Source organism: Granulicatella sp. HMSC31F03, assembly GCF_001807725.1.
Lineage (GTDB): Bacteria > Bacillota > Bacilli > Lactobacillales > Aerococcaceae > Granulicatella > Granulicatella adiacens.
Genome location: NZ_KV790846.1, coordinates 57,672 through 115,342, shown reverse-complemented (window position 1 = coordinate 115,342; position 57,671 = coordinate 57,672). Strand labels below are relative to the sequence as shown.

Genomic DNA, 57,671 nt, shown 5'->3' with positions numbered 1-57,671 from the left:
AGAACCAGAATTACCAAATACTGGTGCTACAGCTACTTTAGCTGGCGCAGGTGTTGCTGTATTGTTATCAGGATTTGCAGTATTAGGATTTAAGAAAAGAGAAAACTAATCGTTAATCTTTAAATGAGGATGCATATGCATCCTCATTTTTTTTTTATTTATTAAATGGTATAATAAAACGAATATACTTGAATAGAGGTGGAGAAATGAAGTCGGATATTGAAATCGCACAAGAAGCGTCAATGCAGCCCATTACAAAGATAGCAAGTAAGCTTGGATTAACAGAAGATGAAATTGATTTATATGGAAAAGTAAAAGCGAAGATTCTTAAATCAGATATACATGAAGCTAACAACTACGGTAAGTTAATCTTAGTAACTTCAATGAATCCCACTCCTGCTGGGGAAGGAAAATCAACCGTTACAATTGGTCTTGGGGATGCTTTAAGCTCTATCCAAAAGAAAACAGCCATTGCATTACGAGAACCATCTTTGGGGCCTACTCTTGGACTTAAAGGAGGGGCAACAGGTGGTGGCTATGCTCAAGTGGTTCCGATGGAAGAAATCAATCTTCATTTCACAGGGGACATGCATGCCTTAACGAGTGCAACCAACCTTCTATCTGCCATTATTGATAATCACATCCATCAAGGAAATGAACTAAATATTGATATCAAACGAATACTATGGAAAAGAGCGGTAGATTTAAATGATCGTGCTTTAAGAACGATTGAAATCGGGCTTGGAGGTTCTGTAAATGGAGTTCCTAGAGAAGATGGTTTCGAGATTACGGTAGCAACCGAAATGATGGCTGTTCTTTGTCTAGCACGGGACTTAAATGATCTGCAAAAAAGAGTTTCGCATATTCTTGTTGCTTATGATATTTCTGGCAATCCGATTCGAGTTTCTGACTTAAAAGTAGAAGGTGCGATTACTGCCTTATTGAAAGAGGCCATTAAACCGAATCTGGTTCAAACTTTAGAGGGGACACCTGCTATCGTTCACGGAGGACCATTTGCCAATATTGCACACGGATGTAATAGTGTGATGGCTACAAAGATGGCCTTAACATTGGCGGATTATACAGTGACAGAAGCTGGTTTTGGGGCCGACTTAGGAGCTCAAAAATTCCTGGATATTAAAGTGCCAGTATTAGGCAAGTCTCCAGATGCGATAGTTCTTGTCGCGACCATTCGATCGACTAAAATGCATGGAGGGTTGTCTCTCGAAGAGTTATCTAATGGGGAATCGCTCGATGCATTAAGAGAAGGATTTAAAAACGTTGCTAAACACATTGAGAATGTTCAACAGTACGGTATTCCAATGGTCGTAGCTTTAAATGAATTTACAACGGATACTCTGGCTGAAAGAGAATTGTTTATGGAGCTTTGTGAATCGATTGGAGTAGATTGTGTCTTGTCTTCCGTTTGGGAAAAAGGCTCAGAAGGCGGAATTCAGTTAGCCGAAAAAGTAGTAGAACTCTGTGAACAAAAGAGTCAGTTTAATGCATTGTATCCAGTAGATGCGACGATTCAAGAAAAGATTGATGCAGTTGCTACAAAAATTTATGGAGCATCGAAAGTGAATTATACCGAGAATTCGCTCGAAGATTTAAAAGAAATAGAGCGTATGGGTTGGAATGAAATGAATATTTGTATTGCAAAAACACCTTATTCATTCTCAGATAATGCAAAATTGAAAGGACGTCCAAACAATTTTGAAATCACCATTCGTTCACTTGTTCCTAAATTAGGTGCTGGATTTATTGTTGCGCTGACAGGGAAAGTTCTTACAATGCCTGGACTTCCGAAAGTACCCGCAGCCTTAGGAATTACCGTAAGTGAAGATGGAAAAATTCAAGGCCTCTATTAGAGGTGACGAAAGGAGTTTGCATGAAAGATTTTAGAGTAGATCATTTAAAAAAATCTTATGGTGCAAAAACACTATTAGAAGATGTTTCTTTTATTATCAATGAAGGAGAACATGTAGGTCTCATTGGTCAAAATGGGACTGGTAAAAGTACGCTTCTTTCGATTTTAGCTGGGGTCGATTTTGCAGAATCAGGAGATATTACAACTTCAAATGACTACAGAATTGGATATTTATCTCAACAACCGGAACTGGACGATGAAGATACAATTTTTGAAGCGTTATATAAAGGCAATCATCCAACATTAAAAGTCGTTCATGATTTTGAAGAAGTGGTGGAACAATTACGCAAAAATCCAACGTCCCAAAGCCTGACCAAACGCTATAGTGCCCTTGAGCAAAAGATGAATGAAATTGATGGATGGCAAGTTGAAGTTCAAATTAAAACCATTCTTCAGAAAATGGGATTGACGGATATCCAAAAGAAAGTTAGGACTTTATCCGGTGGTCAAAAGAAACGTGTTGGTCTTGCAAAAGTATTGATGGAAGAACCGGATTTACTCTTACTAGATGAGCCGACAAACCACTTAGACCTTGAAGCGATAGAATGGTTGGAAGGATACTTAGCTAATTATAAAGGTGCGATGATGCTTGTTACCCATGATCGTTACTTCCTAGAACGTGCGGTAACGCATATGTTTGAATTGGTCAATGGTCGTATTGAAGCTTATGAAGGAAACTATGAGTCTTACTTAGAGCAAAGAAGCCAAAGAGAGCAAATTGCGAGCCGTATGAGTCAAAAGCAAAAGCGATTATACCAGAGCGAATTAGAATGGATGCGTCAGGGCGCAAAAGCTCGTACGACAAAACAACAAGCGCGTATTCAGCGATTTGAAGCATTAGAAAAAGATGTGAAACAGACAACTAGTCAAGAAAAATTAGTAATGGAATTTGACCAAACGAGAATCGGTAAACGGGTCTTCCAAATGGAAGATGCCAGCCTTTCGATTAATGGCCAACAAATTGTGAAGAATCTGGACTGGATTATTCAGAGTAAAGCACGTATTGGGATTGCGGGTGTGAATGGAGTTGGAAAATCAACCTTTCTGAATGCGATAGCTGGGCAAATTCCATTTGACAGCGGTCAGTTTGTTGTAGGGGAGACTGTTCGAATTGCGTATTATAAGCAACAAGGCGAAGATATCCCAATGGATAAACAATTGATTCAGTACTTACGTGAAGAAGCAGAAGAAATTAAACGCGCAAATGGAGAAGTGGCATCCATTTCTGAATTACTGGAGATTTTTTTGTTTCCAAGACATTTGCATGGTGCATATATTCATACACTATCCGGGGGAGAAAGAAGAAGACTTTATTTACTCCGTTTATTAATGACAAAGCCGAATGTTTTATTGCTGGATGAGCCAACAAACGATTTAGATATCGATACATTAACTGTATTAGAAGACTTTCTTCAATCATTTAATGGAGCAGTTCTCATTGTGTCTCACGATCGTTATTTCTTAGATAAAACGGTGGAACAATTATTTGTCATCCGTGGAGAAGGTCAAACGGAATTGTTCTATGGGTCTATGAGTGATTACTTAGAACAAGAGAAGAGTTTATCGAGAGTAGTTGTCGAAACTCCCAAAGTGGAAAAGAGTAAAGAGGAGACTACTAAGCTAACTCCGGCCAAGAAAATGACGTATCAAGAGAAGAAAGAATGGGAAACTATTGAGGCGACGATACAAGAGTTAGAAGAAAAAATGGAATCCTTGCAAAGCGAAATGAATGCCACTGCGCAAGATTTTGCAAAATTACAAGCATTACAAGAAGAACTCGATAAAACAGAAGAAGCAGCTGCAAACGCCTATGAACGTTGGGAATATTTAGCAGAATTAGCTGGGAATTAATAGAAAGGAACAGACATGACGAAGCAGTATAAAGAGTTACTAACTAAAATTTTAGAAGAGGGTACGACAAAAACAGATCGTACTGGAACAGGAACGAAGAGTATTTTTGGGTATCAAATGCGTTTTGATCTTCAAAAAGGATTTCCTCTTTTGACGACTAAAAGAGTCCCTTTTGGATTAATTAAGAGCGAATTATTGTGGTTCTTACACGGAGACACTAATATCAAATATTTATTAGAGCATAATAATCATATTTGGGATGAATGGGCATTTGAACGCTATGTGTCTTCGCCAAAATACACAGGACCAGATATGACAGATTTTGGTCGCCGTTGCTTACAAGACGAAGCGTTTAATGAAGTTTATCAAGAAGTGAAAAAAGACTTCTGTGAGAAAATTTTATCGGATGATGCGTTTGCGGCGGAATTCGGAGAACTAGGAAATATTTATGGTTCACAATGGCGTCATTGGAAAACTTCAAAAGGAGAAACCATTGACCAAATCGAAGACTTACTCAACTTGTTGAAAAATTCCCCTGATTCACGTCGGATGATTGTTTCTGCTTGGAATCCAGAAGATGTTCCAAGTATGGCTCTTCCACCATGTCACACAATGTTTCAGTTTTATGTGGCGGATGGTAAATTAAGTTGCCAATTATATCAACGTAGTGCAGACGTGTTCCTCGGAGTACCGTTCAACATCGCAAGCTATGCATTATTAACACATTTAATTGCTAATGAAGTAGGATTAGAAGTGGGTGAATTTGTCCATACTTTAGGAGATGCACACATTTACTTAAATCATATGGAACAAGTAAAAACACAATTAGCGCGTGAAGAGATGGCGTTACCTACACTAGTTTTAAAACATCCTGAAAAATCGATGTTTGATATTGATGTTACGGATGTCGTGGTTGAAGGATATCAATCACATCCAACAATTAAAGCGCCTATAGCTGTTTAATGCAGGAGGAAAAATATGCTAATTTATATTTGGGCTCAAGATGAGAGGGGTCTAGTCGGAAAAGATGGGACACTTCCTTGGCGTTTGCCGAATGATTTGAAGTTCTTTAAAGAAGTCACGATGGGGCAAACAATATTAATGGGTCGAAAGACTTTTGAAGGAATGGGAAGTCGCTTACTTCCGGGGCGACAAACCATCATCCTAACTACTAGCTCGGATTATATTGTTCCTGGTGCAGAAGTCGTAACGAATATTGAGGAGATTGTTGAAGATAGTCGACATGAGGATATTTATGTTTGTGGTGGAGCACAAGTATATAATCTGTTGAAAAATCATGTGGAACTTCTCTATTGTACGAGAATTCATGCTAGTTTTGAGGGAGATTCTTATTTTCCAACAGAATTTCCTTGGCATGATTTTATTAAAGTAAAATCGTTAGAAGGGGAAATAGATGAAAAAAATCTCTATCCTCACACCTTTGAAATTTATGAACGAAAAGAGGGTTCTTATGACCACTTGGCATGATGTGATTGGGGAAGAAAAAGAAAAGGAATACTTTAAAAAGGTTCGTTTGTTTGAAAGAGAAGAACGAAGTCGACATCAGGTTTTTCCAAAAGCGGAGAATGTATTTAAGGCGCTTGAACTCACACCATTTGATCAAGTGAAAGTGGTTATCTTAGGTCAAGACCCTTATCACGGAGATCATCAAGCGCATGGACTTAGTTTTTCAGTGCAACAAGGTGTGGCACTTCCGCCTTCTTTGCAAAACATCTATAAGGAATTAGAAACGGATATAGGAATCCCCGTTGCAAAGACTGGAGAGTTAACCTCTTGGGCAAAACAAGGGGTGCTCCTTCTCAACACCGTTTTAACAGTCCGAGCACATGAAGCGAATAGTCATCGTGGAATGGGATGGGAAACTTTTACAGATGCGGTGATTTCATCGTTAAATAAAAGTGATCACCCAATCGTATTTCTATTATGGGGAAAACCTGCACAATCTAAAGAAAAATTGATTACAAATGCGAATCACTTAATTTTAAAGTCTCCGCATCCAAGCCCACTGTCAGCTTATCGCGGCTTCTTTGGAAGTAAACCATTTAGTAAAATTAATGATTTTCTAATAGCCACAAATCAAAAACCGATAGATTGGAGAGTTGAGTAAGTGAAAATAATTCACTTACTCAATTTTTATGTTCATTATATGATTTTTATGATACAATCGTTATAAAGTATGAATAGAAAGAAGGTATATTATGAATCTTAAGTCTAAAAGACTTCATTTTTTTGCAAGTTTATTGATGATTTTGTCAATATTATTTGTTGGTAATTCTTTTGCAAACGCTGCAGAAGGTAGAGAGTTAGAAAAAGTTATTTCGGGATTAGAATTATTAGATCAATCTGATACGAAGTTAACTCCAGATGAAAATGGCGTTTATCAAATACGAACGAACAATTCGTATAAGTTAAGAGCTACTTTCGATTTAGCAAGTTATGACAATAATATTAAAAATGGCGATTTCTTTAAATTAACAGTACCGCCTTCACTAACATTCTTTAATAATAATGATATTGAATTAGTTGATTTAGAGACTCAAGTTCCAATTGCAGATGCTCACTTTGAAAGCAATGGTGATAATCAAGGAGGAACTGTAACCGTTACTTTGAAAAACTTAGAAAAGTATCTAGAAAAGAAAAATGCGGATACAGTTAAAGGAGTAAAAGGAAACTTAGCTCTAAACTTTGTCTATAAGCAAGATGTAACCGACAAGACTGTTACTTTTGATTCTAAATCATTGAAAACAGTGATTACTCAAGTACACACTTCAAAAACTTATACACCTGACGCGGTAGTAGGGAAAGAAAACTTTGCCAAAAATGGTGGTCAAGCAGTTAGAAAAGCTTGGGATTCTCCTAAATTAAAAGCTGCTGGCAGTCCATCTTCTGGCCAATATGTCTCTAGATGGAGAGTTCGTGTTAACACAAGTGGAAAGAATTTAGGGAATAATTTAGTTTTAAATGATGTTCTACCTCAATTGGATGGTACAGCAAGTATCCAATATATTCCTGAATCATTATTAGTCTATAAAGCCCCTTCGATGACTGAAGGAACTTCAGCAGATGCTGCTGATTTCGTTCTTTTAACAGAGGGAGTTGACTATACAGTTAATTGGGCAGCCGATTATAAGAGCTTCACAATTACATTTAAAGACGGAAGTCAAAAATATTTTGTCACTTACGAAACAACTACACCAAATGATGGAAGCAAGGTAGCCAATATGGTTTCTCTTACAAAAGAAGACGGAGAAGAAATTACTCGTCGCACAAATGTAACAGACACAACTTTTACAGCTACTGCTACATCATTATTCTCAGGAACCATTGAGGCTGCTGGAGCATACACGATTAAACTAGTGAAAGTAGATGCTGTAACTGGTCAGCCAGTAAATGGTGCGGTGTATGTCGTTACAGATCCTAGCGGAGCAACTGTTGAATTGACGACGGACCAAGATGGAAATGCGGTTTCTCAAGCTTTTGACCAAAAGTACGTTGGAAAAGAATTTACTGTAAAAGAGAAAACAGCTCCAGAAGGATATGAATTAGACGCAACAGAATACAAAGTTGTTTTAGGAGTAGAACGTAGTCTTCTCAAATTGAAAGATCAACCAAAAGAAGTGACAACAACAACCACTACGACTACTACAACAACGACAACAACAACTGCTTCTACTACTGAAGCAACGACAACAACAACTGCTTCTACTACTGAAGCAACGACAACAACACAATCAACAACCACAGAAGCGACTACAACAACTCAACCAACGACTACTGAAGCAAGTACAACTACACAAACAACTACTACAGAAGTGACTACACAAGCACCAACTACTGAAGTAACAACTACAGAAAGTACTACTAGTGAAGTTACTACTTTAGATACTACGACAGCTCTTTCTTCTGAAGAACCTTCTACAACAGAAGATAAAAAAGAAGAACTTCCAAATACTGGTACAGGAAGTCAAGGCTTCTACATTATCGGAGGAATTGTTTTACTAGCAGCAGCTGCTGGATTATTATTCTTTGCAAAAAATAAAAAAGATGATCAATAATAGTATGAAAGACTGACAGTTATACTGTCGGTCTTTTTTATTTGGACTTGCAAATGATAAGGTTGAATATAGAAGTACTGAGGAGTAAAATAGAAGTAGGAAAAGAATATATGGATGGAGGGATTTTCAATGGAAAAACTGATGTCTTACTTCTATAAATTAGTTGCAATTGTGACCATCCTCTATTTAATGATTACAATCTACTTAATGAGTTTAGGAGATTCTTTAATCACTCGTGAAGGATGGTATGTCATTATCCTAAGTAGTTTTATTCTTGTGATTGTTTTTGGCCTAGAATATGCACGCAGGAGGTTCCCAGATAGCCTTTTTGAATTAATGTTGAATACGATCGGAATGCTTTGTATAGGCTGGTTGATGTTTGTTGTCCGTGCTTTTGGGGTTACTGTCAACAACCACGCAAGTAGTCTTCAGTTGAATAGTGTATTTCAACAAATCATTTCGGGATTCGAATGGAGTCGCTTAGTACTATTTATTTTAAGTATTGCTTTTGTGATTGGAAATGGGATTCGCTATTTAAAACAGTCTAAACTAGTAACTCATTCATAATCTTCTTAAAACGGGACGTGAGAACGTTCCGTTTTTACTTTTTTTGAAAAGGTTGATATAATAAGAACAAATGTTCGTTTTCAGGTGGAGGTATAGATGCGAAAAATATTACATGTGGATATGGATGCTTTTTTCGCTTCTGTTGAACAAAGAGAGCACCCAGAGTGGAGAGGAAAACCAGTTATTGTTGGAGGAAAACCCAATGAAAGAGGAGTCGTCTCAACTTGTTCATACGAAGCACGAGCTTTTGGTGTTCGATCTGCGATGCCTACAGCAAAAGCCATGAAACTATGTCCAAAAGCGATTCTTACTCCAGGAAACTATTCATTGTACAAAGAGATATCCTCTCAAGTTCGTGAAGTGTTTAAATCCTTTACGAATATGATAGAACCACTTTCGATTGATGAAGCTTATTTAGATGTAACCAATAATAGTAGGGGGATTACTTCTGCCACTTTAGTAGCACACTTGATTCAAAAGGAAGTGTATGAAAAGACTGGACTTACTTGTTCTGTGGGCGTGTCTTTTAATAAGTTTTTGGCTAAAATGGCCTCAGGTTATCAAAAGCCTTCTGGAATTACAGTGATTACACCTGAAAACGCACAAGAATTTATTCGGACTATTCCAATTGGGGATTTTTATGGGGTTGGAAAAGTGAGTGCTGAAAAGCTTAGAAGAGCAGGAATTGAAACGGGAGAAGACTTGCTTCATTTATCGAAAGCAGAATTAGAAAGTAGATTTGGAAATTTAGGACCTAGGTTATATGCACAGGTAAGAGGAATCTCGAATGATCAATTGACTTTGTATCGAGAAAGAAAATCCATGGGTTCAGAAAGAACTCTTATCAAGGATACGACAGATCATGGTATTTTGAGTGAGTATTTAGAAAAGTTTTCTCTTGAAATAGCCAGCATGCTACAGAAAAGAGCATTAGCATCTCGTACAATTTCATTAAAATTAAGAGATTCTAATTTTAATACAACAAGTAAAAGTGTTACATTACGGGACTATTTTAATAAAAAAGAAGAAATTCTTCAGCTTGCATTGCAACTATTTGAAGAAATGATGGATGAAACGCCAATTCGTTTGATTGGGCTAAGTGTTTCGCATTTAGAAAAGACAGATAAAATTTATAAACAATTAAAACTGTTTTAATAAATTAGTACAGTTCTAAAAGTGAAACTAGTACAGTTTGCAAGTGAAAACTATAGGTACATTTGCTGAAAATAGATGAAAACAGATAAAGAGATGAACAAATCGGAATAAAAAAAGACTTTATAAAGCGTAACAAAATAGAACTTTATTCACAAAGTTAACAGAAACGCTCTATAAAGTCTTCTTTGCTTGCATAATTCACAAAAGTTTGTTAAATTATTATACGATAGCAGAGGGAATAGTACAGTTTTAACTACCTGTTTTGTCTGTGAAGCACAATTTCTTATAGAAAAGGGGAAAAAAGAAGTATGGCAACGAAGAAAAAATTCAATCTCGATGCACTTTTCACACCAAATAACACGAACTTTGAAATGGTTCAAGTGTTAGACGCAGAAGGAAAAGTTGTAAATCCTGACTTAGTACCAGATTTATCTGACGACGAATTAGTTGAATTAATGACAGATATGGTATGGTCTCGTATTTTACACGAACGTTCAACTGCATTAAACCGTCAAGGACGTTTAGGTTTCTATGCTCCAACAGCAGGACAAGAAGCTTCACAATTAGCTTCAATTAAAGCAATTGAAAAAGAAGACGTTCTTTTACCTGGTTACCGTGATGTACCTCAATTAGTAAAACACGGTTTACCATTATCACAAGCATTCTTATGGTCTCGTGGACATGTTGCAGGTAACATGTACCCAGAATCATTAAAAGCTTTACCACCACAAATCATTATCGGTGCACAATATGTTCAAGCAGCAGGTGTTGCATTAGGTTTACAAAAACGTGGTAAGAAAAACGTTGCAGTAACTTATACTGGTGATGGAGGATCTTCACAAGGGGACTTCTACGAAGGAATTAACTATGCTGGTGCATACAAATCACCTGCAATCTTCTTTATCCAAAATAATGGTTGGGCTATTTCAACTCCTCGTGAGTTACAAACAGCTGCTCCAACATTAGCTCAAAAAGCTGTTGCTGCTGGTATTCCTGGTATCCAAGTGGATGGTATGGACCCATTAGCAGTTTACGCTGTAACTAAAAAAGCTCGTGAATACGCAGTTGCTGGAAACGGTCCTGTGTTAATCGAAACAATCTGCTTCCGTTATGGTCCTCATACATTATCAGGTGACGACCCAACTCGTTACCAACCAGAAGGAATTCAAGATGAATGGGCTAAGAAAGATCCATTAATTCGTTTCCGTAACTACCTAACAGCTAAAGGCTTATGGTCAGAAGAAAAAGAAAACGAAGTAATCGAAGCAACTAAAGAAGAAATCAAAGAAGCGATTAAAGAGGCTGACAAACAACCTAAACAAAAAGTTTCATTCTTCTTAGAAACAATGTTTGAAGAACCAACAAACGTTATTAAAGAACAAATCGAACACTTTAAAGCAAAGGAGAATAAATAATTATGGCACAAATGACAATGATTCAAGCCATCACTGATGCATTGGCTGTTGAATTAAAACGTGATGAAAATGTCCTAATTTTCGGGGAAGACGTTGGTAAAAACGGTGGGGTTTTCCGTGCAACTCAAGGACTTCAAGATGAATTCGGTGAAGACCGCGTTTTCAATACTCCTTTAGCAGAATCTGGTATCGGTGGTTTAGCAATCGGTTTAGCTTTAGAAGGTTACCGTCCAGTTCCTGAAATCCAATTCTTCGGATTCGTATTCGAAGTAATGGATAGCGTGGTAGCTCAAGCAGCTCGTACACGTTACCGTATGGGTGGAACTCGTCAAATGCCTATCGTATTCCGTTCACCAATGGGTGGAGGGGTACATACTCCAGAATTACACTCAGATAACTTAGAAGGTTTAGTAGCTCAATCACCAGGTTTGAAAGTAGTTATCCCTTCAAACCCATACGATGCAAAAGGGTTATTAATCTCAGCTATTCGTGACAACGACCCAGTTGTTTACTTAGAGCACATGAAATTATACCGTTCATTCCGTGAAGAAGTTCCAGAAGGAGAATACACAGTTCCTCTAGGAGTAGCTGCTGTAACTCGTGAAGGTAAAGACGTATCTGTAATCACTTACGGTGCAATGGTTCGTGAAGCTGTTAAAGCTGCTGAGAACTTAGAAAAAGAAGGAATCTCAGTAGAAGTTATCGACTTACGTACTGTTTCTCCATTAGACTTAGACACAATCTTAGCATCAGTTGAAAAAACTGGTCGCGTAGTGGTTGTTCAAGAAGCACAACGTCAAGCTGGTATCGGCGCAATGGTAATGTCTGAAATTTCTGAACGCGCAATCTTAAGTTTAGAAGCTCCAATCGGACGTGTTGCAGCTCCAGATACAATCTTCCCATTTGGTCAAGCAGAAAACGACTGGTTACCAAATGCTAGCGACATTGAAGCTAAAGTTCGCGAAACAGTGAACTTCTAATTTAACAATTTTCATTCTAAAGAGCCTCTCACTTGAGTGTGCTCTTTAGAGTTTTATAAAAATAAGAAGGGATGTACAAGCATGGCTTTCCAATTTAAAATGCCTGATATCGGTGAAGGTATCGCAGAAGGCGAAATCGTAAAAATCGACATTAAAGTCGGAGATACAATTCAAGAAGATGATATTTTATTCGAAGTACAAAACGACAAATCTGTAGAAGAAATTCCTTCTCCAGTAAGTGGTAAAGTATTAGAAGTTAAAGTTCAAGAAGGTACAGTAGCACGAGTTGGCGACATCATCGTAGTTATTGACGATGGTTCTGGCCCTGCAGAAGCATCTGCACCAGCAGCGGCTCCAGCGGCAGCACCTGCACCAGCTGCACCTGCAGCATCAAGCACTTTCCAATTCAAATTACCTGACATCGGTGAAGGAATTGCAGAAGGTGAAATCGTTAAAATCGACATCAAAGTAGGCGACACAATTGCTGAAGATGACATTTTATTCGAAGTACAAAACGACAAATCAGTAGAATCTATTCCTTCTCCAGTATCTGGAACTGTTACAGCAGTTTTAGTATCTGAAGGAACAGTAGCTCACGTTGGTGATGTAATCGTTGAAATCGCAACAGAAGGCGGTTCTCACGCACCTGCAGCAGCGGCTCCAGCAGCACCTGCAGCACCAGCAGCTCCAGCGGCACCTGCAGCTCCAACTGGAGTTCCAGCAGCAAGCAACCCTGGTAAATTAGTATTAGCAATGCCTTCAGTTCGTCAATATGCACGTGAAAAAGGTGTTGATATTACAGCAGTAGTTCCAACTGGTAAAGGTGGACGCGTAACTCGTGAAGACATCGATAACTTCGGTGGCGCACCAGTGGCAGCTCCTGCAGCAGCTCCAGCATCAGTAGAAGCTCCAGCAGCATCAGCAGCACCAGCTCAAGCATCTGCACCAGCAGCGGCTCCAGCTCCAGCTAAACCATTCGTTGGATCAGCAGAACGTGAAGAACGCGTTAAATTAACTCCAATGCGTAAAGCAATCTCTAAAGCAATGGTTAACAGCAAACATACTGCCCCACACGTTACATTACATGACCAAGTTGAAGTTTCTAAACTTTGGGATCACCGTAAGAAATTCAAAGATGTTGCAGCTGCACAAGGTACTAAATTAACATTCTTACCTTACGTTGTTAAAGCTTTAGCAGTAGCAATGAAGAAATTCCCAGTATTGAATGCTTCTATCGATGACGCATCTCAAGAAATTGTTTACAAAAACTACATCAACATCGGTATCGCTACAGATACAGATTTAGGTTTATTCGTTCCAAATATCAAAGATGCGAATACTAAGAGCATGTTCGGTATTGCAGATGAAATTAACGCATTAGCTGCAAAAGCTCATGAAGGTAAATTAACAGCTGCTGAAATGGGACAAGGAACAATTACAATCTCTAACATCGGTTCAGTAGGTGGCGGTTGGTTCACTCCAGTTATCAACTACCCTGAAGTTGCGATTTTAGGTGTTGGTACAATCGTTCGCGAACCAGTAATCAACGAAAACGATGAAATCGTAATCGGACGTAACATGAAATTATCATTAAGCTTTGACCACCGTATCGTGGACGGCGCAACTGCTCAAAAAGCTATGAACGAAATCAAACGTCTATTAAACGATCCAGAATTATTATTAATGGAAGCTTAATTCATTAAACAGTTAGGAACGACGTAGACGCGTGTTTACGTCGGTTCCTTATTTGAAAACTTTTAAGAGGTGAAAAAAATGGTAGTAGGCGATTTCGCTATTGAACTAGATACAGTCGTAATCGGTGCCGGCCCTGGTGGATATGTTGCAGCTATTCGTGCAGCACAAGAAGGTCAAAAAGTTGCGATTATCGAGAAAGAATATATTGGTGGTGTCTGCTTAAACGTTGGATGTATTCCTTCTAAAGCATTGATTGCTGCTGGACATCATTACCAAGAAGCACAACACTCAGAAGTATTTGGTGTGACTGCTAAAGAAGTTGTTTTAGACTTCGCAAAAACTCAAGAATGGAAAGATAACCAAGTTGTTAAGAAATTAACTGCTGGTGTTGAGTACTTATTAAAGAAAAACAAAGTTGAAATCATTCGTGGAGAAGCTTTCTTAGTAGACGAACACACTTTACGTGTTGTGACTGAAGACAGCGCTCAAACATACTCATTCAACCATGCTATCGTAGCTACAGGTAGCCGTCCAATCGAAATCAAAGGATTCAAATTTGGCGGACGCGTGATCGATTCAACTGGTGGTTTAGGTCTTAAAGAAGTTCCTAAAAAATTAGTTGTTATCGGTGGTGGAGTTATCGGTTCAGAACTAGGTTCAGCATACGCTAACTTAGGTTCAGAAGTGACAATCCTTGAAGGTGCTCCAAGCATCCTTTCAATGTTTGACAAAGACATGGTTAAACTTGTTGAAGATAACATGGCTAAAAAAGGTGTTACTATCGTAACAAACGCAATGGCTAAAGAAGCTGTTGACAATGGTGATAGCGTAACTGTTAAGTACACAGTTGACGGCAAAGAAGAAGCTGTTGAAGCGGACTACGTAATGGTTGCTGTAGGTCGCCGTCCTAACACTGACGAATTAGGATTAGACGTTGCTGGTGTTGAAATGACTGAACGTGGTTTAGTAAAAGTTGATAACCAAGGACGTACAAACGTTAAAAATATTTTTGCTATTGGTGATATCGTTCCTGGACCAGCTTTAGCTCATAAAGCAAGCTACGAAGGAAAAATCGCTGCAGAAGCAATCTCAGGTAAAGCAGTGGCTGTTGACTACCGTGCAATGCCTTCTGTTGCCTTCACTGATCCAGAATTAGCTTCAGTTGGATACACTCAACAACAAGCTAAAGATGCTGGTTTACAAGTGAAAGCTTCTAAATTCCCATTATCAGGAAATGGTCGTGCATTATCATTGAACGCTACTGAAGGTTTCGTTCGTTTAATCACTACTAAAGATGATAACGTAATCGTTGGTGCACAAGTTGCCGGAGTAAATGCTTCAGATATCATTGCTGAATTAGGTTTAGCAATTGAAGCTGGAATGAATGCAGAAGATATCGCATTAACAATTCACTCACATCCATCACTATCAGAAGTAGTTATGGATACAGCTGAATTAGCATTAGGTATGCCAATTCACGTTTAATTTTCATATTAATGAACTTAGAGGACTCGAATTATCGGGTCCTTTTTTGTTGCTGTTAAAGAAAAGATGACGTAGTTTTCGTTTTAAACCCGAACAATTATCTGAATGAAGTTTAAAATATTTGTGGTTTCCTCCTGGATAGCTTGATTGGAGTAGGGGTTATCGCTTATAATGAAGCGTATAAGACAGAATGAAGGAAAAGCTTCATCCTCCTCCATTCATCGAACCTTTATGTAAACGAAGGGGGATGTTTCATGTCTGAGGACAAGAAATTTAAGGATTCCTACGTACTTTGTATCGGTGGAATGAACGTGGACAAGAAAGTCCAATTGCTCGAAAATCTCGTGCTCGAAACGAGCAATCCAGTAGTCTCATCATTAAGTGCAGGTGGTGTTGCCAGAAACATTGCTGAAAATTTAGGACGACTAGGGCTATCTGTTAAGATGTTATCGGTAGCAGGAGATGACGAAAGTTTTACATGGCTTGAAAGAGAAACGAAAGACATTATTGATTTTTCATTAGTTGACCGACTGTCAGGAAAAATAACTTCGAATTATACAGCGATTTTGGACCTTCAAGGTGATATGTGTCTTGCTTTAGCAGATATGACCATTTGTGAGGAGATGACACCTCAGTGGATCACTTCGCATGAAGAAGCGGTGAAAAAAGCAGCGCTCATCATTGCGGATCTCAATCTTCCTCAAGAAACATTAGCAGCGCTTATACAGCTAACAAATGAAGGAAAAATTCCACTTGCCATTATTCCAGTGAGTGGGCCGAAGATGAAACGAATTCCAGACAATTTACAAGGAGTGAATTGGATTGTCGTGAATGAAGATGAGTCAAAAACACGGTACGGCGAACACGAACTTCCTGAACTGGCTATATTGTGGCAGAAGGATGGCGTTGAAAATATCGTCATTACAAAAGGGACGAAATGTGGTGTTTTTTCAGATAGTACAGGAGTCGTAAAGACTTTTACACCGATAAAAGTAGAGCAAGTCTGTGATGTGACAGGAGCAGGAGATTCATTTTCTTCTGGAGTGCTTTACGGAGCTCTTAAGGGGGCTAGCTTGGAAGAATCGATAGGATACGGATTAACGAATTCGTACTATACGGTCCAAGCCATTGAAACAGTTCGAAAAGACTTAAACGCTAAGTCATTTGAAAAAGAATATCAACAATTAAAGGAAAGAGGTTTATCATGAATCCATTATTATCAATCAGTAAAGAAGTGCAACACGCTTTAGACAACAACTTACCAGTCGTTGCGTTAGAATCAACCATCATTTCACACGGAATGCCATATCCACAAAACGTTGAAATGGCTAAAACTGTTGAACAAATTATCCGCGACAATGGAGCTGTTCCTGCAACAATCGCCATCATGGACGGAAAATACAAAATTGGTTTAGAAGAAGCGGACTTAGAACGTCTTGCAAAAGAAAAACCAGTCGCAAAAGTATCACGCCGTGACTTAGCAGAAACATTTGCTAAAGGTGTTTTAGGTGCAACTACAGTAGCAACAACGATGATTGGTGCGCACTTAGCGGGTATCAAAGTATTCGTAACTGGCGGTATCGGTGGGGTTCACCGTGGGGTTGAAGAAACAATGGATATTTCAGCAGACTTAGATGAATTAGGACAAACTCCAGTCACAGTTGTCTGCGCTGGTGCCAAAGCGATTCTTGATTTACCACGTACTCTTGAATATTTAGAAACAAAAGGAGTGCCAGTAGTAGGTTACCAAACAGACTACTTACCAGCATTCTACACTCGTACATCTGAGTACAAATTAAACAGCCGAGTTGAATCAGCTAAAGAAGTTGCTGAAATGATTCGTTACTCTGAATTACTAGGCCTTAAAGGTGGTATCTTAGTCACAAACCCAATTCCATCTGAACACGAAATCCCACACGAAAAAATCGATGCAATTATCGATCAAGCGGTTCGTGAAGCAGACGAAAAAGGTGTTCACGGAAAAGACAGCACACCATTCTTATTAGCGAAAATCGTTGAGTTAACAGGCGGGGAAAGCTTGAAGACGAATATTCAGCTTGTTTACAATAACGCGAAACTTGGTGCGCAAATCGCAAAAGAATACCAAGAAGGAAAATAATTCAGTACTTAAAAGTACTCTTATGGATTACTCTGTATCCTTACGGATATCTTCATATTAGCGATAACGGGGCATCGGTTCGAGCCCAAGGTCTCTCACCTTTAAAGCCTCAAAGAGGGCGTATGGATTAAAAATCCTACGCCCTCTTATTCGTTTTAATGCTATTCCCGTTATTGCTAATATAGAATCCGTGGATACGACGTAATCCATAGATGATTGGTTTTCTTTTGGGATTGTACCCAAGAGAAAAGGTGGCTGTGCTTCTTGAGTTAGAGAGTACAGGGACTAAGTTTGAAGAGCATGCTATCAACAAATTGAGCGGAGTCTCTGTAATCCATAAGGGGATATTTTTCTTTTTGGATTTGTGCGCAAGGGGAAGGGAACGGTGCTTCTCGAGTTAGAGAGTGCAGGAACTAAAGTTGAAGATTGTGCTAGAAATTAGTCGAGCTGAAAAGCAGTTATAAAGTTTGATAGGTTTTGTCTAATTTTCGAGGAATCAACCTATTTAGTAAATATTGGAAGAGTTGTATTTAACCTTATACGGCACAAAGAAGATGATGACGGAGAATCTTGCGGATTTATAGTCGTAGTAATGGGGAAGTGCATTAAATGTGAATTAGCAGGAGTTAGAAATTTATTTCTTACTCCTGATTTGAGGCTTTAAAGGCGAAAGACGTAAGACTTGAGCCGGTGCCCCATTACCGCGACTATTAATACATCCGCAAGGATTCTCCGTCATCATCTTTTTTTAGCGAAATTTTTGTTATGCATAAATGGAAACTCTTGCAGAAAAAGTGTATACTAAATAGGTATGATTGTGAGGTGGCGAAATGGCCAATTATAGTTATCCAATTGATTTGGAATGGTCGCATGAAGAGATGAGTAAAGTCATCAAACTTTGGAATGCGGTCGAAGAGGCTTACGAGAAAGGGATCCAAGTCGAGGCATTCAATAAAGCCTACCAAGAATTTAAAACGGTAGTCCGTAGTATCGGTGAAGAGAAGAGACTTGGCCGTGAATTCGAGGAAGTAAGTGGATATAGCCTTTATCGTGTTGTCCAAGCAAGTAAAAACGCAACAAAAATTATTCGTATGGAAGGATTGAAAAAATAATGGATTTATTAGCAACACACTTATTAGTAAATGACTGGATTATGGAGGCTGGACAAAAAATCCGTCACAGCTTTGGGGAACCATTAAAAGTAGATACAAAAACAAGCCGTAATGACTTAGTAACAAACGTGGATAAAGAAATCGAACAATTCTTTATCGCAAAAATTCGTGAACAATTTCCAACACACAAAATCATGGGAGAAGAAGGTTTCGGTGACGAATTAACTTCAATGGACGGTTACGTTTGGTTAATCGACCCAATCGATGGCACATTGAACTTCGTGAAACGTCAAGAAGACTTTGGGATTATGATTGCTTTATATAAAGATGGCGTTGGTCTTTTAGGTTACATTTACGATGTAATGCGTGACCGCTTCGTTTACGGTATTAAAGATTACGGTGCGTACTGCAACGGTCGTCGTCTTTCAACTCCTGAAATCCACAGCATTGGCGACAGCTCCATTAACGTGAATGGATTTATGTTATTAGAAGCGACTGAAAAAGAAGCAGAAATGATTCGTAAAGCAATGGTTACTCGTACTTACGGTGCTTCTTCAATCGAGCATATCCAAGTAATCTTAGGAAAATCTGTAGCGTATGTTTCTACATTACTTGCTCCATGGGATATCGCACCTGGAATGGTTATCGCTAAAGAACTAGGATTACACTACAGTACAGTTGACGGAAAAGAAGTAGACTTCTTAGTTCCTAACAAAAAGACAACAGGTGTTATCTGTTCTAAAAATATTGCTGACGAAATTATCGCAGCATTTAAATAAAAATGAGTGGAGGGGCGTAAGAGATTATGCCTCTTTGTTTTAAAGGAGAACGTATGAATATTGCAGTTTATTGTGCGGCGAGCCAAAGTAATTGCCCTGCATTTGATCAGAAAACAGAAGAACTAGGCAAGTGGATGGCAAAACACAACCACACGCTTGTCTACGGTGGTGGAAATACTGGACTCATGGGAGTGGTTGCGACTGCCGTGATGAACGAAGGCGGCGAAGTCATTGGCGTGATGCCGCAGTTTTTTGTAGGCCGTGAAATTGCGAAACAAGATATCACGAAACTTCATATTGTCGATACGATGTCCGAGCGTAAAAATCAGATGATTGCACTCAGTGACGTATATATTGCGCTTCCTGGTGGTCCTGGCACCCTTGAAGAAATTGCAGAAGTGGTTTCTTGGGTACGTGTAGGACAAACGGATGGTATATGTATCTTCTATAATATGGAAGGCTATTATGATCATTTAGAAGCCTTTTTCGATAAAATGATGGAGGCGAACTTACTAAGCAAAGAAGACAGAAGCCAAATTCATTTTGCGAAAACTTTGGCTGAAATCGAAGCGTTGATTGAAGCTCATAAAAAGCGTTAGAAGTGATTCTAGCGCTTATTTTTAATAGCGAAAAGGTTGGAACTTTGCTATAATAAAGGATATGAGTTTAAGGGAGGGCAACGAATGGAATTAGAAAAAACAACGCAAATGAACTTGCTTGTAGAGTTCTATGGCAGCCTTTTAACCGATAAACAACTCGAATATATGGAGCTCTATTATGGGGATGATTATTCGCTTGGTGAAATCGCCGAAGAATTTGACGTGAGCCGTCAAGCAGTATATGATAATATCCGCCGCTCGGCAAAGTTATTAGAAAATTACGAAGAGAAATTACATCTGGTCGCTGATTTCTATAAACGCCAAGAGCACTATGATGAATTAGAAAAAGAAATTCAAAAGAACTATCCTGAGGCAACACAGCTTGCTTCAATCGTTTCAAAATTACAAGAGATGAATAAATAAACTCAAGGAGTGAAATTATGGCATTCGAAGGATTATCAGATCGTCTGCAAAATGCGATGACTTCCGTTTCACGAAAAGGAAAAATTACGGAAGCTGACTTAAAACAAATGATGCGTGAAGTGCGTCTTGCGCTTTTAGAAGCCGACGTTAACTTCAAAGTTGTAAAAGACTTCGTGCGTAAAGTCAACGAACGTGCATTAGGTGCCAATGTGCTTGAAGCATTATCACCAGCACAACAAGTCGTTAAAATCGTTAACGAAGAATTAACAGAATTAATGGGGGGCGAACAAGCGCCATTCCGTTTCGAAGCTAAACCGCCAACGGTAGTGATGATGGTCGGTCTTCAAGGGGCCGGTAAAACAACGACTGCTGGTAAACTCGCTTCTTTCATGGCAAAACATGAAAAGAAACGCCCATTATTAGTTGCTGCCGACGTGTACCGTCCAGCCGCGATTGACCAATTACAAACATTAGGGAAACAATTAAACTTCCCAGTGTTCTCACTTGGAAATCAAGTAAGCCCAGTGGAAATTGCCAAACAAGCGATTGAAAAAGCGAAAATTGATGGTCGCGACTTAGTGATTATCGATACGGCCGGTCGTTTGCATATTGATGAAACCTTGATGGAAGAATTACAAAACATCAAGGCAGTCGCAAATCCAAGCGAAATCTTACTCGTTGTCGACTCAATGACAGGGCAAGATGCCGTAAACGTAGCTCAAACGTTTAATGAACGTCTGGACATCACAGGGGTTATCCTTACAAAACTTGATGGGGACACTCGTGGTGGTGCGGCTCTATCTATCCGTTCAGTTACAGGAAAACCAATTAAATTTACAGGTCGTGGGGAAAAATTAGAAGACTTCGAAATCTTCTACCCAGAACGTATGGCTTCTCGTATTCTTGGTATGGGGGATATGATGACCCTTATCGAGAAGGCGCAACAAGACTTCGATGAAGCAAAAGCGCAAGAGATGGCGGATAAAATTAAAGCCAACACTTTTGACTTTAATGACTTTATCGACCAATTAGACCAAGTGAATAAGATGGGACCACTAGAAGACATCTTGAAGATGATTCCAGGGTTAAATAAGATGGCTGGTCTAAACGACTTAAAAGTGGATCCAAAAGATACAGCTCGTATGAAAGCAATCGTCTTATCAATGACTCCACAAGAGCGTGAAAATCCAGATATCTTATCACAAGCTCGTCGTAAACGGATTGCGGCAGGTTCGGCTCGTCCTTTAGCAGAAGTGAACCGTTTAATTAAACAGTTCAACGAATCTAAGAAGATGATGAACCAAATGTCTAATGGGAATATGAAAGGCCTAGAAGGTATGATGAACCAAATGGGCATGGGCGGACGTGGAAACAAACTCGCTCAAATCGGTATGCAACAATACGCACGCCGTCAAAAACAAAATAAATTGAAAAAATTAAAGAAAAAACGTTAGGAAACAGCGTTATAAAATAATTTAAACCGCAACATCTTACTGAACTGTAAGGTTGCGGTTTTTTTATGGCGATAATAACGCAAAGAAAGGAGAACTCAATGGGAAATCAAACGAAAACATGGCATGTCATTCCAGCAGTAATCGCAACGGCGATTATGAGCTTTTGTGGTGTGTTGATTGAAACCGCAATGAACGTTACCTTCCCGACTCTCATGACAGAATTCAATACAGATTCTTCAGGGATTCAATGGGTAACAACAGGATACTTACTAGCGATTGCCATTGTCGTGCCTATTACGGCATATTTAACACGAAACTACACGATTCGCCAACTCTTCTTGGCATCAAACCTTTTATTTATTGGTGGGGTCTTAATTGACTGTATTTCACCAAACTTAGTAATTTTATTACTCGGACGCTTTATGCAGGGGATTGGAACAGGGATTGCACTTCCGCTAATGTTCCATATCGTATTATCTAAAGTACCGCTGCATCAACATGGAACAGTCATTGGGATTGGAGCGATGACAACAGCACTAGCTCCACCAATTGGACCAACATTTGGCGGGGTTGTCTCAAGCGCATTCGGATGGCGTGCGATTTTCTTCGCATTGATTCCATTTTTAGTATTCTCGTTAGTGATGGGGCTTTGGGCGATTCCAACTGAAGAATCTCCGAAGAAACAACCATTCAACTTAATGGCGTTTGTGACATTAGGGATTGGACTTGCAAGCTTACTGATGGCGATTGAACATTTATCAGTCCTCTATCTTGGAGTAGTGGTCGTAGCATTTGCGGCGTTCTTCTACTTTAACCGAGAAAATGCGCTCTTGTCGTTCAAGCCGTTCAAGTTTGCGACGTTCAACGCAACATTATATATCGTCTTGGCTTTCCAAGGAATTGTACTTGGATTATCGTTTATATATCCAAATTATATTCAATTGGCGTGGGGAGAAACAGCCACGGTGGCAGGGCTCTTTATGTTTCCTGGTGCGGCAATGGTGGCCATTCTTTCAGCTTTGTCAGGTCGTTGGTATGATAAATCAGGTCCGTTGAAACCAATTTTAACAGGTTTAGTGTTTGCGGTTGTTGGAGGAGTATTCATTAGTCTATTCTTCCCGCATTTAACCATCTATCCTTTATTAGCGCTCAACGTCATCTTTATGACAGGGATTGGTTTTGTGATGGGAAGTAACGTAACCTATTCATTAGCGCAACTAAATTCTGATATTCAAGCAGACGGGAATAGTATCGTAAATACTTTACAACAGTTCACTGGTGCGATTTCAACAACGATTATCGCTCGGATTTTCAGCTCATTTGATTCAAATTTAGTAACAGCAGGACAAACAAGTATTATTTTTGTAACGACACTTGCAGTTATTGCACTTATTGTTTTCTTGTGGATCTATCCGCAAACACAAAAGAAAAATTAAAGTTAAAGGCAATCTGACTCGAACAAGAGAAGGGTTGTCTTTTTTAGAACGTATCATATGAAATAGGAAGAAGACTATAGTACAATAGATTGACGTGTGAAAGGAGAGAAATATGTATTTAATAAAGAAATTATCGTGGTTTTTTAAATTAGAGTGGAAACGATACACGATTGGCATTATCGCATTGTCGTTAGTCAGTGTATTCAATCTTATTCCGCCAAGAGTGATTGGGGAAGTCGTCGATTCCATCGACCTCAAGACGCTCACAATATCGTCTTTATTATGGAACTTACTGTTATTGCTCCTTTCAGCAGTAGCCATGTACGGACTCCGTTTTGTATGGCGTCTTTTTATCTTCGGGACTGCGAACTCGTTAGGTCAGAGACTGAGAAATCAATTATACGAACACTTTACAAGTATGTCTCCGAGCTTTTATCAAAAGTATCGCTCTGGAGACTTAATGGCGCATGCGACCAATGACGTGTATGCGGTGGTCATGACTGCAGGTGGAGGCGTGATGTCGGCTGTCGATGCCTCCATTACAGCATTAGTGACTTTAGCGACGATGTTCTTTATGCTCGATTGGCGAGTCACACTGGTTGCCATTATTCCGTTACCACTGCTTGCGATTGCGACGAATATTGTAGTTCGTGCAGAACATAAAAGTTTTGAAGAGTCTCAAGAAGCTTTTTCACTACTCAATAACCATGTGAACGAGAGTGTTTCTGGGATTAAAGTGACGAAATCATTTGGATATGGGGAAAAAGAAACAGCGTCATTTTGGCAAACCAACCAAGATGCATGGAAAAAGAATAATCATGCTGCGAAATTTAATAACCTGTTTGGTCCAATTGTTTTGATTTTCGTGGGGCTCAGCTACTTAATTAGTTTGGGATATGGGGGCTATTTAATCCAACGTGGTGAATTCACGGTTGGGGAAATGATTACCTTTATGACGTATTTAGATATGCTGGTATGGCCGCTTCAAGCCATTGGTTGGCTCCTTAATATCGGGCAACGTGCAAGTATCTCGTATCGTCGTATTGAAAAATTAATGGAAGAGACAAGTGAAGTTGAAGAAGCTCCAAACGCACTTGGGGTTACAGAAGTGCGAGAGATTGATGTCGATATTCACAACTTCCGATACGAAGATATGCCAACGTTAGAAGAAGTATCTTTCAGCCTTCACCAAGGGCAAACGATTGGGATTGTAGGTCCAACAGGATCTGGAAAATCTACACTATTAAAATTATTCCTTCGTCAATATGATTCCGGAAAAGAAGAGATTTTGATGAATGGACGTTCCATCCAAGACTATCGCATTAAAGACTTGCGTGCGCTTATAGGCTATGTGCCTCAAGAGCAAATTTTATTTGCGATGTCGATTAAAGACAATATTCGTTTTGGAAATCCAATGCTTTCTGACGAAGCAGTTATCCAAGCCACTAAAATCTGCGGACTGTATGACGATATTATGGCGATGCCGGAAGGGTTCGATACTTTGATTGGAGAGAAGGGTGTGCTTTTATCAGGCGGCCAAAAACAACGTCTATCGATGTCACGCGCGCTCATAGTGAATCCGGAAATTCTAATGCTAGATGATTCGTTATCGGCAGTTGATGCGAAAACAGAGCATTTAATTTTAGAAAACTTGAAACGTGAACGTAGCGACAAAACGACAATGATTACAGCGCACCGTCTATCCGCGATTGTACATGCGGACCTGATCATTGTGCTTCAAGAGGGACGTATTATTGAAAAAGGAACGCATGAAGAATTAATGGCGCTTGGTGGTTGGTATGCCAAAACCTACGACCGTCAACAGCTCGAAGCGACACTTGAAGAAGGGGGTAGTGTAGTTGAACATGAAGACCTTTAATCGACTCATCGCTTACTTATGGCGTTATAAGAAGTCGAGCACGATTGCGATTTTATTTATCCTCTTATCCAGTGTGACCGCAACGGTAATTCCGCTGATGGCTCGTTATTATATCGATACGTATATTGATAATGGTGTGTGGAATGAAGGGTACTGGATCCTGATTGTATACTATTCACTATTCTTGCTACGTGTTCTACTTACGTATATTGGGACCTACGCCTTTAGTTATGTATCCAATAGTGTCGTAAGAGATTTACGTCAAGAGGCCTTTACTAACATGCAAAAACTCAATATGACGTACTTTGATACAACACCAGCAGGGGCTATCGTGTCGCGTTTAACAAACGATACACAGGCAGTTAGCGATATGTTTAGTTCGATTTTCTCAACGTTTCTAAGTACCTTATTTATTATCGTGGCCACATTATCTGCGATGTTAAGTATGAATGTAGGACTTACGATTTTAATGGTTCTCTTTATTCCGGTCATGTTTGCATCCGTTAAAATTTATAACCATTTATCTCACAGCGTGATTCGTAAGACGCGTGAGAAGCTTAGCGAGATTAATGTGAAGCTAGCAGAAAGTATTGATGGCATGAAGATGATTCAGGCATTCAATCAAGAAGAAAGTTTAAGAAGGGAATTCGAACAAATTAACGAGGAACATGTGCAATTCTCGAATCGTTCGATTAATGTGAATAGTTTGTTCCTTCGTCCAGCGATGTCGCTATTAAAGCTTGTTGCCTATGCGGTCATTATTTTATACTTTGGCCTTACTTGGGAAGTGGCTGGAGTGACAGCAGGGGTGATGTACGCCTTTATTCAATTCTCGAATCAGTTGTTTAATCCATTAATTGATGTGACGCAAAACTTTGCGATTATTCAAACGTCGATGATTGCGGCGACTCGTGTCTTTGAAGTCATCGATAATACCGATTATGAACCTGAACAACTTGGAAAGGTGACTGAGATTAAAGACGGGAAGATTGAGTTTAGAAATGTCACTTTCTCTTATGACGGCAAACGAAATGTACTAAAGAACATTAACTTTGTGGTGAATCCAGGAGAAACCGTTGCCTTTGTCGGTTCAACCGGGTCAGGAAAATCGTCCATCATGAACATCTTCTTACGATTTTATGATTTTAAAGAAGGGGAAATCTTGATTGATGAACTTCCAATTCAACACTATTCAAAAGAAGTGCTTCGCGATAAAATCGGACTCGTGCTTCAAGATCCATTCTTATTCCATGGAACGGTTGCTTCCAATATTCGCATGTACCAAGACATCACAGACGAAGAAGTGAAGCAGGCGAGCGAATTTGTCGATGCTCATCATTTTATCGAACAACTTCCACAAGGATATGACCATAAAGTCTCTGAAAAAGGCTCAACGTTCTCTAGCGGCGAGCGTCAATTAATCGCCTTTGCACGAACGATTGCAGTCAATCCGAAAATCCTGATTCTAGATGAAGCAACTGCCAATATCGATTCGCAAACCGAGGAAGTGATTCAAACGTCTCTTAAGAAGATGAGAAACGGACGAACCACTTTAGCAATTGCGCACCGATTATCGACCATTCAAGATGCCAATCAAATCTTTGTCCTCGATAAAGGAGAAATCGTAGAGAGCGGCACGCATACGGAACTCCTAGAAAAAGAGGGGCTCTACTATAAGATGTATCAACTCCAAGCAGGGATGATGCAAGAATAACAATCATTAGAAAAGACATAGCGAAAGAGAATAGCTATGTCTTTTTTTGCGAGTGTAACAATTTTGTTACGGTTCATAATTGTTACATCCTAAGTTGGAAAAGTTCAGCTGTATCAAAAATGATTTGTATCAAAATTGATACAAAAGGAGTTTTTGAATTAAAGTTGTATCATCTGTGATACGTATCATGCGGGATACACATGTAATAACTATAAAATTTTAAGAAGAATATAATGGTGTGAAAAAAGCGGCGAAAAATGATAGCGTTTCATATTGACACGTTCCAAAATTAATTGTACACTATCAAAGTAGAGGAGGATGATTATGACTAATCCATTACAAGAAGCAAGAAAAGAGCATGTACTAGTGTGCGCTCATAGAGGAACTTGTGGAGCTTCTGTAATTCAGAATACTCGACTAGCCTTTAATAACGCATTATTACATGGCGCTGATATTGTCGAACTCGATATCGTTCGTTCAAAAGATGGTATTTTTTATGGACTACATGACGGGGTCGAAAAGTATATTTTTGGAAAGGAAGTAGATATTAGAGAATTAAACTCTGATGAAATCGATTATCTTGTAGTGACGAATGAATTCGATAAACCACTTGAAGGTCATGTTGAGAGAGTCGATGTTATCTTAGATTATTTAGCAGAAAAGGATTGCTTTATCAACTTAGATCGTAGCTGGTTTTACTGGGATACGTTCCTTGATTATTTAAAAAAACGTCCAGATACAAGTTGTTGTATTTTAAAAGCTCCAGCTAAAGCAGAAATTCTAGAAGTTTTAAATGCGGCTAAATTTGAAATCGCTTTTATGCCAATCGTCAAGACTCAAGAAGAGTATCGGTTGGTTGAGCAATATGCCAACATCAATACAGTTGCTGTTGAGTTAATCTTTAAAACTCTAGATGCTGAAACGGTAAATCCTGATTTTATGGATGAACTTCATCAAAAAGGATTGCTACTCTGGGCCAATACTTTGACATTAAATAAAGTGTCTAAGTTATGTGGAGACTGTGATGACCATAGAGCAGTTTCAGGAGATTTAGATGGTAGCTTTGGCAAATTATTGGAAATGGGATTTGATATTATTCAAACCGATTGGCCATATTTATTAAGTTCATATATTAAAAATATACAAAAATAAAGGAGAATCTTTATGAACAAAACATTGAAAAAATTAGCTTTATTATCAGTTGCGATACTTGGTGCGGCATGTGCGCCTAGCACATCTTCTTCATCTGAAAGTACGCAAGCATCTTCTGGATCATCAGGATCTTCAGATGAAAAAATCGTTATTTACTCAAACTCAGTATCAAACGGTCGTGGAGACTGGTTGAAAGAAAAAGCTGCTGAAAATGGCTTTAATATTGAATTTGTAAGTATCAACGGTGGTGAGTTAGCAGACCGTGTTATCGCAGAAAAAAATAATGCGATTGCGGATATGATTTTTGGTTTAAATAATATGGAATTTAACCGTTTGAAAGATGAAGACTTATTGGAAAAATATGAACCAAGTTGGAAAGGCGAAGTAGACTTATCTCTTGGAGATGCAGACGGATTATTCTATCCATTAGTGGTGCAACCTTTAGTATTGATTGGTAATGAATCTTCAACAATGCCAAAAGATTGGACTGACTTAGCTAAACCTGAATACAAAGGTAAATATAATATCTTCAAATTAAGTGGAGGTACTTCAAAAGTTATCTTAGGAAGTATTGCTTCTCGCTACCGCGATGACAGCGGTGAGTTAGGAGTTTCTAAAGAAGGCTGGGACGTTATCAAGGGGTACGCTCAAAACGCTAAAGTCGTAGCAAGTGAAACAGACTATATTGGTATGATTATCGATAAAAAAGATGGTATTGAATATAACATGATGTGGGGTTCTGGTTATTTACAAAATAAAAACGAACGTAAATATAACTTCAATGTTATGTATCCAGAAGTTGGTGAACCGTTTGTAACTGAACAAATTGGTATTTTAAACACTTCTAAGAAGAAAGAAACAGTACAAAAATTCATTAATTGGTTTGGTAGTGCAGAAGTTCAAGCTGAATGGTCTAAGAAATTCTCTTCTATTCCAGCAAATAAAAAAGCTCTTGAACAAGCAAATGATGATGTTAAAGACTTTATGAGTAAAGTAAAATCTCAAAAATTAGATTGGGAATTCATTTCAAAAAATATCAGCTCATGGGTTGAAAAAGTTGAACTTGAATTTTTAAAATAGAATGACGAGGAATTGAACATGATTAAATTTGAGAATGTTCAAATTAGCTACGGCGACTTTGTCGCCGTTGATGATTTGAATTTAGAAATCAAAGAGGGCGAATTTTTTACGTTCTTAGGACCTTCGGGTTGCGGTAAATCTACAACATTACGAACTTTAGTTGGGTTTATCGATCCTTCTAAAGGAAGTATTTTTGTTGATGATAAAGATATTACTCGCCTAGCTCCAGAAAAAAGAGAGATTGGTATTGTATTCCAAAGTTACGCATTATTCCCAACAATGACTGTATATGACAATATCGCATATGGCTTAAAAATCAAAAAAATGCCAAAATCTGAGATTGACGCAAAAGTAAATGAAATTGCCCAAAAGATTAAAATTTCAGATAAACAATTACAACGAAATGTATCTGAATTAAGTGGGGGACAACAACAACGTGTCGCTCTTGCTCGTGCATTAGTATTAGAGCCAAAAATTCTTTGCTTAGATGAACCTTTATCTAATTTAGATGCTAAACTTCGAATTGATTTACGTCTTGAATTAAAGAGATTGCAAAGAGATTTAGGAATTACTACATTGTACGTAACCCATGACCAAGAAGAAGCATTGACGCTTTCAGATAGAATCGCTGTATTCAATAATGGGTTTATCGAACAAGTGGGTACTCCACAAGAAATTTATAACCAATCTGCGACTGAGTTTGTTTGTGATTTCATTGGAGATATTAATAAACTTACTGAAGAGACAATGAAAGAATTGACTGGTAAGGAAGAAGAAAAAGTTGGATACATTCGACTTGAAAGAATTAAATTCAAATCAACTTCTGAAGAAGATTACACAATTAAAGGAACGGTGGTTGATACAGAGTTTAAAGGGGTATTAGTTCAATACACCGTTAAAGCTGAAAGTGGACAAATCCTACGTGTGATTCAGAAGAATGATTATCTAGAAATTTTTGAGTTAGGACAAGAATTAACGCTATTTATTCATCCTAATGATATTCTACAGTACTAGGGGTGAGATTAATGGCCAAAAGAAATAGCCTAAGTCAATGGATTTTAAGACTCATTGTAGGCTGGATATTAATTGCATTAGTCATTTACCCAAACTTAAATCTACTAAAAGAAATTTTCTACAAAAATGGGCAATTTTCATTCACTGCTGTTCAGAAGATTTTTTCTTCTCAACGTGCAATGCAATCCATTCAAAATAGTTTTATTTTAGCGGTAGCATTAGTAATTACCGTTAATGTTGTCGGTACTTTAGTAGTTTTATTTACAGAGTACTGGGAAATTAAAGGTAGTAAAGTATTAAAACTTGGATATATGACGTCACTAGTTTATGGTGGGGTAGTATTAGTTACTGGATATAAATTTGTTTATGGAAGCAATGGTGTGATTACTAAATTCTTAACTCAAATTTTCCCAAGTTTAGATAGTAACTGGTTTACCGGGTTTGGTGCTGTATTATTTATTATGACTTTCGCATGTACATCCAACCATATGATGTTCTTACGAAACGCAGTGAGGTCGGTTGACTATCATACGATTGAAGCTGCAAGAAATATGGGGGCAAGTCCAGCAAATGTGTTGTTTAAGATTGTTTTACCTACATTGCTACCAACCATTTTTGCGTTAACAATCTTAACATTTTTAACAGGGTTAGCTGCAGTTTCTGCACCATTAATTGTTGGGGGAACTGATTTCCAAACCATTAACCCAATGATTATTACATTTGCTAAATCACAATCCTCAAAAGATTTAGCTGCATTTTTAGCTATGTTATTGGGATTAGCGACAATTATCTTATTGACTATCATGAATCGTGTTGAACGTGGTGGTCGTTATATGTCAATCTCAAAAACAAAAGCAAAAATTAAAAAACAAAAGATTCAATCACCAATTGGTAATGTGATTGCGCATATTGTCGCTTATGTTTTATTCTTCATCTATGTGATGCCAATTGTATTTATTATTTTGTATTCATTTACAAAACCATTAGCGATAAAACAGGGTGAAATTTCATTTGCGAACTTTACGCTAGAAAATTACCAACAACTCTTTACAAGTGCTTCTGCATTTTCTCCTTACTTAATCAGTTTGGTGTATGCAGGATTGGCTGCAGTGTTAGTAACGATTTTAGCAATTGTGATTGCAAGAATCGTACGTCGTAGCACATGGAAATTTGATTTCCTTTTTGAATACGGTGCATTAGTACCATGGATTTTACCATCAACATTGATTGCTTTAGGATTTTTATTCACATACAACCAACCAAGATGGATTATCTTAAACTGGGTATTAATTGGTACTGTTGTAATGTTACTAATTGCTTTTATTGTTGTTAAATTACCATTCTCATACAGAATGGTGAGAGCTGTATTCTTCAGTATTGATGATGAATTAGAAGAAGCATCTCGTAGTATGGGAGCTTCAACTTTCCAAACGATGATTAAAGTTATCATTCCATTTATCTTGCCAACTGTATTGTCTGTGGCAGTATTGAACTTTAACAGCTTACTATCAGACTTTGATTTATCCGTATTCTTATATCATCCTTTATTCAAACCTTTAGGTATCGTTATTAAGGAAGCCAGTGATGAAACAGCAACTACAAATGCTCAAGCAATGACTTTTGTATATACTGTAGTGCTTATGATTATTTCAACAGCAGCATTGTACTTAACAAGAGGAAGAGACGCTAAGAAATCAAAGAAAAAGAAATAACATTTAAAAGGCAATGAATATAAGTCATTGCCTTTTTTATTGGAGGAGATATTTTGAAAAATTTAGTGTTTGATATGGGAAACGTCCTCATTGAATGGAATAGTGAGAAGATTTTACAAGCTATTACAGATGATAGAAAATTACATAACTTGTTAAGAAAAGAGGTTTTTGAAACTGGTTTGTGGGTTCAAACTGATGAAGGTGTGAAGACTAGGGAAGAAATGATTGAGATAGTTACAACTAAAATTGGGGAAGAGTATCGAAATGAATTAACTCAACTTTCAAGATACTGGTATAAATACGTGGATGTTTATACAGAGGTTCAAGATAGAATTATTGAACTTTCCAAAAATGGCTACAACATTTACATTTTATCAAATACAGCTTGTACTTTTTATGATTTGGTAAAAGAAGGATACCTTCCAGTGACTTCTATTGCTAAAGGGATAGTACTTTCTTGCGAAGAAAGAGTCTTGAAGCCAAATGAAAAAATCTATAATATCCTTTTAGAACGTTATAACTTAGATCCTCACGAGACGATATTTTTTGATGATTTGCCAGAAAATATTTGGGGAGCTGCGCGTTGCGGGATTAATGGATTTGTTGTAGAGAATGAAAGTGAGTTATTAACTTACTTAGATAAGTTAAGGGAGGAAATGAATTGGCGACAATTAAGGACATTGCTAAATTAGCTGGTGTTTCTCACGGAACCGCCTCTAATGTTTTAAACCAGAGAGGTAATGTCAGTTCAGAAAAGATTTCTAAAGTCCTAAAGGCTGCAAAAGAATTAGGTTATACGATTAATCCTCAGGCTCAATTGTTGAGAAAGGGCTTCTCGAATAAAGTAGTTGTTTTTATTCCCTTTGTTTTAAAAGAGCATTATTCTGTGTTCTATGAAAGTATATTACAACAGGCTGAAAAAGAGAGTATTGAGGTTGAGGTTTTCTATTTTAAAGAAAAAAATTTACGAAGTATTGTAGAGAAGGAAAGTTTATTAAAACCTTCAGTTGCAGTATTTGTTGGTTATGTTCCAAAAGAAAATATGTTATCAGTATTTCAGCAAGACACGAAAATACATTTTGTTGATGTTTTTGAGGATGCGAACAAATATGGTGTTATTTCTTTTGAGTATAGTCTTTTAGCAAAAGAGTTAATGAAACGATTCAGTATAGGGAATCAAAAATTACTATTTATTGATTATAAATTTGAGAATGGGAAATCTTTATCTGAGGATATTTTGAATGAGATTTCTGGTCATATTTCAATCGAGCGATTTTCGATAAAAAATAGGCAAGATTTAATTCGATTGTTTGAACAATATGCAGGTCTTGAAGAATTTAGTGCTATTTTTGCAATCGATAGAGAGATTCTTAGAAACATTCAAGAGATTCAGTCTTGGTTAGGAAGAGGCCGGTTAGAGAATATATTTTCTCTAGATAGTTTTCAACTTATTCGTGCAAAGAAAAATATTTTTGAGTTGGATTATAAGTTGTGCGCTAAAAAGGTCGTCGACTTAATCAAAGCTGGGAATATTGGTCGCATTCTGATGACACCGGAAGGATTTAGAGCTAAAAACGTTTATACCAAATATGCAAATCCGCAGAAGATTCGATTATTCACGATTAGTTCTCCAACAACCCGTGTGTTAAAATTTTTATCAGGCATTTTTGAACATGAGACTAATATTCTCATTGAAATAGATGAATTGGAATCTTCCGAATATGATGTTACGAAAATTAAAAATACTTCATTCAAGAAAGATTATGATTTAATCCGTCTGGATATGGCTGTTTTACCCGAAGTAGCGGAGGATCTTTTTGTTCCTTTAGAGGATGTAGAGGGTAGTGAGAAGATTCTTAATCAATTTGACGAACAATTACTTAATGAGTATATGTATGCTAACAAAAAGTGGTATGGAGTTCCTTTGGACGTTTCCGTTCAATTACTCTATTATCGTAAAGATTTATTTTTAAATAAATTAGTTCAGCGAGAATTTTATGAGCGATTTAGAAAAAAATTAGTTGTACCGCAAAGTTTTGAAGAATTTGACTTAATTTGCCAATTTTTCACTCAGAATGAAAACAAAGCATCTCAAACAAAATATGGTCATAGTATTGCAATGAAGACACCGCTTGTAACTTCATGTGATTTCTTACCAAGATATCGCGAACAAATGTTAAATCAAGTTGCTAATCCTTATCAAACTGCTTTAGAACAATATAAGGCTAGTATAAAAACTAGTGACCAGAACAAGGAAAAATGGTGGGGAGATATTGTTCAGGAATTTGCTGAAGGAAAAACAGCAATGATGACCGTCTTTTCTAACTATTCAACGGTGCTTGCTGGTCAGTTGCAAAACGATATTGATTTTGGGGTTGCACGTATTCCAGGGAAACAACCGCTAATTGGTGGAGGAACAGTAGGGATTTTAAAAGAGAGTAATATGAAAGAACAAGCTCTATTATTTCTAGAATGGTTGTATAGCGACGAAATTTCGAAACTAATCGTTGCGTTAGGTGGAATGATTCTAAGTAAAGAAGTACTTAATAATCAAGAATTAATGGAAATGCATCCATGGTTAACTCACTTAGAAAAGTCTATTCAGTTAGGAAAAAGACAAGTTTGGAATAAGCAAGAATTCAGCTTGTTAGATGAAATTAAACTAGGAGAAAAAGTGTTAAAAGATGTTTTTAGTGATTAAAGAGATAAGGGGGCTGATCTCTTCTTCTTGTTAGAGACACACCGAAAGAATCAAATTTAAAATGTATCAAAAATGATACAACTGAACTTGAAAATAAAAAGTGTATCATGATTGAACCGTCTTGCATGAAAAAATACCTTTGAGAAGAGTCTCAAAGGTATTTTGCGTTATTATCTGCGGTTTTGTTTTCCAGCGTTTCTTCCAACTGGTTTATTTTGGCGTTTTGCAAAAGCTTCTTGTTGCGTTGCTTTTTGTGCTGGTTTGCTTGGTGTTTTACGCTCTGGTAAAACTACATTGTCATGATTTAACTCTTCGTCAATTTGAGCTTTAATTTTTGGACGTAAGTATGTGTTTTGAATCCAAGATTGTAAGATTTGAATTAAAGCGGAAGCGAAGAAGTAAATACCAACCCCTGCTGGTGATTGGAAAGTCATCATAAACATCATTACTGGTAAAATATAGTTCATAGAACGACTTTGTTTCTTTGTTTCTTCATCCATTCCCATTTGACTTACGAGAGATTGAATGTAGTATAGAGCAGCGGTAGCAATTGCTAGTGGAACAAATTCTTTTCCAAGGGCAATTCCCATGAAGTCACTGCTTGAAATCTCGTTAGATAGCAAGATTGCATTATATAATCCGCTCCAAATTGGAAGTGTAATTAATAGTGGAAGACATCCAGAACCAAGTCCGCCCATTAATGAGACGTTATTTAACTTGTATAGATCCATTTGCTCTTGTTGAATTTCTAGTTTTTCTTGAGGAGTTGCTGCTTGTTCTGCACGAGCAGTAATTTCTGCAATATATGGTTTTAAAACTGCCATCTTTTCTTGCTGGACAAGCATTGATTTCATTTGATGGAATTGTGTTGGCATTAAAACCACACGGACTAAAACGGAGACGATAACAATCGCAATAGCGTAGTTTCCATTAAACATAGAAGCAATTTGATTTAATAACCATTGTGTTGGGACGACTAGATACTCATAGAGCCATCCAACGGGTTGATGATCTGCATTATATTGCACGGTACATCCCGCTAATAGTAGTGGAAGAACAGTTGCAACGAAAAGCAGTTGAGTCTTTTTAGTAAGTTTCATAATCACTTTCCTTTTCATTTAATAACATGACTTATTTTACACGGGTTTCGTTGAAATAGCAATGTTCTTTATATAATTTCAAATTTTGTAAAAAGAGGGGGGTCTAACAAGGTACATTCTTCGTATCGGTCGACGCGTCCGTACGGAGAAGTGGATGCTTTTACACGTTCGATAAAGCGACCGACAGCGTTTGGCTCCCCTTGAGCTACGGCTAAGACAGAACCATCCATTTTATTTTGAACAGTTCCAGTAATCTCTAATTGAATAGCGAGTTGCTGTGTGAAGAAACGGAAGCCAACACCTTGAACTCGTCCCCAGACGCGAATTTGTCGAGTAATCATGGAAATTCCTCCTCATATGATGATTTATTTGTCGTCTCTATGAAACAAGATTACCATGATTTCCTAAAATTTGGTATACTAAGATACGAGGTGAAAACATGTTTAAAGTGATTGAAACAGCTGGTCATGATGAACCATGGTGGTTTTTTGAAGAATGGGAAAAGATGATTGTTTCGACAGAAGAATTTGATGAGATTGAAGAGGCTCTTTGTGCCTATCAGACTCTCTATCAAAAATTTGAAAAAATCTATCCAGAAAAACGTGAGAAAGGATCTTGTTGTGTTGCATTCTGGAACACTTCAGAAACAGATTATTGTGTTCCTTGTGAATGTGACCTTCAGATTTTTCATGGGATTATGATCGTTGATGAAAAAAATCAATTAGTAGACTTGAAAGGAGAAGAACGTGGCTAAACAAACAAAGAAAAAAACGTCTAGAAGCAAAAATTCTCAAAACTCAAATCCCTTACTATCTATAGAGGCGTTAGCGGTATTTTTGATTGTCTATTGTCTATTAGCAATATTTCAACTGGGATTCTTGGGTAAATTTTTTGCAAACGTCATTCGTTTCTTTATAGGTGATTTATTTGTGTTCGGAGGTATTTGTGGAATCCTTGCTGGATTTGGAATGCTCTTTAGAGGACGGATGCCTAAAATTATTTGGAGATGGACTGTTGCAGCAGTTTGCTCAAGTATTGCGCTACTCCTATTTGTATCTGTAATGACCTATAGTAGCTTTACGAGCTCGGGATCTCCTTTATTTCAAGAGATGATGAATCGATTTATGGTTGATTTTACATCCAATTCGATTTCTCAAAATCTTGGGGGAGGGTTCATTGGAACGCTTCTATATGCAGGAACTTATTTCCTTGTATCGCAATGGGGAACTTATTTATTAGTATTCTTACTTCTAGTATGCAGTGCCTTACTTATTTTTGATATTCATTTAAGTGATGTTATGAATTTTGTTCGAACTCACGTATCCAATCTTTCTCAAAAAATTGCTGAGAAAAAAGCTGAAAAAGAAGCCAAACAAAAAGCGCTTGAAGAAGAGGATTTATATACTCCAAATCCAGAAATCCATCCGGATGATACTTTACCAGTAGAAGAACCAGTAAAGGAAGAACGAAAAGAACATTCTTTATTAAACCGAATGAAAAATGCCTTCTTTGATGATTATGAAGATGAATCAATGGTAGATACGGAGCAGGAATCGTATGAACCTGTCTATAGTGAGCCAGTAGTTTCTCCAAATCCAGTTTCGCCGGAGACACCAGTAGTTTCAACTCCATCGCCAATCGCTTCTAAAAAACAAGAAAACTCTATCCAAGAGGAGGATGAGTTTGAGGATGATGGGGAAGATATTGGAGACTTAGCAATGGGTGGTGAGGAAAATGATGAAGACTATCAATTACCACCAGTGACCTTACTGAATCCCGTTCAACAATCCGATCAATCGAATGAACGTACAATTGTGGAACGCAATATGCGTATTTTAGAACGTACATTTGCAAGTTTCGGGGTGGATGCTAAAGTCATGCCGAACCCAATGCTAGGACCAGCCGTTACAAAATACGAAATTCAACCAGCAATCGGTGTGAAGGTAAGTAAGATTGTAAACTTGAGTGATGATATTGCTTTAGCACTTGCTGCCAAAGATATTCGTATCGAAGCGCCAATCCCAGGGAAGCCTTATGTAGGGATTGAAGTTCCAAATAGCCAAACAAGTTTTGTATCGTTTAGCGATGTGATTCAATCAGCGATTCAATCTCCAAAACCTTTAGACGTACCATTAGGGAGAGATATCTCTGGAAATGTTCGCCTTTGCGATATTACCAAAATGCCCCATATGTTAATTGCCGGTTCAACCGGTTCTGGTAAATCCGTATGTATTAACGGCATTATCACAAGTATTTTAATGAAGACAAAACCACATGAAGTGAAACTGATGATGATTGATCCGAAGATGGTAGAGTTGAATGTGTACAATGGCATTCCACATCTATTAACTCCGGTTGTAACGAACCCTCGCAAAGCCGCTCAAGCTTTACAAAAAGTAGTAGCTGAGATGGAAAAACGTTACGAATTATTCGCTTCAATGGGAATGCGTAATATCGATGGGTATAACGCTCATGTCGAACAATATAACCGCGAAACAGGCGAAAATAATCCAACACTTCCTTATATTGTCGTGATTGTAGATGAATTGGCGGACTTAATGATGGTTGCAAGTAATGAAGTGGAAGATGCGATTATTCGTCTTGCGCAAATGGCCCGTGCTGCCGGAATCCATATGATTCTTGCAACACAACGTCCATCGGTTGACGTTATTACAGGGATTATTAAAGCTAATGTTCCTTCTCGTATTGCCTTTGCGGTATCTAGCGGTACAGACTCTCGTACGATTATCGATGCCAATGGTGCTGAGAAACTTCTAGGTCGTGGGGATATGCTGTATATGCCAATGGGTGAAAATAAACCAATTCGTGTACAAGGTGCATTCTTAACGGATGAAGAAGTCGAACGTATCGTTGATTTCGTGAAGAATCAGCAAGAAGTAGAGTATGATGAAGCGATGATGCCTTCTGAAAATACGACTTCTGGTGGTAGTGAACCAGAAGACGAATTATTCTACGAAGTAATCGAATTATTAAAAGAACAAGAAACGATTAGTACTTCCTACTTACAAAGAAGATTCCGTATCGGATTTAACCGTGCAGCACGAATGATTGATGATTTAGAAGCGCGTGGGTATGTCGGTCCTGCAGATGGAAGCAAAGGAAGAAAAGTGAATGTTCATGTTTTCAGTGAAAATAATGCTTCCGAAACCACTGAAACAAATACTTAGAAATGTAAAACACGAACATTTTTCAATAAAATCACCTCCAATAGAAAGATTTATCTTGCTTTTCATTTTATTTATGATAGAATGACTGTAGTAAATCATTTATTGGAGGTTTTTTATTGTGAAAATTAAGAAGAGTTTAGCTTTATTCGCTTTATCTATTGGTGCAAGTGCTGTATTAGCAGCATGTGGTGGTTCTTCTACCAACTCATCTTCATCATCAAATGCTTCAAATTCAGGTTCAAATGATAATTTTAAAGCCGTTATGGTTTCTGATACTGGTGGTATTGATGACAAATCTTTCAACCAAGGTGCTTGGGAAGGTTTGTTAGAATGGGGTAAAAACAATGGTGGTAAGACAAAAGGCAATGGCGTTGATTACATTCTTTCTAAGTCAGAATCTGATTACACAACAAACCTCAACACAGCAGTGTTAAACGAATATAATATTATTTTTGCTATCGGATTTAAATTACAAAAAGCTGTTGAAGAAGCAGCAAAAGCAAATCCAGAAGCTCACTTTGCAATCATTGATAGTGTGGTAGAACAACCAAACGTAGCTTCTATCAACTATAGAGACCAAGAGGCTGCTTTCCTAGCTGGGGTTGCTGCTGGTTTAACTACAAAAACAAATAAAGTTGCTTTCATCGGTGGAATGCACGGACCAGCGCTTGACAAATTCGAAGCAGGATTCAAAGCTGGTGTTAAAGCTGTAAATCCAAATGCAACTGTTGAAATTCAATATGCTGAATCATTCTCTGATGCAGCAAAAGCTAAATCTTTAGCAGAAGCAATGTACGCTTCAGATTTCGACGTTATCTATGCGGCAGCAGGTGGTGCTGGTTTAGGTGTATTTGCAGCAGCTAAATCTATCGTTGAAACAAATCCAGATCGTAAAATTTGGGTAATCGGGGTAGACCAAGACCAACAAGCAGAAGGTAAAGTCAACGATTCTCGTAATGTAACATTAACTTCAACTTTAAAAGGTGTTAAACAAGCATTAATGAAATTTACGGATGATGCTTCTAAAGGAAACTATCATGGTGGAGAACAAGTAGTATACGGATTATCAGATGATGGTGTAGGTTTAACAGATGGTCAATTAACGCAAGAAGTTAAGGCAAAAGTTGCTGAATATAAGAAAGCAATTATCGATGGAAAACAAGAAGTTCCTGCGAAACCTTAATTAGATTTAACGATTAAAACGAGAGGAGTAGGAGTGGAAGAGAATGGATATTTCTTCACTCCTACTCTTTTATACATAGATCATTTATGAGGTGAGAAGAGTGGTACAAGATACATTTGTGATTGAGATGAAAGGAATCACGAAGAAATTTGGGGATTTTGTTGCGAATAACCAAATTGATTTAACGTTAAAGAAAGGTGAAATCCATGCGTTATTAGGAGAAAATGGGGCAGGAAAATCTACTTTAATGAATATTCTTTCTGGTTTATTAGAACCAACAGAGGGAGAAATTAAAGTCAATGGTGTTCCAACGAAAATTGATTCACCAAATACAGCGAACCGATTGAAAATCGGGATGGTTCACCAACACTTTATGCTAGTGAAGAAATTTTCAGTTGTTGAGAATATTATTTTAGGGAAAGAACAAACTAAATTCGGTTTTATCAATAAAAATACTGTAAAAGAAGAAATTTTGGCGTTGTCTAAAAAGTATCACTTAGTAGTGGATCCAGACGCTAAAATTGAAGACATCTCTGTGGGAATGGAACAAAGAGTGGAGATTCTTAAAACTCTCTATCGTGGGGCAGATATTTTAATCTTCGACGAACCAACAGCTGTATTGACGCCACAAGAAATTGAAGAATTGATTTTAATCATGAAGCAATTAACGAAAGAAGGAAAATCGATTTTCTTAATCACTCATAAAATTAAAGAAATTCAAGCTGTAGCCGATCGTTGTACTGTTATTCGTCGTGGAAATGTCATTGGGACAGTAGAAATGGGAAGTGTTTCTGATCAGGAACTAGCAGATATGATGGTTGGACGTTCAGTTTCCTTTAAAACGGAAAAAGAAGCTGCAAAACCAACGACAGACGCACTTGTAATTAAGAATTTAGTTGTAAAGGATAGTCGTGGAATTAATGCGGTAAACGGTCTGGATTTAACAGTTCGCCACGGTGAAGTGGTTGGTATTGCAGGGGTGGATGGGAATGGTCAAACAGAATTCGTTCAAGCTCTTGCAGGTTTGAGAAAAATTGAAGAGGGTTCAATTGAATTAAATGGAAAAGATTTAACGCATCTGCCAACAAGACAAAGAACGGAAACGGGACTAGGCCATATTCCAGAAGACCGTCATAAACATGGGCTTGTATTGCAAATGGGATTAGATGAGAACATTGGAATTCAAACTTATTATAAAGAACCTCTCTCTAAAAGAGGATTCCTTAATAAAAAAGCATTTGTCGATTTGGCAGAACGCTTAATTGAAGAATTTGATGTTCGTACACCAAGTCCTACTATTTCAGCTGGTTCTCTTTCAGGAGGAAATCAGCAAAAAGCGATTATTGCTCGAGAAATCGATCGTGACCCAAGTTTATTAATTGCAGCACAACCAACGAGGGGATTGGATGTTGGGGCGATTGAATATATCCATAAACGCCTTATTGAACAAAGAAATAAAGGGAAAGCAGTTTTGTTAATGAGCTTTGAACTAGATGAAATTTTAAACGTGGCGGACCGAATTGCCGTTATGTATGAAGGTAAAATTGTGGATGTGTTAGACACTAAGGAAACAAATGAAACAGAATTAGGATTATTGATGGCTGGTTCTACAAGAGAACAAGTAAGAGCTATGAAACAGGAGGAGTTATAAAATGAAAGGTGCGAGTTATAAAAAAGTCCTTATTCCTGTCCTTTCAGTTGTTTTAGGGCTATTAGTAGGGGCCATTATTATGGCGGTATTTGGGTTTGATCCTGTTAAAGGTTATTCAGCTCTTTTAAAAGGTTCCCTAGGAAAACCATTTTATATTGGTGAAACTTTAAGACAAGCTACGCCTCTGATTCTTGTAGCCTTAGGTTTTGCATTTGCAAGTTATGCAGGGTTCTTCAATATCGGGGTAGCTGGTCAAGCGTTGATGGGGTGGTTTGCTTCTGTTACAACAGGACTTCTTTTCTCTGATTTACCTAAAATTGTATTACTTCCTTTATGTATTCTTGTAGGGATGCTTGCAGGGGCTTTATGGGCAGGAATTGCGGGTTATTTAAAAGCATACTTTAATACGAGTGAAGTTATCGTGACGATTATGTTGAATTATACAGCATTGCATATTGTGAATTATGTGATTCGTGAAATTCTAACAGAAAAAGCAGAAATTACAGCATCCGTTCCAGAAGCCGCTAGCTTAAAAATGTCTTTCTTATATCAATTAACAAGCAAATCTACATTACATGGTGGAATCTTCATTGCGATAGCTGCTGTGTTTGTTGTCTGGCTTTTAATGAATAAGACAACAACCGGATTTGAGTTGAAAACAGTAGGGCTAAATAAAAACGCGGCCGAGTATTCCGGTATGAGCGCTAAAAAAACAATTATTTTAGCAATGTTAATCTCTGGTGGGCTTGCAGGTCTTGGAGGAGTTATGGAAGGATTAGGAACATTCCAACATGCATTTGCTTCTGAAAGCTTACCAAGTATTGGATGGGATGGAATGGCGGTAGCGCTATTAGGTCTAAGTAATCCATTTGGAATCTTATTCTCTTCATTAGTATTTGCAATTTTACGGATTGGTGGAATTTCCATGCCACTACTTGCAAAAATTCCTACAGAGGTTGTATCTATTGTAGTTGCCTTTATTATTTTCTTTGTTGGGGCGAACTATTTAATGCAAGTGATTGTCGATAAATTTCCAAGTTTTGGGAAAAGAAAGGGGTAAATAGATATGGATTTAGTCACTCTATTACAAGTAATTGTCGGAAATATGCTCATCTATTCAACGCCTCTTATTTTAACTGGACTTGGTGGTGTATTTTCTGAAAGAAGTGGGATTGTTAATATTGGTCTTGAAGGAACGATGGTTATAGGTGCTTTTGCATCTGCAGTATTCAACCTAGCATTTGCACCACAATTGGGCGCATGGACACCTTGGATAGCGCTCCTTGTTGCGGCACTTGCTGGAGCATGCTATTCGGTGATTCACGCTGTAGCTACTGTTTACTTGCGCGCTGATCATATTATTTCAGGAACGGTGTTAAACTTACTGGCACCCGCTTTAACCGTATTTTTATGTAGACTTTTGTATAACGAACTCGGACAAACGGAAATTATTACGAACTACTTTGGAAAGACAACTATTCCAGTACTAAGTTCAATTCCAATCATCGGTCAAATCTTCTTTACAGATACTTTCCTCTTAGCCTATTTAGCTATTGGATTGGCGTTTGTCTGTTCGATGATTTTAAATAAAACAAAATTTGGTTTACGTTTACGTTCGGTTGGGGAACATCCTCAAGCAGCCGATACTTTAGGAATTAATGTTTATCATATGCGTTTTGCAGGAGTATTAATCTCAGGGTTCTTAGCAGGGATTGGTGGAGCTATTGTTGCTCAATCGATTACACTGAACTTTTCTGCGACAACCATAGCGGGTCAAGGATTTATTGCAATGGCAGCGATGATCTTTGGTAAATGGAATTCTGTGAGTGTGATGTTATCCGCTTTACTCTTTGGTCTTGCTCAAAGTTTAGGGGTTATTGGAAACTACATTCCAATTATTAAAGATATTCCGTCAGTAGGCTTGACGATTGCGCCATATTTGATTACTATCATTGTATTGGTAGGATTCATTGGTAAATCGGAAGGGCCAGCTGCGAACGGCAAAAACTACGTTAAATCAAAATAATAATGAAACTGCTTTTAATTTGGATTTGAATCTTTGTTAAAAGCAGTTTTTTAATGAGAAGGGGTTATAAATGAAAAGAATAGTCACTTTAATGATTGCTATCCTTGCAATGGTAGCTATTTTATTTGGAGTAAAAAATTTTATTCAAAACAAAGAGGCCAAAGAAGAATCGAGTTCTTCTTCAGAACAACAACAATTGTTCCTATTTAACTGGGGGAATTATATCGATCCAGAATTAATTAAAGAATTTGAAGCAGAAACTGGAATTCAAGTGGTTTATGAAACATTTGATTCCAATGATGCGATGGAGGCTAAATTGAAACAAGGTGGAACGCGATATGATTTGGTATTTCCAAGTGAATCAAGTATTACCAAATTAGTAAATCAGAATTTACTTCAAAAATTAGACCATTCAAAGATTAAAGGACTAGAAAATATTTCTTCTTTCTTATTAAATAGTCCCGTTGATCAAGGAAATCAATACACCATTCCTTATTTCTGGGGAACGGTTGGGATTATGGTGAATACGAAGTATATCGATCCTGAAAGTATCCAAACGTGGGGTGATTTATGGAAAGAGGAGTTTAAAAACAAACTTCTTGTACTTGACGGAAACCGTGAAGCGTTAGGGATGGCTCTCCAATCATTAGGGTATTCATTAAATTCTAAGAATGAAACTGAATTAAAAGCAGCTGAAGAAAAATTGAAAGAATTAAAATCAAATGTTCGCGCAGTACTCAATGAAGAAATTAAAACCATGATGAAACTGGAAGAAGCTCCAATCGGAATGGGGTATTCTGGAGATGCAGCTGCAGTTGCAGAAGAAAATCCAAACGTACAATATATTTTACCAAAAGATGGAAGTGCCGTTTGGACGGATAACTTTGCAATTGCGCACACAGCAGTGAATGTTGAAGGAGCATATGCCTTTATTAACTTTATGTTACGTCCAGAAAATGCAGCCAAAAATGCTGAATTTGTTGGGTACGCAACTCCTAATGAAAAAGCCAAAGAGTTGATGGATCCAGAAGTCACTGCAGATGAGACGTTCTATCCATCAGAAGAAGTTATCCAATCTCTGGAACATTATGAGTTTTTAGGAAATGAATGGATAACAAAATATAATGAAGCCTTTTTAGACTTCAAGATGGGATTATAATATGCACTATTATTTAAAAAGTAAGAATATCTTCATTGGAGACACAAATGAAGCAGTACCTGCTATTTTAGAAATCAAAGATGGCGTGATTGTAAACCATTTAGATTACAATACTTCCCTTGTAGGGGAAGTTATCGATGTAGGAGACCAATTAGTGACTCCTGGGTTTATTGACGCGCATGTTCATTTGTATTTGTCTGCTTTAATTCATTTAGGAAAAATGAAAGCGGTGGGAGGAGCCTCTATTGAAGAAGTCATCACACAAGCGGAATCCATTCCTGAATATAATGGTTGGAAAATTGGAATTGGATGGTATGCGAGTGATTTTGGACAGCAAATTTTGCCAACGAATGAAGACCTTGATAAAGCTTCAAAGACAATTCCTATTTGTTTAATTGCAGGGGACGCTCATACGATTTGGTTTAATTCAAAGGCACTAGAAGTACTCGAATTAACCCCAGAAGCCATTCCACAAAACATTGGTGGAGAAGCAGTTGTAAAAGACGGCAAGCTAACAGGAGTATTTCTTGAAGCAAAAGCCATCTATTATTTATCAAAAGTATTATCTGTTTATAAAGACGATGAAGAACAGGCGTTAAAAAATTATATGTCATACTTAAACCAAATGGGTGTGACGGCAGTTGGGGATGTGGCCTTAACGGGTGAAAGTCCTGATGATATTGTATACCCTGAGCTTTACGCAAAAGTGGAAAAAGAGGCCACTGTACGTGTTAGCTTCTTCCCAGCGATGCGTGAGGCAGTAGAACAAAACCGTGAACTGTACAAAAAATACCGTTCCAAAATGCTTCAAATGGGTGGCGTAAAGCAATTTTATGATGGAGTGACAAGTTCTCATACCGCCTATTTGAAAGAGCCGTATCCAATGCCGTTCTTCGAGGGAGATGTCGGAGGGCCACTCTTAACAGAAGAAAAGATGGAACGTTTAACGCTTCTTGCCAATAAAGAAGGATGGCCAATGAGAATTCATACGGTAGGCGATAAGGCCATTGCTTTAACGCTTCAAAATTTCAAAAAGGCTCAAGAAGAAACCCCCTTTGACGCACCGTATAAATTCAACACGATTGAGCATTTAGAAGTGATGGATCCTACAGACCTTCCATTAACGGCTCAAGCTTCCCTCATTGTTTCTGTTCAGCCAAGTCATTTATTAGTCGGATATGAAACTTTAGATGAAGAAGTTGGAGCAGAGCGTGCGCGTCATATGTTCCCGTTCAAATCCTTCTTAGAAGAAGGTGCGACGCTTGGTTTTGGAACGGATACGCCAGTGGTACTGGATGTTACACCGTTTGAGTCGATGTTTAACGCGGTAGCCCGTCAAACTAGAGAACAGTTACCGGAACCTTGTTTAATGCCTGAACAACGCATTTCTATTGTTGAAGCATTAAAGGCGCACACCAGTGGTGCCGCTAAAGCATTAAGTCGATTAGATATCGGAACATTGGAAGTAGGCAATTTGGCCGATTTTGTCGTTTTAGATAGAAATATTGTAGCAGGAAATCCACAAGACTTATTAAAAGTGGAAGTGGTAGCAACCTATGTAAATGGGAAATGTGTTTTCAAAAAGTAGTTCAAAAGCTAGATAGAGTCTTCTATCTAGCTTTTTTCATATATTTTCAGCTGGATAGTTTTCTTTCAAAATTGTTGTTTTTATGAAAATGAAAAAATTAAAATCCCTTTGTTATCATAATGTAAGCACTAATAAATTTGAAGATAGTTTGAATTTCAAAATAACTTACAAAAAATAGTTTGACACTCAAAGTAAAAAATAATATACTTTGAACATCAAATGATTTGATATTCAAACAAAAGGAGAAAATCTTTTATGGAACCAACTCTAGAGACCATAAACGGGTATTTGGTGGACGTCTTTAACCAAATGCTCGACATTGAAGAATCTTCGCTGGCGCAAAGCCAATTTAATGATTTATCCATTAAAGAGATGCATGCCATTGAAGCGATTGGAATGTATAGCGAACATACGACAACGGAAGTCGCTAATAAATTGAATGTTACTGTTGGGACGCTAACAGTTGCAGTAAATGCATTAGTCAAAAAAGGCTACGTGGTACGTTTGAAGAGCGAAGCCGATCGAAGAATTGTAATTTTAGGTCTGACCAAGAAAGGTCGCTTACTTTATCGTCTTCATCGCAAATTCCATGAAAAATTAGTTTTAAAAACAATTGAAGGAATGAACGCTGAAGAAATGGCAGTTCTTGTGAAGGGGCTTCATAATTTATATGATTTCCTACACGAGGCTGTACTAGCAAATCAAGAAGGGAAGTAGACATTGTGGGGGTTCAAGTGATAGCGACAAGTTCCTATCTCCCAACGTCCGTGATCACAAATGATGACTGGGCGAAACGAGTAGATACTTCTGATGAATGGATCGTAAAGAGAACAGGAATCAAAACCCGATATTGGGCAAAAGAACAGACAACAAGTGATTTGGCAACAATTGCCGCAAAACGCTTAGTTGAAAAGAGTCAGATTAATCCTGAATCTATTGAATTTATCATTGTAGCAACGATGACACCTGATGCAGCAAGTCCTTCTTGCGCGTCTCTTGTACAAGGAGCTATCGGAGCAACGAATGCTTTTGCGTTCGATGTGAGTGCAGCTTGTAGTGGTTTTGTATTTGCATTGTCTACTGGACTAAAGATGTTAGAACACGGGCAAAGAAAATACGGAATCGTCATCGGAGCAGAAACGATGCTTAGTTCACTCGATTGGGGAGACCGCTCAACGGCTATTCTCTTTGGAGATGGTGCTGGAGCTGTTCTTTTACAAAAAGATGAAGAGCCATTTTTTTTGGCGGAAACATTACAAAATGATGGACAGAAATCTGAGGCATTAGTCGCTGGAAAAAGAATGACAAATCAAACAGTTTCAACCATGACAATGGATGGTCGAGGCGTTTATGAATTAGTCAGCAAAACTGTTCCAGTCAATATCCAAGATACTTTACAAAAGGCTGGATATACAGCTGACGATATTGATTTGTACTTGTTACATCAAGCAAATCGTCGTTTAGTCGAACAAGTGGCTAAGAAATTAAAACAACCGATCGAAAAATTCCCAATGAATATCGATCATGTTGGAAACACTTCGGCTGCTAGTATTCCGATTTTATTTAATGAACTCGTAGAAAATGGAACATTGAAAATCGGAGAACATAAAAAAATTCTTCTATCAGGTTTTGGCGGTGGCCTTGCCTGGGGAAGTATCACAATCACTTTATAATTTTTAAAATATTGGAGGAAAACACAATGACATTTGAAAAAATTCAAGCAATTATCGTAGATCAATTAGGTAAAGAGGAAGAAGAAGTACAATTAACTACTCGTCTTAAAGATGAATTAGACGCAGATAGCTTAGATTTATTCCAAATCATCAACGATATCGAAGATGAATTCGATGTGAAAATCGATACTGAAGAAGGTCTAGAAACAGTTCAAGACTTAGTGAACTACGTTGATAAACAATTAGCTGAAAAATAATCAAAAAAAGGATGGTAACACATGAAATCAAGAATCTGCGAAATGATTGGAATTGAATATCCGATTATCCAAGGAGGAATGGCATGGGTTGCAAATCCTGCGCTTGCAAGTGCTGTGTCTAATGCTGGCGGTCTAGGAATCGTTGCATGCGGACATGCTCCTGGCGAAGTCGTTAAAGGATTTATTGAAGAAATGAATCGTTTAACAGATAAACCTTATGGTGTAAATATTATGCTATTAAGTCCATTTGTTGATGAAGTAGTGGATGTTGTCTGTCAGGCTGGCGTTAAAGTGGTTTGTACTGGTGCTGGTAGTCCTGGCAAATATATGGCGAAGTTTAAAGAAGCTGGTATCACAGTTATTCCAGTTGTCGCTTCGGTTGCTTTAGCAAAAAGAATGGAAAAAGAAGGAGCAGACGCTATTGTAGTAGAAGGAATGGAAGCCGGTGGACACATTGGTAAGTCCACAACTATGGCTCTATTACCTCAAGTAGTAGATGCAGTGAGTGTACCAGTGATTGGTGCAGGTGGTATCGGAGATGGTCGCGGAATGGCAGCTGCTTTAATGTTAGGTGCCGATGCGGTTCAACTAGGAACAAGATTTTTGGTCTCTACTGAGTGTACTGCACATGACAACTTTAAAGCTTCTGTTTTAAAGGCAAAAGATATCGATACTGTTATTACTGGACAAATTACAGGTCACCCAGTTCGAGTTCTACGTAATAAATTAACGAAGATTTATCTTCAAGCAGAAAAAGAGGAAACTAGTAAAGAAAATCCTGATTTTGAACGTTTAGAAGAAATTGGACGTGGTGCTTTACGTAGAATCGTAGTGGAAGGAGATACTCAAATGGGATCAATGATGGCTGGACAAATTGCTGGTTTAATCTCAAAAGAACAAAGCTGTTCAGAGATTATTCAAGAATTGATGGCCGAATCTCATGAAGTCATCCAGAAAGAACTTGCACGTTTTTAATTAAATGAAAAAAGGGAATGGTGAAATATGCTTATTTAGCATATTTCCACCATTTTTTTACAGCGCAATAGGAGGAAACTCATGAAAATCGCATTTTTATTTCCAGGTCAAGGAAGTCAAAAACCACAAATGGGCTTAGAAATTGCTGAGCACTTCGAGGTGGCTAAAGCTGTTTTTGAAGAAGCAAGTAACGTTCTGCCATACAGTGTGACGGACATTCTTTTGGAAGAACCTGCCACACGAATCAATCAAACAGAATATACGCAACCGTTGTTATTAACGGTTTCTCATGCGTTAGCAAGTGTATTAGAACAAGAAGCCATCACACCAGATGTGGCTGCTGGATTGTCTCTAGGTGAATATTCAGCGCTTGTGGAAGCAGGAGTCCTTGACTTCAAGGAAGCTCTAAATTTAGTCGCCAAACGCGGTCAATATATGCAAGAAGCGGTTGTAGAAGGCGAAGGGAAAATGGTGGCCGTTTTAGGTCTTGAAGACAATGTTATCGAAGACATTTGTCGTGAAGTTTCTACTCCAGAAGCTCTCGTAGTTCCTTCAAACTACAACACACCAGGACAATTAGTCATTGGTGGTCATGCAGAAGCAGTAGACGCAGCAAGCGAAAAATGCTTAGAAGCTGGCGCTAAAAGAGCTGTGCCACTAGTAGTATCTGGTCCTTTCCATACACCATTAATGAAAGAAGCGAAAGTTCGCTTTGCTCCTGAGATGGAAGTGGCAGAGTTACACGAAAGTAAATGCCCAGTATTAAGCAATACGTTAGGCACTCCACATGAAGGCGTACCTTCAAAAGACGTTCTCTGTGATCAAATTACGAATGCCGTAAAATGGAAACAAAATGTAGAGTGGATGCTTCAAGACGGCGTGGATGTCTTTATTGAAGTAGGTCCTGGAAAAACATTGACGCAAATGGTGAAACAAATTGCTAAAGCAAAAGGTACTTCTGTTCAATTATTCCAAACAGATAGCCTTAAAGCAATGTCAGAAACCATTGAAAAAGTAAAGGAACTGAAAGGATAACGAAATGAAATTTAAAGATAAAACAGTTGTTGTAACAGGGAGCCGTCGCGGGATTGGTCTTGGAATCGCATTAGAATTTGCCAAACTTGGTGCTAATGTTGTTTTAAACGGTACTCGTGAAATTGATGCAGAAACACTTGCACAATTTGATGTTTATCCTGGTGAAGTAATGACGTTTGTTGGAGACGTTTCGAAATTCGACGTAGCTGAAAACTTTATTAACGAAGTAAAAGAGCGTTTTGGACGTATCGATGTGTTAGTCAATAACGCTGGAATTACTCGTGATGGATTATTAATGCGAATGAGTGAATCTGATTTTGACGATGTAATGAATATTAACTTAAAAGGATACTTCAATATGATTCGTTTTGCGACTCCAGTTTTCGTAAAACAAAAATCAGGAAGCATTATTAACATTACAAGTATCGTTGGGGTTACTGGAAATGCAGGTCAAGCAAACTATGCTGCAAGTAAAGCTGGAATCATTGGTTTAACAAAATCTGTTGCTAAAGAAATTGGTTCTCGTGGGATTACAGTAAATGCTATTGCTCCTGGATACATCGATACAGATATGACACAAGCATTACCTGAAAAGATTCGTAATGAGTGGGAAAAACAAATCCCAGTACGTCGTTTTGGTACAGTAGAAGACATTGCTGAAGCATGTGTGTTCTTAGCGGAAACAAAATACGTTACAGGACAAGTGTTAAACGTTAACGGCGGATTATACATGTAATCTCTTAAAGGAGGAAAACAATGAATCGAGTAGTAATTACAGGAATGGGAGCCATCACTCCTTTAGGAAATGATGTAGCAAGCTTCTGGGAAGGCCTTAAAGAAGGTAAGAACGGAATTGCTCCAATTACAAAATTTGATAAAAAAGACTTAGATGTTTATGTGGCTGCTGAAGTGAAAGACTTCGATGCTACAAAATACATGGATCGTAAAGAAGCAAAACGAATGGATTTATTCTGTCAATACGGACTTGCAGCAGCAATGCAAGCGGTAGAAGACAGCGGGATTACTCCAGAAAATACAGACTACGATCGTTTTGGTGTTATGGTGGGTTCTGGTATCGGTGGGTTAACCGTAATGGAAAGCCAAATCATTAAAATGCATGATAAAGGTCCGACTCGTGTAGCTCCATTATTTGTTCCAATGGCTATCGGTAATATGGTCGCAGGAAATATCTCAATGAAAATTGGTGCACGTGGTGTATGTACGTCATTAGTAACTGCTTGTGCAACAGGAACTCATGCCATCGGGGAAGCATTCCGTAACATTAAACATGGATACTCTGATGTGATTTTAGCCGGTGGTGCAGAAGGTTCTATTTGTGAAATCGGAATTGCAGGTTTTGCGGCTTTAACGGCTCTTTCAAGCAGCGAAGATCCAAATGCAGCTTCATTACCATTTGACAAAAAGCGTGGCGGATTCGTAATGGGAGAAGGAGCAGGGGTTCTTGTTCTTGAAAGCCTAGAACACGCACAAAAACGCGGTGCTAAAATTTATGCAGAAGTCGTTGGATATGGTGCTACCGGAGATGCTTATCATATGACTGCTCCAAATCCTGACGGAAGTGGTGCTGGTAAAGCAATTCTACAAGCTATCGAAGAAGCAGGAGTAGCTCCAAGCGAAGTAGACTATGTGAATGCTCACGGAACAGGTACTCCAGCAAACGATTCTGCTGAAACAACTTCAATTCGTTATGCATTAAAAGAAGCAGCGGATAAGGTTCATGTGTCTAGTACAAAATCAATGACTGGTCACTTATTAGGAGCTGCAGGAGCAATTGAAGCAATTGCTTGTGTGAAGGCAGTTGAGGAAGATTTTATTCCACCAACGATTAATGTTACAGAGCAAGATGAAGCTTGTGATTTGGATGTAACTCCAAATGTTGGTGTTGCAACGAAAGTAGAAGTAGCGATCAGTAATTCACTTGGTTTCGGAGGACATAATGCCGTTATCTGTGTGAAGAAATGGAAGGATTAATACATGAACGTAGAAGAAATTAAAGAACTTATGGCTTTGTTCAATGAATCAAACATGACGGAGTTTCATTTATCAAATGAAGAGTTCGAAGTGCAATTTAGTAAACGTGAGGAATACCCTCAAGTCGTTTCTAATGCTGTTGCACCCGTTGCAAATGTGGCTAGTCCAGTGGAAGCTGCACCAGTGAGTGTCTCTTCTTCTGCTGAAACTCAGGAAGCACCACAAGTCGCAACAGATGCAAAATACATTACAAGCCCAATCGTTGGGGTGGTTTACTTACAATCTTCACCGGATGCAGATCCATTTGTACAAGTGGGTAAACAAATTACTTCAAACGACACGGTATGTATTGTCGAAGCAATGAAAATCATGAATGAAATTAAGAGCGACTTCAACGGTGAAGTGGTGGAAGTCCTTGTAGAAAACGGCCAAATGGTTGATTTCGGACAAAAATTATTTGCGATTCGCTAAACCCAATTTTAGGAGGAAATAAAGATGAATATTATGACTGTAACTGACGTAGCTGAGTTAATTCCTAACCGTTACCCAATTTTATATATTGACCGTGTTGATGAATTAGTACCAGGTGAACACGTAGTGGCACGCAAGAACGTGACATTTAACGAAAGCTTCTTCCAAGGACATTTCCCTGGTGAACCTGTAATGCCTGGTGTGTTAATCGTTGAAGCATTAGCACAAGCTGGATCAATTCCATTATTGAAATTAGATTCTTTTAAAGGAAAAACAGCTTACTTAGGCGGATTAAACAATGTTAAATTCCGTCAAAAAGTAACTCCAGGAGATGTGTTAACACTTCAAGTGGATATCGTTAAATTAAAAGAATATGCAGGAATCGGTAAAGGCGTTGCTTATGTTGATGGTAAGAAAGTCGCAGAAGCTGAATTAACCTTTATTATTGGACGTTAAGCCTATGTTTAATAGAGTACTAATCGCAAACCGTGGAGAGATTGCTTGCCGTATTATTCGAGCTTGTCGTGAGTTAGGAATTGAATCGGTAGCAGTCTATTCCCAAGCGGATAAAGATGCTCTTCATGTACAATTAGCGGACCACGCTGTCTGTATTGGCCCAGCTGCTTCAAAAGATTCTTACTTAAACGTAGAAAATATTTTAAGTGCGGCTGTGACTACTGGCGCACAAGCAATCCATCCAGGATTTGGATTTTTATCTGAAAATGCGAAATTTGCTAAAATGTGTGCAGAATGTCAAATAACTTTCATCGGACCTTCTAGTGAAGTTATTTCTCAAATGGGAGATAAAGCAGAAGCACGTAAACAGATGATTGCAGCAAATGTACCAGTTATTCCAGGAAGCGATGATGTAGTGCCAACTGTAGAAGAAGGGATTGAACTGGCTAAGCGAATTGGATTCCCTCTGTTAATCAAAGCTGTCGCAGGTGGCGGAGGAAAAGGAATCCGTCGTGTGGAGTCTGTGGAAGAATTTGAACATCAATTTGTCACAGCTCGACAAGAAGCCTTACAAGCCTTTGGAAATGCAGATGTGTACATGGAAAGAATCATTTATCCTGCAAAACATATTGAAATACAAATCTTAGCGGATCAACATGGAAATGTGGTCCATCTTGGCGAGCGTGATTGCTCACTTCAAAGAAAAAATCAAAAAATCATTGAAGAAGCCCCAAGTCCTTCTCTTTCTTCTCAACTTAGAAGAGATATGGGAGAGGCAGCTGTTCGAGCCGCTAAAGCAGTAGGGTATCAAAATGCAGGGACCATCGAGTTTCTTGTAGATGAGGACAAACACTTCTATTTCATGGAAATGAATACCCGAATTCAAGTGGAACATCCTATTACAGAAATGATTACGAATGTGGATTTAGTCCAACAGCAAATCAAAATTGCTGCTGGAGAAGAGCTTCCGTTTACCCAAGAGGATATCTCTTTTTCAGGACATGCCATTGAGTGTCGTCTAAATGCTGAAAATCCGTTTGAAGGATTCCGTCCTTCTCCAGGGAAAGTAACGTTCCTTCATCAACCTGTTGGTGGAATGGGCGTTCGTATTGAATCTGCTCTATATACTGGTTATCAGATTCCACCTTTCTATGATTCGATGTTAACGAAGTTGATTGCACATGGAAAGACACGTGAAGAAGCGATTTTAAGAATGAAACGCATGTTATTTGAATTAGTAGTAGAAGGTGTAGATACCAACCAGGAATTTGTGGAAGATTTATTAGATTCTTCAGCATTCAAACGCGGCGATTATACAACTGCTTATGTTGAATCGGAATTTTTGAAACATTGGAATCAGCCTAAAGAGAATTAGAATGATTTAGTAAAGGAGTGATTAGATGGGTCTGTTTAAAAGACGATCGTATATCACCATCAATCGTATAAAAGTAGACTTGTCTGAGCAGTCTGAGTTACCTACTGTACCAGATGGAAAATGGATTAAATGTCCTGGTTGTGGTAAGACCGTCTACAAAGAAGATTTAGGGGCACTAAAAGTTTGTCCAAATTGTGATGCGCATTTTCGAATTAGTGCTTCAGAACGTTTAGCCATTACGGTCGACAAATTCGAAGAGCTTTTTGAAGATGAAAAACCAAAAGTGGATGTGGCATTTCCAGGGTACGAAGCGAAATTAGAAAAAGCAGCAAAGGTTGCTAAAGAAAATGAAGCTGTTACTGTTGGGATTGCTACCATTGGGGAAGAGACCTTCATTTGCTGTGTCATGAATTCATTTTTTATGATGGGTTCAATGGGACAAGTTGTTGGTGAAAAAATCACCAAGGCTTTTCAGGAAGGAATCAAACGCCAATTGCCAGTAGTTATTTTTACTGCTTCTGGAGGAGCTAGAATGCAAGAAGGGATTTTTTCTCTGATGCAAATGGCTAAAATTTCTGGAGCGGTTGAAGAACATCATCAAGCTGGATTATTTTATTTAACCGTATTAACAGATCCAACTACAGGTGGGGTAACAGCTAGTTTTGCGATGCAAGGGGATATTATTCTTGCTGAACCTAAAGCCATCGTAGGATTTGCAGGGAAGCGAGTTATTGAACAAACAATGAATCAACAACTTCCTGATGATTTCCAAACAGCGGAAACCGTTCTAGAGCAAGGTTTTATTGATGCAGTGATTCATCGTAAAGAGATGAAAAAAACAATTCATAAACTTCTTGTACTTCATAGAAAGGAGTCAAATGCATGAAACCGATGAAAATTGTTTCGTTGGCGCGTGACGTGAATCGTCCAACGACAAAAGAATGGATTACAGCTGTATTTGACGATTTCATTGAATTACATGGAGATCGTTATTATGCAGATGATAAAGCTTTAGTAGGTGGGATTGCTACCTTAAATGGAACTCCTGTTACCGTTATTGGGATGGAAAAAGGGCATACTCTTCAAGAAAATCTCAAAACGAATTTTGGCCAAGTGCATCCAGAAGGATACCGAAAAAGTGCACGATTGATGAAGCAAGCGGAGAAGTTTAATCGTCCAATTGTTACCTTTATTAATACAGCGGGTGCTTTTTGTGGGGCTACTGCAGAAGAACGTGGAATCGGAGAAGCTATCGCGGATAATCTTCGTATTATGAGTCATCTCAAAGTTCCTATTATTGCCATTCTCTGTGGTGAAGGTGGTAGTGGTGGAGCCTTAGGGTTGGCAGTTGCTAATGAAGTTTGGATGATGGAGTACGCGATGTATTCTATTCTTTCTCCTGAAGGATTTGCATCTATTTTGTGGAAAGATGGATCGAAAGCTGCCCAAGCTGCTGAACTCATGAAATTTACTTGTCATGATTTATTAGATCAAAAAATTGTTGACCGAGTGATTTTTGAGAAGAAAAAATCCAATGAACAAATTGCATCAGAATTACGTGAGGAATTAAAAGTGCAATTAGATTTTTGGATGAAAAAATCGAAAGAGGAGATTGTATCTCGTCGATTAGAACGATTTAATCAGTATTAAAAATGAGTAAAATCAAGGAGCCTGACTTTGTTGTTAGGCTCTTTTTTGTTATACTAAAGTTACCATTTTCATTGGAGGGATTGTTTATGACACGTTTAGAAAAAGTAAGAAATTCCATGAAAGAACAAGAAATTGATGGATTCATTGTTTATAGTCCATACAATTTACGTTATTTAGCCAACTTTACTGGAACAACTGGATTTGCATTAATCACATTGACAGATGCTTATTTTGTAACAGATGCTCGTTATACACAACAAGCACAACAGCAAGCACAAGGATTTCATGTGATTGAACACAAAACAGGTTGGGTTCCGGCGTTTGAAAAAATCATTCGCGAAAATGATTTAAAATTTGTAGGATTTGAAGCAGATCATGTTACAGTTTCTCAATTAGAGATTTTTGAAGATGCATTTGATACAGCATTAATTCCAACACAAAACATTGTCGAAAAAATTCGTGAAGTGAAAGATGCTGGAGAAATCCAAACGATTCGTGAAGCTTGCCGTATTTCAGACGCTGCATTTTTACATATTTTAGACTTCATCAAACCAGGTGTGACTGAAATCCAAGTGGCTAATGAATTAGATTTCTATATGCGTGGATTAGGTGCGACAGGAGTTTCATTTGATACAATCGTTGCAAGTGGAGTTCGTTCTTCAATGCCTCACGGAGTTGCGAGTGCGAAAGTGATTGAAACTGGAGACTTAGTAACACTAGACTTTGGTTGCTACTACAATGGTTATGTGTCAGATATGACTAGAACGATTGCAGTAGGTGAACCTATCGACCAATTAAAAGAAATTCACGATGTTGTCTTGCAAGCTCAATTAAAAGTGAGCCAAGCAGCAGGCCCTGGAAAAACAGGCGTAGAATTAGATAAAATCGCTCGTGATTATATCGCTAGTCGTGGATATGGAGAATACTTCACTCACTCAACAGGACATGGTATCGGTCTTGAAATCCATGAAGCACCAAATGTTTCTCGTATTGCAACACAAGCATTTGTACCAGGAAATGTGATTACAAATGAACCAGGAATTTATCTTCCAGGTGTGGGTGGTGTTCGTATTGAAGATGACATTATTATTAATGAAACAGGTGCTGAAGTCATTCAACAAGTTCCTCGTGAGTTAATCATCCTTTAAAATGGACCGTAGTTGTTAGAATACCTGTTTCATGGTAAACTAAATAAGACTGAGAAAATCTTTTAAAGAGTAATTTTCTAGTAAAAAAGGAGGTTACAAAATGGAACAAATGAAGAAATATTCTAAAGATAAAGAACTAGGAGCAATTGAAATTGCACCTGAAGTAATTGAAAGTATTGCAGGGATTGTAGCTGCACAAGTAAAAGGATTTTATCCTGTTCCTGGCTTTTTAAATACCATTTTTGGTGGGAAAGAATTATCTAAAGGGGCATACTTAACAGAGGAAAATGGAGCCTTTGTGATTGATATTTACGGAAACGTAGACTATGGGGTTTCAATTCCTAAAACAGCATTATTATTACAAAACAAAATTAAAGAACAATTGCTATTCAGTTGTGAACTTGTTATTTCACAAG

The 57,671-nt window shown here is 38.0% G+C and carries 53 protein-coding genes (2 of these 53 cut by a window edge); 51 read left to right on the top strand and 2 right to left on the bottom strand.

Going from position 1 to position 57,671, the window contains the following annotated elements; all coding sequences use genetic code 11:
* The 29 genes from HMPREF3106_RS02100 to HMPREF3106_RS01960 form a co-directional block, all read left to right on the top strand.
* Nucleotides 1-109 carry the 3' end of a Spy0128 family protein gene (locus HMPREF3106_RS02100; protein WP_070444148.1) on the top strand. Its footprint begins 2,078 nt before the window's first position, so 109 of the gene's 2,187 nt are visible here — the last part of the coding sequence; its start codon lies beyond the left edge, outside the window; the stop codon is at nucleotides 107-109.
* 97 nt (nucleotides 110-206) lie between these two features.
* Nucleotides 207-1,871, top strand: a complete 1,665-nt coding sequence (locus HMPREF3106_RS02095) for a formate--tetrahydrofolate ligase (RefSeq protein ID WP_070444147.1) — start codon at nucleotides 207-209, stop codon at nucleotides 1,869-1,871.
* A gap of 20 nt (nucleotides 1,872-1,891) precedes the next feature.
* Nucleotides 1,892-3,781, top strand: coding sequence for an ABC-F family ATP-binding cassette domain-containing protein (locus HMPREF3106_RS02090; RefSeq protein WP_070444145.1), 1,890 nt, complete (start codon nucleotides 1,892-1,894; stop codon nucleotides 3,779-3,781).
* Between the two features lie 15 nt (nucleotides 3,782-3,796).
* The gene (locus tag HMPREF3106_RS02085; protein ID WP_005605214.1) at nucleotides 3,797-4,744 is read left to right on the top strand and encodes a thymidylate synthase; all 948 of its coding nucleotides are present in this window, start codon (nucleotides 3,797-3,799) and stop codon (nucleotides 4,742-4,744) included.
* 15 nt (nucleotides 4,745-4,759) lie between these two features.
* A complete protein-coding gene (locus tag HMPREF3106_RS02080; RefSeq protein ID WP_005605215.1) occupies nucleotides 4,760-5,269 on the top strand; it encodes a dihydrofolate reductase in 510 nt (169 codons plus the stop codon).
* On the top strand, nucleotides 5,253-5,909 hold the full coding sequence (gene ung / locus HMPREF3106_RS02075; RefSeq protein ID WP_005605216.1) for a uracil-DNA glycosylase: 657 nt from the start codon (nucleotides 5,253-5,255) through the stop codon (nucleotides 5,907-5,909). The genes HMPREF3106_RS02080 and ung overlap by 17 nt, the downstream gene beginning before the upstream one ends.
* A 91-nt stretch (nucleotides 5,910-6,000) precedes the next feature.
* Nucleotides 6,001-7,857 (top strand): prealbumin-like fold domain-containing protein, encoded by a 1,857-nt coding sequence (locus tag HMPREF3106_RS02070; RefSeq protein WP_070444143.1) that lies wholly within the window; start codon nucleotides 6,001-6,003, stop codon nucleotides 7,855-7,857.
* A 129-nt stretch (nucleotides 7,858-7,986) separates the two neighbouring features.
* Nucleotides 7,987-8,424 carry a hypothetical protein gene (locus tag HMPREF3106_RS02065; protein ID WP_039848748.1) on the top strand — a complete coding sequence of 146 codons (438 nt, stop codon included), beginning with the start codon at nucleotides 7,987-7,989 and terminating at the stop codon, nucleotides 8,422-8,424.
* Nucleotides 8,425-8,520: 96 nt separating this feature from the next.
* Nucleotides 8,521-9,579 carry a DNA polymerase IV gene (gene dinB / locus HMPREF3106_RS02060; protein ID WP_070444141.1) on the top strand — a complete coding sequence of 353 codons (1,059 nt, stop codon included), beginning with the start codon at nucleotides 8,521-8,523 and terminating at the stop codon, nucleotides 9,577-9,579.
* A 308-nt stretch (nucleotides 9,580-9,887) separates the two neighbouring features.
* Nucleotides 9,888-10,994: a pyruvate dehydrogenase (acetyl-transferring) E1 component subunit alpha gene (pdhA, locus tag HMPREF3106_RS02055; protein ID WP_005605221.1), complete on the top strand. Its 1,107-nt coding sequence runs from the start codon at nucleotides 9,888-9,890 to the stop codon at nucleotides 10,992-10,994.
* 2 nt (nucleotides 10,995-10,996) lie between these two features.
* Nucleotides 10,997-11,974: an alpha-ketoacid dehydrogenase subunit beta gene (locus HMPREF3106_RS02050; RefSeq protein ID WP_070444139.1), complete on the top strand. Its 978-nt coding sequence runs from the start codon at nucleotides 10,997-10,999 to the stop codon at nucleotides 11,972-11,974.
* Between the two features lie 81 nt (nucleotides 11,975-12,055).
* Nucleotides 12,056-13,669 (top strand): 2-oxo acid dehydrogenase subunit E2, encoded by a 1,614-nt coding sequence (locus HMPREF3106_RS02045; RefSeq protein WP_070444136.1) that lies wholly within the window; start codon nucleotides 12,056-12,058, stop codon nucleotides 13,667-13,669.
* A 78-nt stretch (nucleotides 13,670-13,747) separates the two neighbouring features.
* A complete protein-coding gene (gene lpdA, locus HMPREF3106_RS02040; protein ID WP_070437901.1) occupies nucleotides 13,748-15,154 on the top strand; it encodes a dihydrolipoyl dehydrogenase in 1,407 nt (468 codons plus the stop codon).
* Between the two features lie 254 nt (nucleotides 15,155-15,408).
* A complete protein-coding gene (locus HMPREF3106_RS02035) occupies nucleotides 15,409-16,362 on the top strand; it encodes a carbohydrate kinase family protein (protein ID WP_070444133.1) in 954 nt (317 codons plus the stop codon).
* Nucleotides 16,359-17,273: a pseudouridine-5'-phosphate glycosidase gene (locus HMPREF3106_RS02030; RefSeq protein WP_070444130.1), complete on the top strand. Its 915-nt coding sequence runs from the start codon at nucleotides 16,359-16,361 to the stop codon at nucleotides 17,271-17,273. Before HMPREF3106_RS02035 ends, HMPREF3106_RS02030 begins: the two co-directional genes overlap by 4 nt.
* A gap of 830 nt (nucleotides 17,274-18,103) precedes the next feature.
* The gene (locus HMPREF3106_RS02025; protein WP_070444126.1) at nucleotides 18,104-18,385 is read left to right on the top strand and encodes a UPF0223 family protein; all 282 of its coding nucleotides are present in this window, start codon (nucleotides 18,104-18,106) and stop codon (nucleotides 18,383-18,385) included.
* Nucleotides 18,385-19,164 carry an inositol monophosphatase family protein gene (locus HMPREF3106_RS02020; RefSeq protein ID WP_005605229.1) on the top strand — a complete coding sequence of 260 codons (780 nt, stop codon included), beginning with the start codon at nucleotides 18,385-18,387 and terminating at the stop codon, nucleotides 19,162-19,164. The genes HMPREF3106_RS02025 and HMPREF3106_RS02020 overlap by 1 nt, the downstream gene beginning before the upstream one ends.
* 53 nt (nucleotides 19,165-19,217) lie before the next feature.
* Nucleotides 19,218-19,763: an LOG family protein gene (locus HMPREF3106_RS02015; RefSeq protein ID WP_070444196.1), complete on the top strand. Its 546-nt coding sequence runs from the start codon at nucleotides 19,218-19,220 to the stop codon at nucleotides 19,761-19,763.
* Between the two features lie 84 nt (nucleotides 19,764-19,847).
* Nucleotides 19,848-20,186, top strand: coding sequence for a putative DNA-binding protein (locus HMPREF3106_RS02010; protein WP_048711172.1), 339 nt, complete (start codon nucleotides 19,848-19,850; stop codon nucleotides 20,184-20,186).
* Nucleotides 20,187-20,203: 17 nt separating this feature from the next.
* A complete protein-coding gene (ffh, locus tag HMPREF3106_RS02005) occupies nucleotides 20,204-21,640 on the top strand; it encodes a signal recognition particle protein (RefSeq protein WP_070444123.1) in 1,437 nt (478 codons plus the stop codon).
* Between the two features lie 98 nt (nucleotides 21,641-21,738).
* Nucleotides 21,739-23,076, top strand: a complete 1,338-nt coding sequence (locus tag HMPREF3106_RS02000; protein ID WP_070444120.1) for an MFS transporter — start codon at nucleotides 21,739-21,741, stop codon at nucleotides 23,074-23,076.
* Between the two features lie 112 nt (nucleotides 23,077-23,188).
* Nucleotides 23,189-24,955: an ABC transporter ATP-binding protein gene (locus HMPREF3106_RS01995; RefSeq protein WP_070444117.1), complete on the top strand. Its 1,767-nt coding sequence runs from the start codon at nucleotides 23,189-23,191 to the stop codon at nucleotides 24,953-24,955.
* Nucleotides 24,942-26,669 (top strand): ABC transporter ATP-binding protein, encoded by a 1,728-nt coding sequence (locus HMPREF3106_RS01990; RefSeq protein ID WP_070444193.1) that lies wholly within the window; start codon nucleotides 24,942-24,944, stop codon nucleotides 26,667-26,669. Before HMPREF3106_RS01995 ends, HMPREF3106_RS01990 begins: the two co-directional genes overlap by 14 nt.
* Nucleotides 26,670-26,993: 324 nt before the next feature.
* Entirely contained in the window at nucleotides 26,994-27,821 is an 828-nt protein-coding gene (locus HMPREF3106_RS01985; protein WP_070444114.1) for a glycerophosphodiester phosphodiesterase family protein, read from the top strand.
* Between the two features lie 12 nt (nucleotides 27,822-27,833).
* Nucleotides 27,834-28,901: an extracellular solute-binding protein gene (locus tag HMPREF3106_RS01980; protein ID WP_070444111.1), complete on the top strand. Its 1,068-nt coding sequence runs from the start codon at nucleotides 27,834-27,836 to the stop codon at nucleotides 28,899-28,901.
* 18 nt (nucleotides 28,902-28,919) lie between these two features.
* Nucleotides 28,920-29,915, top strand: a complete 996-nt coding sequence (locus tag HMPREF3106_RS01975; RefSeq protein WP_070444108.1) for an ABC transporter ATP-binding protein — start codon at nucleotides 28,920-28,922, stop codon at nucleotides 29,913-29,915.
* 11 nt (nucleotides 29,916-29,926) lie between these two features.
* Nucleotides 29,927-31,627, top strand: a complete 1,701-nt coding sequence (locus tag HMPREF3106_RS01970; RefSeq protein WP_070444105.1) for an ABC transporter permease — start codon at nucleotides 29,927-29,929, stop codon at nucleotides 31,625-31,627.
* A 53-nt stretch (nucleotides 31,628-31,680) separates the two neighbouring features.
* Complete coding sequence (locus HMPREF3106_RS01965; protein ID WP_083281575.1) at nucleotides 31,681-32,319, top strand: HAD family hydrolase; 639 nt, start codon at nucleotides 31,681-31,683, stop codon at nucleotides 32,317-32,319.
* A complete protein-coding gene (locus tag HMPREF3106_RS01960; RefSeq protein WP_070444099.1) occupies nucleotides 32,289-34,328 on the top strand; it encodes an extracellular solute-binding protein in 2,040 nt (679 codons plus the stop codon). The genes HMPREF3106_RS01965 and HMPREF3106_RS01960 overlap by 31 nt, the downstream gene beginning before the upstream one ends.
* A gap of 170 nt (nucleotides 34,329-34,498) precedes the next feature.
* Here the strand turns inward: HMPREF3106_RS01960 and yidC are convergent, their stop codons facing one another.
* Together yidC and HMPREF3106_RS01950 are read right to left on the bottom strand one after the other, a co-directional pair.
* On the bottom strand, nucleotides 34,499-35,428 hold the full coding sequence (yidC, locus tag HMPREF3106_RS01955) for a membrane protein insertase YidC (RefSeq protein WP_070444096.1): 930 nt from the start codon (nucleotides 35,426-35,428) through the stop codon (nucleotides 34,499-34,501).
* 68 nt (nucleotides 35,429-35,496) lie between these two features.
* Complete coding sequence (locus tag HMPREF3106_RS01950; protein ID WP_070444093.1) at nucleotides 35,497-35,769, bottom strand: acylphosphatase; 273 nt, start codon at nucleotides 35,767-35,769, stop codon at nucleotides 35,497-35,499.
* A 98-nt stretch (nucleotides 35,770-35,867) separates the two neighbouring features.
* Here HMPREF3106_RS01950 and HMPREF3106_RS01945 point away from each other — a divergent pair, with 98 nt between their 5' ends.
* From HMPREF3106_RS01945 to HMPREF3106_RS01840, 22 genes are all read left to right on the top strand, one after another.
* Nucleotides 35,868-36,182: a DUF1033 family protein gene (locus tag HMPREF3106_RS01945; RefSeq protein ID WP_070444090.1), complete on the top strand. Its 315-nt coding sequence runs from the start codon at nucleotides 35,868-35,870 to the stop codon at nucleotides 36,180-36,182.
* Nucleotides 36,175-38,616: a DNA translocase FtsK gene (locus tag HMPREF3106_RS01940; RefSeq protein WP_070444087.1), complete on the top strand. Its 2,442-nt coding sequence runs from the start codon at nucleotides 36,175-36,177 to the stop codon at nucleotides 38,614-38,616. Before HMPREF3106_RS01945 ends, HMPREF3106_RS01940 begins: the two co-directional genes overlap by 8 nt.
* Before the next feature lie 124 nt (nucleotides 38,617-38,740).
* Nucleotides 38,741-39,799, top strand: coding sequence for a BMP family lipoprotein (locus HMPREF3106_RS01935; protein ID WP_083281579.1), 1,059 nt, complete (start codon nucleotides 38,741-38,743; stop codon nucleotides 39,797-39,799).
* 100 nt (nucleotides 39,800-39,899) lie between these two features.
* Nucleotides 39,900-41,450: an ABC transporter ATP-binding protein gene (locus tag HMPREF3106_RS01930; RefSeq protein WP_070444081.1), complete on the top strand. Its 1,551-nt coding sequence runs from the start codon at nucleotides 39,900-39,902 to the stop codon at nucleotides 41,448-41,450.
* A 1-nt stretch (nucleotide 41,451) separates the two neighbouring features.
* Entirely contained in the window at nucleotides 41,452-42,510 is a 1,059-nt protein-coding gene (locus HMPREF3106_RS01925) for an ABC transporter permease (protein ID WP_005605264.1), read from the top strand.
* A gap of 6 nt (nucleotides 42,511-42,516) precedes the next feature.
* Nucleotides 42,517-43,476, top strand: coding sequence for an ABC transporter permease (locus HMPREF3106_RS01920; RefSeq protein WP_005605266.1), 960 nt, complete (start codon nucleotides 42,517-42,519; stop codon nucleotides 43,474-43,476).
* Nucleotides 43,477-43,546: 70 nt separating this feature from the next.
* Nucleotides 43,547-44,635 carry an ABC transporter substrate-binding protein gene (locus HMPREF3106_RS01915; RefSeq protein ID WP_070444078.1) on the top strand — a complete coding sequence of 363 codons (1,089 nt, stop codon included), beginning with the start codon at nucleotides 43,547-43,549 and terminating at the stop codon, nucleotides 44,633-44,635.
* A gap of 1 nt (nucleotide 44,636) precedes the next feature.
* Entirely contained in the window at nucleotides 44,637-46,223 is a 1,587-nt protein-coding gene (locus HMPREF3106_RS01910; RefSeq protein WP_005605270.1) for an amidohydrolase, read from the top strand.
* 255 nt (nucleotides 46,224-46,478) lie between these two features.
* Nucleotides 46,479-46,940 (top strand): MarR family winged helix-turn-helix transcriptional regulator, encoded by a 462-nt coding sequence (locus tag HMPREF3106_RS01905; protein WP_070436654.1) that lies wholly within the window; start codon nucleotides 46,479-46,481, stop codon nucleotides 46,938-46,940.
* 5 nt (nucleotides 46,941-46,945) lie between these two features.
* On the top strand, nucleotides 46,946-47,896 hold the full coding sequence (locus tag HMPREF3106_RS01900; RefSeq protein WP_005605273.1) for a beta-ketoacyl-ACP synthase III: 951 nt from the start codon (nucleotides 46,946-46,948) through the stop codon (nucleotides 47,894-47,896).
* 26 nt (nucleotides 47,897-47,922) lie between these two features.
* The gene (locus tag HMPREF3106_RS01895; RefSeq protein ID WP_049554630.1) at nucleotides 47,923-48,153 is read left to right on the top strand and encodes an acyl carrier protein; all 231 of its coding nucleotides are present in this window, start codon (nucleotides 47,923-47,925) and stop codon (nucleotides 48,151-48,153) included.
* Nucleotides 48,154-48,174: 21 nt separating this feature from the next.
* Nucleotides 48,175-49,128: an enoyl-[acyl-carrier-protein] reductase FabK gene (gene fabK, locus HMPREF3106_RS01890; RefSeq protein ID WP_039848752.1), complete on the top strand. Its 954-nt coding sequence runs from the start codon at nucleotides 48,175-48,177 to the stop codon at nucleotides 49,126-49,128.
* 81 nt (nucleotides 49,129-49,209) lie between these two features.
* Nucleotides 49,210-50,163: an ACP S-malonyltransferase gene (gene fabD / locus HMPREF3106_RS01885; protein ID WP_070444075.1), complete on the top strand. Its 954-nt coding sequence runs from the start codon at nucleotides 49,210-49,212 to the stop codon at nucleotides 50,161-50,163.
* 4 nt (nucleotides 50,164-50,167) lie between these two features.
* Nucleotides 50,168-50,899, top strand: a complete 732-nt coding sequence (fabG, locus tag HMPREF3106_RS01880) for a 3-oxoacyl-[acyl-carrier-protein] reductase (RefSeq protein ID WP_070444072.1) — start codon at nucleotides 50,168-50,170, stop codon at nucleotides 50,897-50,899.
* A gap of 20 nt (nucleotides 50,900-50,919) precedes the next feature.
* Nucleotides 50,920-52,155, top strand: a complete 1,236-nt coding sequence (fabF, locus tag HMPREF3106_RS01875) for a beta-ketoacyl-ACP synthase II (RefSeq protein ID WP_049554626.1) — start codon at nucleotides 50,920-50,922, stop codon at nucleotides 52,153-52,155.
* A gap of 3 nt (nucleotides 52,156-52,158) precedes the next feature.
* Complete coding sequence (gene accB, locus HMPREF3106_RS01870) at nucleotides 52,159-52,626, top strand: acetyl-CoA carboxylase biotin carboxyl carrier protein (RefSeq protein WP_070444069.1); 468 nt, start codon at nucleotides 52,159-52,161, stop codon at nucleotides 52,624-52,626.
* Between the two features lie 24 nt (nucleotides 52,627-52,650).
* Nucleotides 52,651-53,082: a 3-hydroxyacyl-ACP dehydratase FabZ gene (gene fabZ / locus HMPREF3106_RS01865; RefSeq protein ID WP_049554624.1), complete on the top strand. Its 432-nt coding sequence runs from the start codon at nucleotides 52,651-52,653 to the stop codon at nucleotides 53,080-53,082.
* 4 nt (nucleotides 53,083-53,086) lie between these two features.
* Nucleotides 53,087-54,457, top strand: a complete 1,371-nt coding sequence (locus HMPREF3106_RS01860; RefSeq protein WP_070444066.1) for an acetyl-CoA carboxylase biotin carboxylase subunit — start codon at nucleotides 53,087-53,089, stop codon at nucleotides 54,455-54,457.
* 25 nt (nucleotides 54,458-54,482) lie between these two features.
* Nucleotides 54,483-55,343, top strand: a complete 861-nt coding sequence (accD, locus tag HMPREF3106_RS01855) for an acetyl-CoA carboxylase, carboxyltransferase subunit beta (RefSeq protein ID WP_005605287.1) — start codon at nucleotides 54,483-54,485, stop codon at nucleotides 55,341-55,343.
* Nucleotides 55,340-56,107 carry an acetyl-CoA carboxylase carboxyl transferase subunit alpha gene (accA, locus tag HMPREF3106_RS01850; protein WP_070444063.1) on the top strand — a complete coding sequence of 256 codons (768 nt, stop codon included), beginning with the start codon at nucleotides 55,340-55,342 and terminating at the stop codon, nucleotides 56,105-56,107. The genes accD and accA overlap by 4 nt, the downstream gene beginning before the upstream one ends.
* A gap of 86 nt (nucleotides 56,108-56,193) precedes the next feature.
* Nucleotides 56,194-57,255, top strand: a complete 1,062-nt coding sequence (locus HMPREF3106_RS01845) for a M24 family metallopeptidase (protein ID WP_070444060.1) — start codon at nucleotides 56,194-56,196, stop codon at nucleotides 57,253-57,255.
* A 100-nt stretch (nucleotides 57,256-57,355) separates the two neighbouring features.
* Nucleotides 57,356-57,671 carry the 5' portion of an Asp23/Gls24 family envelope stress response protein gene (locus tag HMPREF3106_RS01840; protein WP_049554619.1) on the top strand. It continues 74 nt past the right edge of the window, so the window shows 316 of its 390 coding nt (coding positions 1-316); the start codon lies at nucleotides 57,356-57,358; the stop codon falls past the right edge of the window.

What these genes read in the sequence shown, in the direction of transcription:
- fabG (WP_070444072.1), top strand. Translation starts at nt 50,168, where the DNA reads ATGAAATTTAAAGATAAAACAGTTGTTGTAACAGGGAGCCGTCGCGGG.
- HMPREF3106_RS01895 (WP_049554630.1), top strand. Translation starts at nt 47,923, where the DNA reads ATGACATTTGAAAAAATTCAAGCAATTATCGTAGATCAATTAGGTAAA.
- HMPREF3106_RS02000 (WP_070444120.1), top strand. Translation starts at nt 21,739, where the DNA reads ATGGGAAATCAAACGAAAACATGGCATGTCATTCCAGCAGTAATCGCA.
- HMPREF3106_RS01925 (WP_005605264.1), top strand. Translation starts at nt 41,452, where the DNA reads ATGAAAGGTGCGAGTTATAAAAAAGTCCTTATTCCTGTCCTTTCAGTT.
- HMPREF3106_RS01995 (WP_070444117.1), top strand. Translation starts at nt 23,189, where the DNA reads ATGTATTTAATAAAGAAATTATCGTGGTTTTTTAAATTAGAGTGGAAA.
- HMPREF3106_RS02095 (WP_070444147.1), top strand. Translation starts at nt 207, where the DNA reads ATGAAGTCGGATATTGAAATCGCACAAGAAGCGTCAATGCAGCCCATT.
- HMPREF3106_RS02020 (WP_005605229.1), top strand. Translation starts at nt 18,385, where the DNA reads ATGGATTTATTAGCAACACACTTATTAGTAAATGACTGGATTATGGAG.
- dinB (WP_070444141.1), top strand. Translation starts at nt 8,521, where the DNA reads ATGCGAAAAATATTACATGTGGATATGGATGCTTTTTTCGCTTCTGTT.
- HMPREF3106_RS01845 (WP_070444060.1), top strand. Translation starts at nt 56,194, where the DNA reads ATGACACGTTTAGAAAAAGTAAGAAATTCCATGAAAGAACAAGAAATT.
- accD (WP_005605287.1), top strand. Translation starts at nt 54,483, where the DNA reads ATGGGTCTGTTTAAAAGACGATCGTATATCACCATCAATCGTATAAAA.
- HMPREF3106_RS02035 (WP_070444133.1), top strand. Translation starts at nt 15,409, where the DNA reads ATGTCTGAGGACAAGAAATTTAAGGATTCCTACGTACTTTGTATCGGT.
- HMPREF3106_RS01990 (WP_070444193.1), top strand. Translation starts at nt 24,942, where the DNA reads ATGAAGACCTTTAATCGACTCATCGCTTACTTATGGCGTTATAAGAAG.
- lpdA (WP_070437901.1), top strand. Translation starts at nt 13,748, where the DNA reads ATGGTAGTAGGCGATTTCGCTATTGAACTAGATACAGTCGTAATCGGT.
- HMPREF3106_RS01985 (WP_070444114.1), top strand. Translation starts at nt 26,994, where the DNA reads ATGACTAATCCATTACAAGAAGCAAGAAAAGAGCATGTACTAGTGTGC.
- HMPREF3106_RS02045 (WP_070444136.1), top strand. Translation starts at nt 12,056, where the DNA reads ATGGCTTTCCAATTTAAAATGCCTGATATCGGTGAAGGTATCGCAGAA.
- HMPREF3106_RS01980 (WP_070444111.1), top strand. Translation starts at nt 27,834, where the DNA reads ATGAACAAAACATTGAAAAAATTAGCTTTATTATCAGTTGCGATACTT.
- HMPREF3106_RS01975 (WP_070444108.1), top strand. Translation starts at nt 28,920, where the DNA reads ATGATTAAATTTGAGAATGTTCAAATTAGCTACGGCGACTTTGTCGCC.
- accB (WP_070444069.1), top strand. Translation starts at nt 52,159, where the DNA reads ATGAACGTAGAAGAAATTAAAGAACTTATGGCTTTGTTCAATGAATCA.
- HMPREF3106_RS01970 (WP_070444105.1), top strand. Translation starts at nt 29,927, where the DNA reads ATGGCCAAAAGAAATAGCCTAAGTCAATGGATTTTAAGACTCATTGTA.
- HMPREF3106_RS02030 (WP_070444130.1), top strand. Translation starts at nt 16,359, where the DNA reads ATGAATCCATTATTATCAATCAGTAAAGAAGTGCAACACGCTTTAGAC.
- HMPREF3106_RS01860 (WP_070444066.1), top strand. Translation starts at nt 53,087, where the DNA reads ATGTTTAATAGAGTACTAATCGCAAACCGTGGAGAGATTGCTTGCCGT.
- HMPREF3106_RS02015 (WP_070444196.1), top strand. Translation starts at nt 19,218, where the DNA reads ATGAATATTGCAGTTTATTGTGCGGCGAGCCAAAGTAATTGCCCTGCA.
- accA (WP_070444063.1), top strand. Translation starts at nt 55,340, where the DNA reads ATGAAACCGATGAAAATTGTTTCGTTGGCGCGTGACGTGAATCGTCCA.
- HMPREF3106_RS01905 (WP_070436654.1), top strand. Translation starts at nt 46,479, where the DNA reads ATGGAACCAACTCTAGAGACCATAAACGGGTATTTGGTGGACGTCTTT.
- HMPREF3106_RS01915 (WP_070444078.1), top strand. Translation starts at nt 43,547, where the DNA reads ATGAAAAGAATAGTCACTTTAATGATTGCTATCCTTGCAATGGTAGCT.
- HMPREF3106_RS02065 (WP_039848748.1), top strand. Translation starts at nt 7,987, where the DNA reads ATGGAAAAACTGATGTCTTACTTCTATAAATTAGTTGCAATTGTGACC.
- HMPREF3106_RS01910 (WP_005605270.1), top strand. Translation starts at nt 44,637, where the DNA reads ATGCACTATTATTTAAAAAGTAAGAATATCTTCATTGGAGACACAAAT.
- HMPREF3106_RS01950 (WP_070444093.1), bottom strand. Translation starts at nt 35,769, where the DNA reads ATGATTACTCGACAAATTCGCGTCTGGGGACGAGTTCAAGGTGTTGGC.
- HMPREF3106_RS02050 (WP_070444139.1), top strand. Translation starts at nt 10,997, where the DNA reads ATGGCACAAATGACAATGATTCAAGCCATCACTGATGCATTGGCTGTT.
- fabF (WP_049554626.1), top strand. Translation starts at nt 50,920, where the DNA reads ATGAATCGAGTAGTAATTACAGGAATGGGAGCCATCACTCCTTTAGGA.
- HMPREF3106_RS02080 (WP_005605215.1), top strand. Translation starts at nt 4,760, where the DNA reads ATGCTAATTTATATTTGGGCTCAAGATGAGAGGGGTCTAGTCGGAAAA.
- HMPREF3106_RS02090 (WP_070444145.1), top strand. Translation starts at nt 1,892, where the DNA reads ATGAAAGATTTTAGAGTAGATCATTTAAAAAAATCTTATGGTGCAAAA.
- HMPREF3106_RS02010 (WP_048711172.1), top strand. Translation starts at nt 19,848, where the DNA reads ATGGAATTAGAAAAAACAACGCAAATGAACTTGCTTGTAGAGTTCTAT.
- ffh (WP_070444123.1), top strand. Translation starts at nt 20,204, where the DNA reads ATGGCATTCGAAGGATTATCAGATCGTCTGCAAAATGCGATGACTTCC.
- fabD (WP_070444075.1), top strand. Translation starts at nt 49,210, where the DNA reads ATGAAAATCGCATTTTTATTTCCAGGTCAAGGAAGTCAAAAACCACAA.
- pdhA (WP_005605221.1), top strand. Translation starts at nt 9,888, where the DNA reads ATGGCAACGAAGAAAAAATTCAATCTCGATGCACTTTTCACACCAAAT.
- HMPREF3106_RS01920 (WP_005605266.1), top strand. Translation starts at nt 42,517, where the DNA reads ATGGATTTAGTCACTCTATTACAAGTAATTGTCGGAAATATGCTCATC.
- HMPREF3106_RS02025 (WP_070444126.1), top strand. Translation starts at nt 18,104, where the DNA reads ATGGCCAATTATAGTTATCCAATTGATTTGGAATGGTCGCATGAAGAG.
- HMPREF3106_RS02070 (WP_070444143.1), top strand. Translation starts at nt 6,001, where the DNA reads ATGAATCTTAAGTCTAAAAGACTTCATTTTTTTGCAAGTTTATTGATG.
- ung (WP_005605216.1), top strand. Translation starts at nt 5,253, where the DNA reads ATGACCACTTGGCATGATGTGATTGGGGAAGAAAAAGAAAAGGAATAC.
- HMPREF3106_RS02085 (WP_005605214.1), top strand. Translation starts at nt 3,797, where the DNA reads ATGACGAAGCAGTATAAAGAGTTACTAACTAAAATTTTAGAAGAGGGT.
- yidC (WP_070444096.1), bottom strand. Translation starts at nt 35,428, where the DNA reads ATGAAACTTACTAAAAAGACTCAACTGCTTTTCGTTGCAACTGTTCTT.
- fabK (WP_039848752.1), top strand. Translation starts at nt 48,175, where the DNA reads ATGAAATCAAGAATCTGCGAAATGATTGGAATTGAATATCCGATTATC.
- HMPREF3106_RS01945 (WP_070444090.1), top strand. Translation starts at nt 35,868, where the DNA reads ATGTTTAAAGTGATTGAAACAGCTGGTCATGATGAACCATGGTGGTTT.
- fabZ (WP_049554624.1), top strand. Translation starts at nt 52,651, where the DNA reads ATGAATATTATGACTGTAACTGACGTAGCTGAGTTAATTCCTAACCGT.